Origin of the sequence: Streptomyces sp. VRA16 Mangrove soil, from assembly GCF_017377775.1 — a bacterium.
In the GTDB taxonomy this organism is placed as follows: domain Bacteria; phylum Actinomycetota; class Actinomycetes; order Streptomycetales; family Streptomycetaceae; genus Streptomyces.
The window spans coordinates 744,367-801,853 of record NZ_JAFVLN010000002.1 but is presented as its reverse complement, the minus strand read 5'-3'; the positions used below and the strand labels follow the sequence as shown (position 1 = coordinate 801,853).

49 protein-coding genes (2 of these 49 running past the window's edge) are annotated in these 57,487 nt (G+C 72.4%); 26 read left to right on the top strand and 23 right to left on the bottom strand.

What is annotated here, in order from left to right:
• On the bottom strand, positions 1-1,185 hold the 5' portion of the coding sequence (locus J3486_RS09330; RefSeq protein WP_207819678.1) for a PucR family transcriptional regulator ligand-binding domain-containing protein. 495 nt of this gene lie to the left of the window's left edge; only the first 1,185 of its 1,680 coding nucleotides appear in the window; it begins with the start codon at positions 1,183-1,185; its stop codon lies beyond the left edge, outside the window.
• A 313-nt stretch (positions 1,186-1,498) separates the two neighbouring features.
• On the opposite strand from J3486_RS09330, the gene J3486_RS09325 reads away from it, so the two are divergent.
• The 7 genes from J3486_RS09325 to J3486_RS09295 all read left to right on the top strand — a co-directional run bounded on the left by J3486_RS09325 (position 1,499) and on the right by J3486_RS09295 (position 9,780).
• Positions 1,499-2,395, top strand: a complete 897-nt coding sequence (locus J3486_RS09325; RefSeq protein WP_207819677.1) for a xanthine dehydrogenase family protein subunit M — start codon at positions 1,499-1,501, stop codon at positions 2,393-2,395.
• Positions 2,395-2,985 carry a (2Fe-2S)-binding protein gene (locus tag J3486_RS09320; protein WP_207819676.1) on the top strand — a complete coding sequence of 197 codons (591 nt, stop codon included), beginning with the start codon at positions 2,395-2,397 and terminating at the stop codon, positions 2,983-2,985. Before J3486_RS09325 ends, J3486_RS09320 begins: the two co-directional genes overlap by 1 nt.
• A gap of 4 nt (positions 2,986-2,989) precedes the next feature.
• Positions 2,990-5,380, top strand: a complete 2,391-nt coding sequence (locus J3486_RS09315; protein ID WP_207819675.1) for a xanthine dehydrogenase family protein molybdopterin-binding subunit — start codon at positions 2,990-2,992, stop codon at positions 5,378-5,380.
• A gap of 151 nt (positions 5,381-5,531) precedes the next feature.
• The gene (locus tag J3486_RS09310) at positions 5,532-6,983 is read left to right on the top strand and encodes an NCS2 family permease (protein WP_207819674.1); all 1,452 of its coding nucleotides are present in this window, start codon (positions 5,532-5,534) and stop codon (positions 6,981-6,983) included.
• 42 nt (positions 6,984-7,025) lie between these two features.
• Positions 7,026-8,174, top strand: coding sequence for an XdhC/CoxI family protein (locus J3486_RS09305; RefSeq protein WP_207819673.1), 1,149 nt, complete (start codon positions 7,026-7,028; stop codon positions 8,172-8,174).
• An 82-nt stretch (positions 8,175-8,256) separates the two neighbouring features.
• Entirely contained in the window at positions 8,257-8,496 is a 240-nt protein-coding gene (locus J3486_RS09300; RefSeq protein WP_207819672.1) for a hypothetical protein, read from the top strand.
• 114 nt (positions 8,497-8,610) lie between these two features.
• Positions 8,611-9,780: a glycoside hydrolase family 6 protein gene (locus J3486_RS09295; protein ID WP_307804746.1), complete on the top strand. Its 1,170-nt coding sequence runs from the start codon at positions 8,611-8,613 to the stop codon at positions 9,778-9,780.
• Positions 9,781-9,820: 40 nt separating this feature from the next.
• Here J3486_RS09295 and J3486_RS09290 read toward each other — a convergent pair whose 3' ends face one another.
• Positions 9,821-10,255: an SRPBCC family protein gene (locus J3486_RS09290; protein WP_207819670.1), complete on the bottom strand. Its 435-nt coding sequence runs from the start codon at positions 10,253-10,255 to the stop codon at positions 9,821-9,823.
• 182 nt (positions 10,256-10,437) lie between these two features.
• On the opposite strand from J3486_RS09290, the gene J3486_RS09285 reads away from it, so the two are divergent.
• A complete protein-coding gene (locus tag J3486_RS09285) occupies positions 10,438-11,661 on the top strand; it encodes a cytochrome P450 (protein WP_207819669.1) in 1,224 nt (407 codons plus the stop codon).
• A 349-nt stretch (positions 11,662-12,010) separates the two neighbouring features.
• On the opposite strand, the gene J3486_RS09280 is transcribed toward J3486_RS09285, so the two are convergent.
• Both J3486_RS09280 and J3486_RS09275 read right to left on the bottom strand, forming a co-directional pair.
• On the bottom strand, positions 12,011-12,784 hold the full coding sequence (locus J3486_RS09280) for a polysaccharide deacetylase family protein (RefSeq protein ID WP_207819738.1): 774 nt from the start codon (positions 12,782-12,784) through the stop codon (positions 12,011-12,013).
• Between the two features lie 98 nt (positions 12,785-12,882).
• Complete coding sequence (locus J3486_RS09275; RefSeq protein WP_207819668.1) at positions 12,883-15,942, bottom strand: CIA30 family protein; 3,060 nt, start codon at positions 15,940-15,942, stop codon at positions 12,883-12,885.
• 223 nt (positions 15,943-16,165) lie between these two features.
• Here J3486_RS09275 and J3486_RS09270 point away from each other — a divergent pair, with 223 nt between their 5' ends.
• The 5 genes from J3486_RS09270 (at position 16,166) to crcB (J3486_RS09250) (ending at position 20,400) form a co-directional block, all read left to right on the top strand.
• Entirely contained in the window at positions 16,166-17,896 is a 1,731-nt protein-coding gene (locus tag J3486_RS09270) for a hypothetical protein (RefSeq protein ID WP_229377689.1), read from the top strand.
• Between the two features lie 183 nt (positions 17,897-18,079).
• Positions 18,080-18,772 carry a TetR/AcrR family transcriptional regulator gene (locus tag J3486_RS09265; protein ID WP_207819667.1) on the top strand — a complete coding sequence of 231 codons (693 nt, stop codon included), beginning with the start codon at positions 18,080-18,082 and terminating at the stop codon, positions 18,770-18,772.
• A gap of 376 nt (positions 18,773-19,148) precedes the next feature.
• Entirely contained in the window at positions 19,149-19,634 is a 486-nt protein-coding gene (crcB, locus tag J3486_RS09260) for a fluoride efflux transporter CrcB (RefSeq protein ID WP_207819666.1), read from the top strand.
• A complete protein-coding gene (locus J3486_RS09255; RefSeq protein WP_207819665.1) occupies positions 19,631-20,029 on the top strand; it encodes a DUF190 domain-containing protein in 399 nt (132 codons plus the stop codon). The genes crcB (J3486_RS09260) and J3486_RS09255 overlap by 4 nt, the downstream gene beginning before the upstream one ends.
• Positions 20,026-20,400, top strand: coding sequence for a fluoride efflux transporter CrcB (gene crcB / locus J3486_RS09250; protein WP_207819664.1), 375 nt, complete (start codon positions 20,026-20,028; stop codon positions 20,398-20,400). Before J3486_RS09255 ends, crcB (J3486_RS09250) begins: the two co-directional genes overlap by 4 nt.
• 12 nt (positions 20,401-20,412) lie before the next feature.
• Here crcB (J3486_RS09250) and J3486_RS09245 read toward each other — a convergent pair whose 3' ends face one another.
• On the bottom strand, positions 20,413-21,153 hold the full coding sequence (locus tag J3486_RS09245) for a DUF4239 domain-containing protein (RefSeq protein ID WP_207819663.1): 741 nt from the start codon (positions 21,151-21,153) through the stop codon (positions 20,413-20,415).
• 30 nt (positions 21,154-21,183) lie between these two features.
• Positions 21,184-22,470, bottom strand: a complete 1,287-nt coding sequence (locus J3486_RS09240) for a hypothetical protein (RefSeq protein WP_207819662.1) — start codon at positions 22,468-22,470, stop codon at positions 21,184-21,186.
• Between the two features lie 343 nt (positions 22,471-22,813).
• Between J3486_RS09240 and J3486_RS09235 the strand changes: the two genes are divergently transcribed.
• Positions 22,814-24,217, top strand: a complete 1,404-nt coding sequence (locus tag J3486_RS09235; protein ID WP_207819661.1) for a hypothetical protein — start codon at positions 22,814-22,816, stop codon at positions 24,215-24,217.
• A gap of 34 nt (positions 24,218-24,251) precedes the next feature.
• Positions 24,252-25,718 (top strand): hypothetical protein, encoded by a 1,467-nt coding sequence (locus tag J3486_RS09230; RefSeq protein ID WP_207819660.1) that lies wholly within the window; start codon positions 24,252-24,254, stop codon positions 25,716-25,718.
• Between the two features lie 34 nt (positions 25,719-25,752).
• On the opposite strand, the gene J3486_RS09225 is transcribed toward J3486_RS09230, so the two are convergent.
• Complete coding sequence (locus J3486_RS09225) at positions 25,753-26,472, bottom strand: lysophospholipid acyltransferase family protein (protein WP_207819659.1); 720 nt, start codon at positions 26,470-26,472, stop codon at positions 25,753-25,755.
• Positions 26,473-26,542: 70 nt separating this feature from the next.
• On the opposite strand from J3486_RS09225, the gene J3486_RS09220 reads away from it, so the two are divergent.
• Together J3486_RS09220 and J3486_RS09215 are read left to right on the top strand one after the other, a co-directional pair.
• Positions 26,543-26,791, top strand: a complete 249-nt coding sequence (locus J3486_RS09220) for an acyl carrier protein (RefSeq protein ID WP_207819658.1) — start codon at positions 26,543-26,545, stop codon at positions 26,789-26,791.
• Complete coding sequence (locus tag J3486_RS09215) at positions 26,788-27,996, top strand: beta-ketoacyl synthase (protein WP_207819657.1); 1,209 nt, start codon at positions 26,788-26,790, stop codon at positions 27,994-27,996. Before J3486_RS09220 ends, J3486_RS09215 begins: the two co-directional genes overlap by 4 nt.
• Before the next feature lie 6 nt (positions 27,997-28,002).
• Here the strand turns inward: J3486_RS09215 and J3486_RS09210 are convergent, their stop codons facing one another.
• Complete coding sequence (locus J3486_RS09210; RefSeq protein ID WP_307804745.1) at positions 28,003-28,854, bottom strand: hypothetical protein; 852 nt, start codon at positions 28,852-28,854, stop codon at positions 28,003-28,005.
• A gap of 278 nt (positions 28,855-29,132) precedes the next feature.
• Positions 29,133-29,843, bottom strand: a complete 711-nt coding sequence (locus J3486_RS09205) for a DUF4097 family beta strand repeat-containing protein (protein WP_207819655.1) — start codon at positions 29,841-29,843, stop codon at positions 29,133-29,135.
• Positions 29,844-29,929: 86 nt separating this feature from the next.
• Here J3486_RS09205 and J3486_RS09200 point away from each other — a divergent pair, with 86 nt between their 5' ends.
• Positions 29,930-30,490 carry a DoxX family protein gene (locus tag J3486_RS09200; protein WP_207819654.1) on the top strand — a complete coding sequence of 187 codons (561 nt, stop codon included), beginning with the start codon at positions 29,930-29,932 and terminating at the stop codon, positions 30,488-30,490.
• Here the strand turns inward: J3486_RS09200 and J3486_RS09195 are convergent.
• On the bottom strand, positions 30,480-31,415 hold the full coding sequence (locus J3486_RS09195) for an aldo/keto reductase (protein ID WP_207819653.1): 936 nt from the start codon (positions 31,413-31,415) through the stop codon (positions 30,480-30,482). The two genes, J3486_RS09200 and J3486_RS09195, sit on opposite strands and share 11 nt — an antisense overlap.
• Entirely contained in the window at positions 31,412-33,301 is a 1,890-nt protein-coding gene (locus J3486_RS09190) for a hypothetical protein (RefSeq protein ID WP_307804744.1), read from the bottom strand. The genes J3486_RS09195 and J3486_RS09190 overlap by 4 nt, the downstream gene beginning before the upstream one ends.
• Positions 33,302-33,466: 165 nt before the next feature.
• Between J3486_RS09190 and J3486_RS09185 the strand changes: the two genes are divergently transcribed.
• The 3 genes from J3486_RS09185 to J3486_RS09175 all read left to right on the top strand — a co-directional run bounded on the left by J3486_RS09185 (position 33,467) and on the right by J3486_RS09175 (position 36,210).
• Positions 33,467-34,306: an amidohydrolase gene (locus J3486_RS09185; protein WP_207819652.1), complete on the top strand. Its 840-nt coding sequence runs from the start codon at positions 33,467-33,469 to the stop codon at positions 34,304-34,306.
• Positions 34,307-34,342: 36 nt separating this feature from the next.
• Complete coding sequence (locus J3486_RS09180) at positions 34,343-35,329, top strand: acetylxylan esterase (protein WP_207819651.1); 987 nt, start codon at positions 34,343-34,345, stop codon at positions 35,327-35,329.
• Positions 35,330-35,415: 86 nt separating this feature from the next.
• Positions 35,416-36,210, top strand: a complete 795-nt coding sequence (locus tag J3486_RS09175) for a GntR family transcriptional regulator (protein WP_207819650.1) — start codon at positions 35,416-35,418, stop codon at positions 36,208-36,210.
• An 87-nt stretch (positions 36,211-36,297) separates the two neighbouring features.
• Here J3486_RS09175 and J3486_RS09170 read toward each other — a convergent pair whose 3' ends face one another.
• The 6 genes from J3486_RS09170 to J3486_RS09145 form a co-directional block, all read right to left on the bottom strand.
• Positions 36,298-38,271 carry a right-handed parallel beta-helix repeat-containing protein gene (locus J3486_RS09170; protein ID WP_307804743.1) on the bottom strand — a complete coding sequence of 658 codons (1,974 nt, stop codon included), beginning with the start codon at positions 38,269-38,271 and terminating at the stop codon, positions 36,298-36,300.
• Between the two features lie 30 nt (positions 38,272-38,301).
• Complete coding sequence (locus J3486_RS09165) at positions 38,302-39,222, bottom strand: carbohydrate ABC transporter permease (RefSeq protein ID WP_307804742.1); 921 nt, start codon at positions 39,220-39,222, stop codon at positions 38,302-38,304.
• Between the two features lie 6 nt (positions 39,223-39,228).
• The gene (locus J3486_RS09160) at positions 39,229-40,140 is read right to left on the bottom strand and encodes a sugar ABC transporter permease (protein ID WP_307804741.1); all 912 of its coding nucleotides are present in this window, start codon (positions 40,138-40,140) and stop codon (positions 39,229-39,231) included.
• Positions 40,122-41,366, bottom strand: a complete 1,245-nt coding sequence (locus J3486_RS09155; RefSeq protein ID WP_207819649.1) for an ABC transporter substrate-binding protein — start codon at positions 41,364-41,366, stop codon at positions 40,122-40,124. Before J3486_RS09155 ends, J3486_RS09160 begins: the two co-directional genes overlap by 19 nt.
• A gap of 142 nt (positions 41,367-41,508) precedes the next feature.
• A complete protein-coding gene (locus tag J3486_RS09150; RefSeq protein WP_207819648.1) occupies positions 41,509-43,467 on the bottom strand; it encodes a heparinase II/III family protein in 1,959 nt (652 codons plus the stop codon).
• 4 nt (positions 43,468-43,471) lie between these two features.
• Complete coding sequence (locus tag J3486_RS09145) at positions 43,472-44,815, bottom strand: alpha-L-fucosidase (RefSeq protein ID WP_374194703.1); 1,344 nt, start codon at positions 44,813-44,815, stop codon at positions 43,472-43,474.
• Between the two features lie 58 nt (positions 44,816-44,873).
• Here J3486_RS09145 and J3486_RS09140 point away from each other — a divergent pair, with 58 nt between their 5' ends.
• On the top strand, positions 44,874-45,737 hold the full coding sequence (locus J3486_RS09140) for a ribonuclease activity regulator RraA (RefSeq protein ID WP_229377687.1): 864 nt from the start codon (positions 44,874-44,876) through the stop codon (positions 45,735-45,737).
• Between the two features lie 52 nt (positions 45,738-45,789).
• Here the strand turns inward: J3486_RS09140 and J3486_RS09135 are convergent, their stop codons facing one another.
• The 4 genes from J3486_RS09135 to J3486_RS09120 form a co-directional block, all read right to left on the bottom strand.
• Positions 45,790-46,545 (bottom strand): DUF1275 family protein, encoded by a 756-nt coding sequence (locus J3486_RS09135; protein WP_207819646.1) that lies wholly within the window; start codon positions 46,543-46,545, stop codon positions 45,790-45,792.
• Positions 46,526-47,050: a DoxX family protein gene (locus J3486_RS09130; RefSeq protein ID WP_207819645.1), complete on the bottom strand. Its 525-nt coding sequence runs from the start codon at positions 47,048-47,050 to the stop codon at positions 46,526-46,528. Before J3486_RS09130 ends, J3486_RS09135 begins: the two co-directional genes overlap by 20 nt.
• Positions 47,050-47,712 (bottom strand): hydrolase, encoded by a 663-nt coding sequence (locus J3486_RS09125; protein ID WP_207819644.1) that lies wholly within the window; start codon positions 47,710-47,712, stop codon positions 47,050-47,052. Before J3486_RS09125 ends, J3486_RS09130 begins: the two co-directional genes overlap by 1 nt.
• A gap of 97 nt (positions 47,713-47,809) precedes the next feature.
• Positions 47,810-49,765: an amidohydrolase gene (locus tag J3486_RS09120; protein ID WP_207819643.1), complete on the bottom strand. Its 1,956-nt coding sequence runs from the start codon at positions 49,763-49,765 to the stop codon at positions 47,810-47,812.
• A 298-nt stretch (positions 49,766-50,063) separates the two neighbouring features.
• Here J3486_RS09120 and J3486_RS09115 point away from each other — a divergent pair, with 298 nt between their 5' ends.
• From J3486_RS09115 to J3486_RS09100, 4 genes are all read left to right on the top strand, one after another.
• Entirely contained in the window at positions 50,064-51,035 is a 972-nt protein-coding gene (locus J3486_RS09115; RefSeq protein WP_207819642.1) for an alpha/beta hydrolase, read from the top strand.
• Between the two features lie 944 nt (positions 51,036-51,979).
• On the top strand, positions 51,980-52,705 hold the full coding sequence (locus J3486_RS09110; RefSeq protein ID WP_207819641.1) for an alpha/beta fold hydrolase: 726 nt from the start codon (positions 51,980-51,982) through the stop codon (positions 52,703-52,705).
• A gap of 104 nt (positions 52,706-52,809) precedes the next feature.
• Entirely contained in the window at positions 52,810-53,385 is a 576-nt protein-coding gene (locus J3486_RS09105; protein ID WP_207819640.1) for a Dps family protein, read from the top strand.
• A gap of 219 nt (positions 53,386-53,604) precedes the next feature.
• Positions 53,605-54,594: a helix-turn-helix domain-containing protein gene (locus J3486_RS09100; RefSeq protein WP_229377686.1), complete on the top strand. Its 990-nt coding sequence runs from the start codon at positions 53,605-53,607 to the stop codon at positions 54,592-54,594.
• A gap of 16 nt (positions 54,595-54,610) precedes the next feature.
• Here the strand turns inward: J3486_RS09100 and J3486_RS09095 are convergent, their stop codons facing one another.
• The gene (locus tag J3486_RS09095; RefSeq protein WP_207819638.1) at positions 54,611-56,944 is read right to left on the bottom strand and encodes a helix-turn-helix domain-containing protein; all 2,334 of its coding nucleotides are present in this window, start codon (positions 56,942-56,944) and stop codon (positions 54,611-54,613) included.
• A gap of 105 nt (positions 56,945-57,049) precedes the next feature.
• Positions 57,050-57,487: the final stretch of an endo-1,4-beta-xylanase gene (locus tag J3486_RS09090; RefSeq protein ID WP_207819637.1), read on the bottom strand. Its footprint extends 1,014 nt past the window's final position; 438 of the gene's 1,452 nt are visible here — the last part of the coding sequence; its start codon lies off the right edge, out of view; the stop codon is at positions 57,050-57,052.

The window sequence follows — 57,487 nt, the reverse complement described above, 5'->3', positions numbered from 1 at the left end:
CTGCTCCGCGCCGTTCTCGTCCGTCGGCACCGCGGGCAGCGGCACCAGCGCGATCGCCTCGTCGCCGGTGTGCGCGACGGCGATCCGGTCGGACGGCTCCGGGCCCGAGGCCAGCGGGTCGACGAGGATCTCCTCCAGGAGCGACTGGGCGACCGGGCCGCCCTCGATGTCCCCGCCCTCCCACTCGACCTTCGCCACGACGACCTGCCAGTGCGGGGCCGCGCCCAGGCCCGGCAGCAGCACCGGGGCCGCCACCCGCAGCCGGGCCGCGATCTCGGCCGGGGCCGCGCCCGACTGGACCAGTTCGAGGACTTCCTGGGCGAGCCTGCGGCGTACCGTACGGGCCGCGTCGCGCCGGTCGCGCTCCACCGAGATCAGCTGGGTGACGCCCTGGAGCAGGTCGAGCCGCTCCTCGGGCCAGTCGCCCGCGTCCGCCTCGACGGCCAGCAGCCAGTCCGACAGGACCGTCTCACGGACGTCGCGGGAGGCCGCGGGGGCCACGCCACGGGCGCCGGAGCGGATCGGGAAGAGCGAGTACGTGGTGCCCTCGATCGCGACGCGGTGCGGCGCCCTGCGGCCGGAACGGGTCGCCGACAGGTGCTCGGCGGCCAGCCGGGCGCAGACCTCCACGGGCAGCTCGGGCCCGGCGGAGCTGGAACCGGCTATCGCGCGGCCCGCGGGCGAGAGCACCCAGGCGCGCAGGTCCAGGTCGCTGCCGAGCAGGTCCAGGACCACGTCGGGGCCGCCGCCGGCCGGGCCCGACGTCATCAGGCGCCGGTGCCGGTCCACGACCGCCGCCAGGTCGCCCGCGCGCTCGCCGGAGACCTGCCGCACCACGTGCTCGGTGATCGTCGCGAACGCCACCCGCTCGTTCACCGCGAACAGCGGCAGCCGGTGCCGGGCACAGGCCTGGACGAGGTCCTCCGGGACGGCGCCGAGCTCCGCCTCGCCGGCCGCGAGGGCCGTCACCCCGGCCGCGTTCAGAATCCGTACGAAGGGCTCCGAGTCGGACGCGTCGTGGCGCCAGGCCAGGCCCGTGAGGACCAGCTCGCCCCCCGACAGATAGCGGCTGGGGTCCCGCAGGTCCGTGGTCATCACGCCGCGGACGGTACGGTCCAGTTCTTCCTCGCCGCCGAGGAGCCTGAGGCCCAGCGCGTCCGTGTCCAGCAATGCGCGCAGCCGCATGTCTTCGTCGCCGCCGATCTGTCTCGAAGTGGTGCTTGGGGGAGTGCGTCGTACGTTTCCCGAAGGAAACCGAGAGGTTTCTGATGCCCTCCGTTCATACGAATCTACAAGACACCCCTCGTGGTCAGCCAACTCCTTCATGGTTTCCGTGACTGACCCCGGTGGAGTACCGCGCTGTGTACTTGCCCCACTCCACGTGAACAGCACATGAACGAGCCTCTGAGATCCGCACATCCGTGGCTCGATCGCATCGCAAGACGATCAACGAACGATCCACGATCCACGATCCACGATGACAAGAAGAGAGCCGCTCATGGACTTCCTTCGCCCCGCCAGCTGGGAGGAGGCGCTCGCCGCCAAGGCCGAGCACCCCACAGCCGTGCCGATCGCGGGCGGCACCGATGTGATGGTCGAGATCAACTTCGACCACCGGCGGCCCGAGTACCTCCTCGACCTCAACCGCATCGGAGAGCTGAGCGAGTGGGAGACGGGCGAGGGACCCGAGGGTTCGGTCCGGCTCGGCGCCTCCGTCCCGTACACCAAGATCATGGAAGAGCTGCGTACGGAGCTTCCCGGTCTCGCGCTCGCCTCGCACACCGTCGCCTCGCCGCAGATCCGCAACCGCGGCGGCGTCGGCGGCAACCTCGGCACCGCATCCCCGGCCGGTGACGCGCACCCCGCGCTGCTCGCGAACGGCTGCGAGGTCGAGGTCGAGTCGGTGCGCGGCACCCGCATGATCCCGATCGACGCGTTCTACACCGGTGTGAAGCGCAACGCCCTCGCGCCCGACGAGCTGATCCGCGCCGTGCACCTGCCCAAGGCGCAGGGTCCGCAGCAGTACTCCAAGGTCGGCACCCGCAACGCCATGGTCATCGCCGTGTGTGCCTTCGGCCTCGCCGTGCATCCGCAGACCCGGACCGTGCGCACCGGCATCGGCTCCGCCGCCCCGACCCCGGTCCGCGCCAAGGAGGCCGAGCAGTTCCTCAACTCGGCGCTCGAAGAAGGCGGGTTCTGGGACAACGGCAAGATCATCACCCCGTCGGTCGCCAAGCAGTTCGCGGATCTGTGCTCCGGCGCCTGCAACCCGATCGACGACGTACGCGGCACCGCCTCGTACCGCCGGCATGCCGTCGGCATCATGGCCCGGCGCACGCTGACCTGGGCCTGGGAGTCCTACCGCAGCAGCAACACGATGGGGGGCGTCGCGTAATGCGCGTCAATTTCACGGTCAACGGCCGCAAGCAGGAAGCCGACGACGTGTGGGAGGGCGAGTCCCTGCTGTACGTGCTGCGTGAGCGCCTCGGGCTGCCCGGTTCGAAGAACGCCTGCGAGCAGGGCGAGTGCGGTTCCTGCACCGTCCGCCTCGACGGCGTACCGGTGTGTTCGTGTCTGGTCGCCGCCGGACAGGTCGAGGGCCGCGAGGTCGTCACCGTCGAGGGGCTCGCCGACTTCGCCGCCCACCGCGGCTGCGGGTCCCACGAGGGCGGCGCGTGCGGTACGTCGTTGCAGGAGGCCCAGGGCTGGTCGGCCGAGAAGGGCACCGACTCGCAGACCGGCGAGGGCACGCAACTCGCCCCGATCCAGCAGGCGTTCATCGACGCCGGCGCCGTCCAGTGCGGCTTCTGCACCCCCGGTCTGCTCGTCGCCGCCGACGAGATGCTGGAGCGCAACCCGAACCCGTCGGACGCGGACATCCGCGAGGCGCTCTCCGGCAATCTGTGCCGCTGCACCGGCTACGAGAAGATCATGGACGCCGTGCGGCTCGCCGCGGCCCGGCAGTCCGCCACCGAGGAGGTCTGAGTCCATGGCGACCACCGGTATCCCGTTCAACGTCACACAGGGCGCCAGGACCAAGGGCGGCATCGGCGAGTCCACGCTCCGCCCGGACGGCACCCTCAAGGTCACCGGCGAGTTCGCGTACTCGTCCGACATGTGGCACGAGGACATGCTCTGGGGCCAGATCCTGCGCTCCACCGTCGCGCACGCCGAGATCGTCTCCATCGACACCAGCGAGGCCCTCGCGACCTCCGGTGTCTACGCGGTCCTCACCTACGACGACCTGCCCACCGACGTGAAGAACTACGGCCTGGAGATCCAGGACACCCCGGTTCTCGCGCACGGCAAGGTCCGCCACCACGGTGAGCCGGTGGCCCTCGTCGCCGCCGACCACCCGGAGACCGCGCGCCGCGCCGCCGCCAAGATCAAGGTCGAGTACCGCGAGCTGCCCGTCATCACCGACGAGGCCAGCGCCACCGCGCCGGACGCGATCCTCGTCCACGAGAACCGCGACGACCACCACATCGGCCACGTCCCGCACCCCAACATCGTGCACCGCCAGCCGATCGTGCGCGGCGACGCCGACGCGGCGGCCGCGCGCGCCGACGTCATCGTCAAGGGCGAGTACACCTTCGGCATGCAGGACCAGGCCTTCCTCGGCCCCGAGTCCGGCCTGGCCGTGCCCAGCGAGGACGGCGGCGTCGACCTGTACGTCGCCACCCAGTGGCTGCACAGCGACCTCAAGCAGATCGCGCCCGTCCTCGGCCTGCCCGAGGACAAGGTCCGCATGACGCTCGCCGGCGTCGGCGGTGCCTTCGGCGGCCGCGAGGACCTCTCGATGCAGATCCACGCGTGCCTGCTCGCCCTGCGCACCGGCAAGCCCGTCAAGATCGTCTACAACCGCTTCGAATCGTTCTTCGGGCACGTCCACCGCCACCCCGCGAAGCTCTACTACGAGCACGGGGCGACCAAGGACGGCAAGCTCACGCACATGAAGTGCAAGATCGTCCTCGACGGCGGCGCCTACGCCTCGGCGTCCCCGGCCGTCGTCGGCAACGCGTCGTCGCTCAGCGTCGGCCCGTACGTCGTCGACGACGTCGACATCGAGGCCATCGCGCTCTACAGCAACAACCCGCCCTGTGGCGCCATGCGCGGCTTCGGTGCGGTCCAGGCGTGCTTCGCGTACGAGGCACAGATGGACAAGCTGGCCGACAGGCTGGGCATGGACCGGGTGGAGTTCCGGCAGCTCAACGCCATGGAGCAGGGCACCATCATGCCGACCGGGCAGCCGGTCGACTCCCCGGCGCCGGTCGCCGAACTGCTGCGCCGCGTCAAGGCGATGCCGCTGCCGATGGAGCGCCAGTGGGAGTCCAGTGAGGGCTCCGACGTGCGCCAGCTGCCGGGCGGTCTGTCCAACACCACGCACGGCGAGGGCGTCGTGCGCGGCGTCGGCTACGCGGTCGGCATCAAGAACGTCGGCTTCTCCGAAGGCTTCGACGACTACTCGACCGCCCGCGTCCGTATGGAGGTGGTCGGCGGCGAGGCCGTCGCGACCGTGCACACCGCCATGGCGGAGGTCGGCCAGGGCGGTATCACCGTCCACGCGCAGATCGCCCGCACCGAGCTGGGCGTCGCGCAGGTGACCATCCACCCCGCCGACACCCAGGTCGGCTCGGCCGGTTCGACGTCCGCCTCCCGCCAGACGTACGTCACCGGCGGCGCCGTCAAGAACGCCTGTGAGCTGGTGCGCGAGCAGGTCCTGGAGATCGGGCGCCGCAAGCTCGGCACCTACCACCCGGCGTGGGCCACGGCCGAACTCCTCCTGGAGGGCGGCAAGGTCGTCACCGACGGCGGCGAGGTCCTGGCCGACCTGGTCGACGTACTGGAGGGCGAGGTCGTCGAGATCGAGGAGGAGTGGCGCCACCGGCCCACCGAGGCCTTCGATCTGCGCACCGGTCAGGGCAACGGGCACGTGCAGTACTCGTTCGCCGCGCACCGCGCCGTCGTCGAGGTCGACACCGAGCTCGGCCTGGTCAAGGTCATCGAGCTGGCCTGCGCCCAGGACGTCGGCAAGGCCCTCAACCCGCTGTCCGTGATCGGACAGATCCAGGGCGGCACCATCCAGGGCCTGGGCATCGCCGTCATGGAGGAGATCGTCGTCGACCCGAAGACGGCGAAGGTCAGGAACCCCTCCTTCACCGACTACCTGCTCCCCACGATCCTCGACACGCCGACCATCCCGGTCGACGTGCTCGAACTCGCCGACGAGCACGCCCCGTACGGGCTGCGCGGCATCGGCGAGGCACCGACCCTGTCGTCCACCCCGGCCGTCCTCGCGGCGATCCGGAACGCGACGGGGCTTGAGCTCAACCGGACTCCGGTCCGGCCCGAGCACCTGACGGGCACGGCATCCGCCTGATCCGTCCCGCGGGGGTGCCGGCCTGCCGTGCCGGCGCCCCCGCCGCACCACTGCGTCTCGGGCCGTCCCCCGGGTTGTGCAGCCATCCCAAACCCCGTGTGCCGTGCGGCACTTCACGGGCGCCCCTTTGAACCTTGGGAAACGAGGCACCATGACCCAGCAGTCCGTGGAGCCGAGGACCACCGCGCAGGACGCGGGCGCGGGAACGCGCCAGCCCGCCGGACGGTCCTGGCTCGACCGGTATTTCCACATATCCGAACGAGGATCGACCGTCGCCCGTGAGGTGCGCGGTGGCATCACCACCTTCATGGCGATGTGTTACATCCTCCTGCTCAACCCGCTGCTGCTCGGCGGCCCCGACGCCGCCGGACACAAGCTCAGCCACGCCGGGCTGATCACGGCCACCGCGCTCGCCGCCGCCGTGTGCACCCTGCTGATGGGCTTCGTCGGCAAGGTGCCGCTCGCCCTCGCCGCGGGCCTGTCCGTCTCCGGCGTGCTCGCCACCCAGGTGGCGCCCAACATGACGTGGCCGCAGGCCATGGGCATGTGCGTGCTCTACGGCGTCGTGATCGTGCTGCTCGTCGTCACCGGTCTGCGCGAGATCATCATGAACGCGATCCCGCTGGCCCTGAAGCACGGCATCACCATCGGCATCGGCATGTTCATCGCCCTGATCGGCCTGGTCAACGCCGGCTTCGTCGGCAAGGGCAACCCGGTCACCCTGGGTACCGGCGGTCAGCTCTCCGGCTGGCCCGTGCTCCTCTTCAGCGTCACGCTCCTCCTGATCTTCATGCTCCAGGCGCGCAACATCCCGGGCGCGATCCTGATCGGCATCGTCGTGGGCACCATCCTCGCCGTCGTCGTCAACGCGGTCTTCGACCTCAGCCCCAAGGTCTGGGGCGGCAGCCCGCCCGAGCTGTCCGGCAGCGCCGTCTCCATGCCCGACTTCGGGCTCTTCGGACACGTCGAGTTCGGCGGCTGGGGCTCCATCGGCGGCATGACCGTCGGCATGATCGTCTTCACCCTCGTGCTCGCCGGGTTCTTCGACGCGATGGCCACCATCATCGGCGTCGGCACCGAGGCGAAGCTCGCCGACGACAAGGGCCGGATGCCGGGCCTGTCCAAGGCGCTGTTCATCGACGGCGCGGGCGGTGCGATCGGCGGTGTCGCCGGTGCCTCCGGCCAGACCGTCTTCATCGAGTCGGCCACGGGGGTCGGAGAGGGCGCCCGCACCGGCCTCTCGTCGGTCGTCACCGGTCTGTTCTTCGCGCTCGGTCTGTTCTTCACGCCGCTCGCGCAGATCGTGCCGGGACAGGTCGCCGCCGCCGCGCTCGTCGTCATCGGCGCGATGATGATGCAGAACGCCCGGCACGTGGACTGGTCCGACCGGTCCGTCGCGGTGCCGGTGTTCCTCACCGTCGCCCTGATGCCGTTCACGTACTCGATCACCGCAGGCGTCGGCGCCGGCGTCATCGCCTACACGGCGATCAAGGCCGCGCAGGGGAAGTTCCGCGAGATCGGCGCCTTCATGTGGGTGCTGACCTTCGTCTTCCTCGTCTACTTCGGCCTGCACCCGATCGAGAGCTGGCTCGGCGTCAAGTAACACTCGATTCCATCGCCCCTGCATCCGTGAGGAGACCGAGACATGCTGGACATCGCCGAAGAGCTCGACCGGTGGGTCGAGCAGGGACGCGACTTCGCCGTGGCCACCGTGGTGGCCGTCGGCGGCAGCGCGCCCCGGCAGCCGGGCGCGGCGCTCGCCGTCGACAGCGACGGCACCGCGATCGGCTCGGTCTCCGGCGGCTGCGTCGAGGGCGCCGTCTACGACCTGTGCCAACAGGCCCTGGAGGACGGCGAGTGCGTCCTGGAGCGGTTCGGGTACAGCGACGACGACGCGTTCGCCGTAGGGCTCACCTGCGGCGGCATCATCGACATCCTCGTCACCCCGGTACGCGCCTCGGACGAGGCCGCGCGCCGGGTGCTCGGGTCCGCGCTCGCCGCCGCCGCACGGGGGGAGGCGGCGGCGCTCGCGCGGATCGTGTCCGGGCCCGCCGAGCTGCGGGGCCGGGCGCTGCTCGTGCGGTCCGACGGCTCGTACGAGGGCGGGTTCGGCGCCCACCCCGAGCTGGATCGGACCGTCCGGGAGGAGGCGGCCGCGTATCTCGACGCGGGCCGCACCGCCACCCTGGAGATCGGTGAGCAGGGCTCCCGGTGCGGAGCGCCGCTCACGCTGCTCGTGGAGTCGTCCGTGCCCGCGCCCCGCATGATCGTGTTCGGCGCGATCGACTTCGCGTTGGCGCTGGTGCGGATGGGCCGGTTCCTCGGGTACCGGGTCACGGTGTGCGACGCGCGCCCCGTCTTCGCGACGGCCGCCCGCTTCCCCGACGCCGACGAGATCGTCGTCGAGTGGCCGCACAGGTACCTGGAGCGCACCGAGGTCGACGCCCGCACCGTGCTCTGCGTCCTCACGCACGACGCCAAGTTCGACGTGCCGCTGCTCCAGCTGGCACTGCGGCTCCCCGTCGCGTACGTGGGGGCGATGGGCTCGCGCCGCACCCACCTCGACCGCAACGACCGACTCCGCGAAGTCGGCGTCGGTGAACTGGAGTTGGCGCGGCTGCGCTCGCCCATCGGCCTCGACCTCGGTGCCCGTACCCCGGAGGAGGTGGCGGTCTCCATCGCCTCCGAGATCGTCGCCGCCCGGCGCGGCGGCAGCGGGGTCTCGCTCACCGGGGCGCACACGCCGATCCACCACGAGGTGGGGGCGGCGCGGCGGATCGGGTCGGTGGCCTGAGCCACGGCCTCCTGTCGGCGGGGCCCCGGGGACGGCCCCCGGGGCCCCACCGCTGCGCGTGCCGCCCGCGGTGCCGGAGGGCGTGGAGCTGCCTGCGGTGCCGGACGGCGTGGTGCTGCCTGCGGTGCTGGACGGCGTGGTGCTGCCTGCGGTGCCGGGCGGCGTGGTGCCGTCCGCGGTGCCGGGCGGCGTGGAGCTGCCCACGGTGCCGGACGGCGCGGGACTGTCCGTGACGGTGCCCGTTCGTCGTTCCGGAGTCCCGACCGTCACCGCCGCGCTCGCCCCGGCACCCGCCAACAGCAACTTCCCGCACGCCACTTGACGCCCTCCCCTCCTGTCGCGACCCTGTTTTGGGAGCGCTCCCACCTGTCCCGTGCAAGTCCCCCGTGACCGTTCCGGACCCAGGAGTCGACCCGTGCGAGGCCCTCTCAGGCATGTGAGACGTGCGTCAACCGCCATAGCCGCCCTGTCCGTCGCGCTGGCGACGCTCTTCGCCGCGGGGACCCCGGCCGGGGCCGCCGAACCCGAAGCGCAGCGCGGCCCCCGCCTCTACGTACCCGCCCCCGACCCCGACGCCCTGCGGCAGGCCGCCGACCTCGTCAGGGCCGGGCAACTGCGGGACGCCGCCGGTATCGCGGCCATGGTCGCCACCCCGCAGGCCGTCTGGTTCGGCGACCAGAGCCCGGTCGAGGTGGAGCGGCTCGTCCGCGACATCGTGCGGGACGCCGCCCGCGACGACGCCGTTCCCGCGCTCGTGCTCTACGACGTCCCCGGGCGCGACTGCGCCAACTACTCGGCGGGCGGGGCCGCGAACACCGCCGAGTACCAGGCGTGGATCGACGCCGTCGGCCGCGGGATCGGAGCCCGTGACGCCCTGGTGATCCTCGAACCCGACTCGCTCGCCCTGCTCCCCGCGGACTGCGGGCAGGACGACGCGCAGGGCACGAAGACCGCCGCCCGGTACGCCGAAGTGAACTACGCCGTCGACCGGTTGGAGCCGCTGCCCGGCACCCGCGTCTACCTCGACACCGGGCACGCGGGCTGGCACACCGTCGACTCCATCGTGCCGCGCCTGATCAAGGGCGGTGTCGGCCGCGCCTCCGGCTTCTTCACCAACGTCTCCAACTACCAGAGCGACGACGCCAACTCCTGGTACGGGAAGCTGATCTCGTCGTGCATCGCGTACGTCCGAGGGGGCGGCGACGTCGCAGAGTGCCCGCACCAGTGGTGGCCGCGGGACGAGGCGCAGGCGTGGATCGACGCACACGTCTATGTGCCCGCCGCCCGGATGACGCACTTCGTCACCGACTCCAGCCGCAACGGCCAGGGCCCGTGGATCCCGCCCGCGGGCAAGTACACCGACGCCCAGGACTGGTGCAACCCGCCGGACCGCGGCCTCGGCGCCCGCCCGACCCTGCGCACCGGCGACCCGCTCCAGGACGCCCGTCTGTGGATCAAGACACCGGGCCAGTCGGACGGCCTGTGCCTGCGCGGCACGGCGGGCCCGGAGGATCCCGAGCGCGGCACCGTCGACCCGGACGCGGGGGACTGGTTCCCGCAACAGGCCCTGGAGCTGGTGCGGTACGCCAATCCGCCGCTGCTGTAGCGGTACGCGGACCCGCCGCTGCTGCAGGTGACGCGGGCGGTCACTCGGCGCGCAGCAGACCGTCCACCGCCCGCCCGAACATCCACCGGCCCGCGGCGGCGAGCACCGGATCCGCCGCCGCGGGCACCCCGCGCACCCGCACCTCCTCCCGCCACTCCACCTGGGCGCCGCCTCGGCAGCCGAGCGCCCGCACCTCGAACTCCGCCCAGCCGGTGACCAGTCGGCCCCGCTTCTCCAGGCGGCAGCGGCGCGGCGGCTGCCACGCCACGACCTCCATCGGGTCGTCGAAACCGAGCCGCCGCCCCACGCCCGTCCGGGCCACGAACACCGTGCCCGCGGCCGTCGGCGGCGGCGTGGTCACCGTGACGCGGGTCAGCGGCACGACGTCCCCGTGCCGCTCCCACGTGGTCAGCCGGCGCCATGCCTCGGCGGGGCTCAGTGCCGTGTCGCGAAGAATCCTGATCCGGGCTGCCATGGCGTGATGCTAGGCGGCCAGCCCCGTGACGGGGCGAGGTGCGCCGTGTTCGGGCCGGCGTGTCGCGGGGGTTGGACATCAACTGGCGCGTGCCTACGATCAGTTGCGCAAGGATGATCTTGCTCTGGATCCGCCCGCAGCTGCCCGCCCCCGTCCCCCCACCGTCAGGAGCAGACACACCCATGACCAGTCCGCTGAACGGTCCCCACACCCCCACCGTCCTCGACCCCGCCGGCCGCGACCTGCACGCCGAGAACGACCGGCTGCGCACCCAGGGCGCCGCCGCGCTCATAGAACTGCCGGGCGGCATCCGCGCCTGGGCGCCCACCCGCCACGACGTGCTCAAGCGACTGCTCGCCGACGACCGGGTCTCCAAGGACCCCGGCCGGCACTGGCCCGCCTGGGCGAAGGGCGAGGTCAAGGAGAGCTGGCTGATGAGCTGGGTCGGCGTGACCAACATGTTCACCGCCTACGGCGCCGACCACCGCCGGCTGCGCAAGCTCGTCTCGCCCGCGTTCACCAAGCGCCGCACCGACGCCCTGGAACCCCGCATCCGCGAGATCACCGGCGCGCTCCTCGACGCGATGGCCGCCGCCCCCGACGGCCGCGTCGACCTGCGCGCCGCCTTCGCGCATCCGCTGCCGATGCAGGTCATCTGCGAACTCTTCGGCCTGCCCGAGGAACAGCGGGCCGACGCCGCACGCCTGGTCGCCGGGATCATCGACACCACGATCACGCCCGACGAGGCCATGGCGATCTGGGCGGAGGTCCACGAGCTCCTCGGCAGCCTCGTCGCGGCGAAGCGGGCCCGGCCCGGCGACGACCTCACCAGCGTCCTGATCGCCACCCGTGACGACGAGGGCTCGGGCCTCACCGAGCAGGAACTCCTCGACACCCTGCTGCTCGTCATCGGCGCCGGCCACGAGACCACCGTCAACCTCATCGGCAACGCCGCCCACGCCCTGCTCACCCACCCCGAGGAGCTGGCCCGCGTCCGCTCCGGCGAGGCCGCCTGGAGCGACGTCATCGAGGAGACGCTGCGCTGGGCCCCGTCCATCGCCAACCTGCCGCTGCGCTACGCCGTCGAGGACATCGTCCTGCCCGACGGCACCGTGATCCCGCAGGGCGACCCGATCCTCGCCTCCTACGCCTCGGCGGGCCGCGACCCGCAGCGCCACGGCCCCGGCGCGGCCGCCTTCGACGTCACCCGCGCCGACAAGGAACACCTCGCCTTCGGCCACGGTGTGCACTACTGCATCGGGGCCCCGCTGGCCCGCCTGGAGGCCGCTGTCGCCCTGCCCGCGCTCTTCGACCGGTTCCCGGAGCTGACCCTGGAGGACGGCGCCGAGCACGTCGAGTCGTTCATCGCGTTCGGGTACGGGCGGCTGCCGGTGCGGCTGGGCTGAGCCCCCCCGCGCCACCCTGGTGCCCGCCGCACCCGTGCGGCGGGATCGGCCCGGACATGGGTGGATCACACAGGTCGAACGGTCACTGCGGCTGGATGCGGTTCCTCACGCCGGACGCCGCCGTGCACCAGGACCTCGGCCCGCTCTGCCTGGGCACCGGGGTGCGGCGCGGCGCCCCGTGGAGCACATGTGACCCGGCGACGGCCGACGACCCGGGCGTGGACGCCGGGTTCACTTACGCGCACCGGTGCACGCAGCGCGCGGGGGCGCGCAGGCGACGTCGATCAGCCCACCGCCGCTCACCATGGACAGAGCGAGGCGCCGAGTGGACATTCCCCGCGGCTCCGGGTCAGGGCTTGTAGATCTTGCCCGGCTCGGCCTTCCCGGGTGCGAGCAGCTGGGGGACCGTCACGAAGACGTAGCCCTTCGCCTTGAGCCGGTCGATGATGCCGGGCACCGCGGGCACGGTGTTCTTGTAGATGTCGTGCAGCAGGATGATCGAGTCCCGGTGCGTCTGCGAGACGGCCCGCTCGGTGATCGTCTTCGAGGGCGGCAGCGTGTAGTCCTTCGTCGTCACGTCCCACAGGACCTGCGCGAGCCCCTCCTCCTTGGCGAGCTTGCTGACGTGGTCGTTCGTGCGGCCCTGCGGCGGGCGCATCAGCGTGGGGCGCTTGCCGGTGAGCTTCTCCACCGCGTCGTCCACGCTGCGGAACTCCCGGCGGATCTCGGCGTCGTCGATGTCGGTGAGGATCTTGTGGTCCCAGGTGTGGCTGGCGAGTTCGTGGCCCTCGCGCGCCATGCGCTTGACCAGGTCCGGGTGGCTGGCGATGTGGTTCTTGCCGAGCAGGAAGAACGTCGCGGGGACCTTCTTCTCCTTGAGGATGTCGAGCAGCCGGGGGCTGTTCCGGCTCGGGCCCGCGTCGAAGGTGAGGGCGACGCACTTGGCCTTGCGGCAGTCGACCGTGCCGAACGCGGCGGCGGGCTTCGCGTCGTCGGCCGTCGCGGTACGGGCGCCGCTCGGCTTGGTCGTGTCGTACTTCGTACAGCCACTGAGACCGAGCAGCAGGGTTCCGGCGGCCGCGGCCACGGCGGCCGTCCGGAACCCCGCGTGCATTTTCATCATCTTCTTACGCGCAGCAGGCATGCCGCGCACTATACACATGGACTGTACACCGAGTGTATAGTCTTTTGACCTGCGGTTTTTATGTCGAGCGGCCTGATTTACAGGGCGCGGTAGGCGGTGATCAGCTGCGCGATCGCCCCCGCGTGGTCACCGCTGAGCGAGAGGTGATCGGCGTTCGCGAACGGTTTCGCCCACGCGGCGGAGACCTTCCCCGCCGCCTTCTCCTGGACGATCAGACGCGCCTTGTCGACGAGCGCGCGCCCGGCCTTCGCGTCGTGCACGTGCCGCGCCGCGAGCTCCAGCGCCCTGAGGGTGTGTTCGCCGCCGCCCGGCACCTTCGTCAGCGTCGTCAGCCCGTACCCGTACGGGAACTGCGGATCGTACGAGGCATCGCCCACGTTGATCGGCAGCTGGGACTCCGACTTCGGCCAGGTGACCGGGAGCTGACCCGTGAAGGGCTTCCTGCCGTAGAGCACGTCGGCGACTCCGTCGCCCTCGGTGCCCGGCAGCCAGGACGCCACCAGGGCGTCGATGTCGCCCAGTTGGCCGCCGATGAGCTGCGGCCGGCCCGAGACCACGAGCACCACGCACTTCATCGCGCCGCACACCTTGTCCACGGCGGCCCGGTCGGCGGCGGTCAGCGACAGGTCGTTGCCGTTGCCGACGTCACCGATGCCCTCGGCGTACGGGGTCTCGCCGACGACGACCACGCCCACGTCGTACCCGTCGGTCGACGCCGAGGCGTCCTTCGAGTACGCGATCGTGGTGTCCGGGGCCGCCTTCTTCATGGCCTGGAGGATCGTCGTGCCGTCCGTGATGTTCCCGGACGAGCCCTGCCAGGTGACGGTCCAGCCGCCGCTCTGGTTGCCGATGTCGTCGGCGTCGGACCCGGCCACGTACACCTTCTGCGACTTCTTCAGCGGCAGCACGTTCCCGTCGTTCTTCAGCAGCACCTGCGACTCGGCCGCGGCCTGCCGGGCGACCGAGCGGTGCGCGGAGCCGCCGATCTCGCCGGCGTTCGAGGTGTCCGCATACGGCTTCTCGAAGAGACCGAGCTTGAACTTCTCGGTGAGGATGCGGGAGACGGCGTCGTCGATCCGCTGCTCGCTCACCCGCCCGGCCTTCGCCTCCGTGACGAGGCCGTCGCGGAAGTCCTTGTACGCGTACGGGGCCATGACCATGTCGATGCCCGCGTTCACCGACGTGCGGATGTCGCTCGCGTAGTCGCCCGGGATCTGGTCGATGCCGTTGTAGTCACTGATGACGAACCCGTCGAAGCCGAGCCCGTCCTTCAACTCTCCATTGATCATCGGCCCGTTGGCGTGCATCTTCACCGGGCCCTCGCCGTCGCCGACGATGTCGAGCGAGGAGTACGACGGCATGACCGAGCCGATCCCGCGCTCGACCGCCTCCTTGAAGGGGGCCATGTGCACCGACTCCAGCTCCTGCTTCGTCACCGTCGTGACGCCCTGGTCGATGGTGTACGTGCCGGTGGTCGACGAGCCGTACGCCGTGCCGCCGTCGCCCACGAAGTGCTTGGCGGTGGCGAGCACCTTGTCGTCGCGGTCCAGGTCGCTGCCGTCGGCGCGGCCCTGGAAGCCCTGGATCATCGTCTCCATCGACTTCACGAGCGCCGGGTCCTCGCCGAACGACTCGTAGGAGCGGCCCCAGCGCTCGTCGCGCGAGACGCACAGACACGGGGCGAAGTCCCACGGGACACCGGTCGCGCGCACCTCGGACGCGGTCACCGCCCCCGCCTTCTCGGCGAGCCCGGGATCGCGGGTCGCGCCCATGCCGATGTTGTGCGGCAGGATGGTCGCGCCGACGAGGTTGTTGTGGCCGTGCACCGCGTCCACGCCGTAGATCAGCGGGATCTGGAAGCGGGTGGCCCGCGTGCGCAGCTGGAAGCCGTCGATCATCTTCGCCCAGGCCGCCGCGGTGTTCGGCGTCGGCGTCGAACCGCCGCCGGAGAGCAGCGACCCCAGGTCGTACGAGGTCACGTCCGCGCCCGCACCCACACCGCCGCGCTCGGCCTGCGTCATCTGACCGGCCTTCTCCGCGAGCGACATCCGGGAGACGAGGTCGGCGACCCGCTTCTTCACCGGCAGCTTCGCGTCGAGGTAGGGGAGGCCGTGCGCGTCGACGACGACCTGCGGGGTCTCCGCGGGCGCCTTCGCGCCGGTCACCGTCAGCTTCAGCGGGATCGTCTCGGCGGTCTCCGCCTTCTCGCCGTCCCTGGCGGTCGCGACGGTGACGGTCTTCGAGGCGCCCGACGCGGTGCCGGCCGGGAAGGTGACCGTGCCGCTGACCGGGGTGTAGTCCGTGCCGGCCGTCGCCGTGCCGCCCTCGGTGGCGTACGTGACGGTGACGTCGTCGGAGACCGGGACGTTGCCGGTGGTCGTCACCGACAGCTTCACCTTCGCCGAGCCGCCCTCCTTCACCGGGTACACGGCGGCGTCCGTCGTCACCTGCGCCCGCAGCGCCGGATCGGCCTTGCCGTACAACTCGACGTCGTCCATGGCGAACCCGGACTTCGAGCCGACGGGGAGCGTGACGGCGTAGCCCCACATCTTGTCGAGCCCCAGGACGTGGTCGATGCCGCCGACGGGCTGGTAGTCGGTGCGGTACGCGAACTGCGTGAACGGCAGCTCGACCTGCTTCCACCCCGAGAAGTCGTCAGTGAACGAGGTGTTCCACAGCTCGGACGCCTCGCCGTGCGCGCCGCCGTCCTTGATCTCGAACGTCAGCTTGCGGCCGGAGCCGTCCCCGTACCACCAGAACCGGATGCCCTTGTGCGCCGACCAGTCGTGGGCCGGCTGATCGGCCGCGTAGTCATGGCTGAAGCCGCCGTAGCCGCTGATGTCGTACGAGCCTTCGAGGACCTTGGCGCCCTCGGGCGCGTCCGCGCGTTCCTTCAGCTCCAGCTTCGGGTTGTCGTCCGCGTCGCCGCCCCAGGTGAAGAGGCCCTCGGCAGGCTGCGAGGCGAACGGCACCTCGCCCTCGAAGCGGTCGACCGGCACGGGCGCCGGGTCGTCGGCGGACGCGGCCGGTCCCGCGGTGGTCAGGGGCAGCAGTCCGGCGGCGAGCGCGGAGACGGCCAGTAAGGCGGCGCGCCTTCTCCGTCCGGTGCCCCCGCTGGTGTGTCTGTGGTGACGCAACGTTCCCTCCCGATGGTCCCGTGACCGGTGATGGTGGAGCGGTGCTTCGTGCCCGAGCGTCTTAATTCAAGGGTTGAGTTAAAGGGGGTCGAGTGAGGCCGTCAAGAGTTCGGGACGTAAAGGCAGTTGGGGGCGGTCGGCGGGGCATGACCGATTGACAGGTCCGCCGTTCCGCCCGGATCGTGGCAAAGGGACTGTGACACCTGACGGTTGGGGGACCGCGATGAGGTGGCCGGGGGACGCGTCCGACGGCACGGGGCCGGGAAGCGGCGGCGACGGGGGAGGCGGTGAGAGCGGCGGGTTCGGGCCGCCCCCGCAGATGCCGCCCGAGGGCGGGCGGCACGAGCTGCCGCCGATGCCGCCCGGACCGCCGCCGGGCTACGGATATCCGCCCCAACAACCCTCCAACACACCGGAGTTGGGACCGCCGTACGCACCGCCACCTCCGCCAAAGGCGCCCCCGGGACCGGCCGACCCGGCCCGCGCGGCCGCCACCGGACTCCTCAACCTCTCGGGCCTCGGCCTCGGTTACGCCTTCCTGCGCCGCCGGCTGCTCACCGTGCTCTGCCTCGGCGCGAGCGCCGGGCTGCTGATCGTCGCCCTGCCCGCCGACGCCGACGGAGTGCCGCGCTGGGCGGTCGTCGGCTACCTCGCCGTGCTGCTGATCGCGGCCGCGGACGGCGCCCGCCGGGGCCTGCGCGCACCCGCGACCGCCGCACGGATCAGGCCCGCCCTTGCCGTCGTCCTCGGCGTGGTGCTGCTCGCCGTGCCCGCCGGGGGCGTGCTCGTCTACGACAGCCTGCGCGACGACGCCGTGGAGAAGATGCTCCTCGACCGCCTCGACCGCACCGACGCCCTCGTCAAGAAGGCGTCGGCCCAGGACTTCGCGCAGTCCCGGGGCGACTACCGCACCGCCCTCGACGGCTACCACGACCTCACCGAGAACCACCCCGGCTCCCGGGCCGCCCACCGCGTGCACGACAGCCTCGACGCCTACTACAAGGCCGTCGCCGCGCCGTACGCCGAGCACGACGACTGTGCGGCGGTCGCGCCCCTCGCATACCTGCGGGACGTCCCCAAGACCATCGACCGCGAGGTCCTCGGCTCGCTCGCCACCTGGCCCGACGACCGGCTCGCCACCTCCCTCCTGGGGTGCGGCACCGGCAAACTCGGCTCCGGCGAGGGCGACGGCCAGGGCGGCGAACTCGGCCAACTCCTGCGCACGTTCCCGAAGTCGGACCAGGCCGCGAAGGTCGAACCCGCCGTGCGCGACGCCGTCGACCGGCGCGCCGGTGAGCTGGGCGGCGCCGAACCCTGCCGCGCCACCGACGAACTGCGGCGCATCGGCGACACCGCGAAGGAGCTGCCCGCCCCCGCCCCCGAGCATCTGCGCGGCGACGTCGACACGGCCGTCGAGGACGGCGTGTACGCCTGCGGCATCGACCAGTTCAGGGACAAGAAGTTCGCCGAGTCACGCAAGACGCTGGCCGGCTTCGCGGGCACGTACAAGAGCGACGAACGGCGCGCCCGCGCCCGGCAGGTCGCCATCGCCGCCGAGATCGCGGAGCAACGCCCGTCCGCAGGCGCCCACTTGCCGCCCGCGCACGCCCCCGGAGGCACCCGGATGGAGCTGGTGATCAGCAACGACGGGCCCGACCCGGTCGAGGTCCTCTACACCGGTCCCGTCACCGGGCGCGTCACCATCGCCGCCTGCGGCTCCTGCAAGGCGTATCCGAGCGAGGCGGCCGGAGCCGGCCAGGCCTGCAAGGCGAGCGGCAAGAAGTACCCGAAGAAGACGCTCCGGCTGCCCGCGGGCACCTACCACTTCCTGCACAAGCCGGGCGGCGACAACGCGACGGCGACCAGCCGCGCCGCGGGCGGCACCGTCCAGCCCGGATACAGCTACACCCAGTGCAGTTACGTGGTGAGCAGTGGGGGAGGCGAGAACCTGTGACGGCGGTCCGCGCGGCAGAACGACCGGAATCGGCCGTGGGCGCGGCACGTCTGTGCCGGACGTCGCCCCGTGCGCGCCACGCCGCACGGGCGGCTCGCGAGGGCGGCCCGGACGCGCGTCTTTCGGCCGGTCGACTCATGACAGCGGACCGGACTTTGACCACACGTCAGACGGTGTGATGCCATGCGGACCGCACAGCGCAAGGCCTTCGAGGTGGCGGAGCGTGAGCGGCTGCTGCTGCGCACCGCCCTCGACGTGATCGCCCGGGACGGACTGCACCAGCTCACCCTCGGACGGCTCGCCCAGGAGGCCGGCTACTCCAAAGGCACCGTCTACAACCACTTCACGTGTCGCGAGGACCTCCTCGTGGAACTGGCGACGGAGAGCACCCGCCGCCAGTCCCGCACCTTCCAGGCCGTCGCCGACCTGCCCTGGAGCGGGGTGCGGGCACTGTACGGGCTCGCGTTCGCGGCGATGCGGCACGCCGAGACCCAGCCCGCGCTCTTCGAGTCCAGCGTCACCGCGCTGACCGACGCCGTCGCCGCGGCCGCCAGCGGGGAGCGCCTGGAGCGGCGCTTCCTGGTCGACGGGCAGATCGCGCAGATCGTCGCCTCCGTCGCCCGGCGCACCCTGCGCGAGGGCGACTTCAGCCATCCGACCCTGCCCGCCGAGGTGGCCGCCGACGCCCTGCGCTCGGCCGTCCTCGGGTACGCGGTCACCCATCTGCTGTCCCGCCGCTTCCAGTGGGGCGACGCCCGGGCCCGCGACAGCCGTCCGGCCGTCACGTCCGCACTCGTGCACGGGCTCGGGTGGCCGCGCCTGGGCGCCGCGGAACTGGCCGAGGTGCAGCGGGCCGTCGAGGAACTGATCCCCTGAAACCGGCTACGCACAGTGACGCGGGCGACGGCCCGTGCAGCCCGCATCTTCCGTGCTTCATCCATGATCGCCCCCGACTGTGAACCCGCTGTCGGTTTTTGACGAACGGTCATAGAGTCACAGCTTTCCGGCACGGGGGACGGGGCGTGATCGACCATGGGCCGTTGGGGCGGGGGAAGCGTGGGGCGCGGGGTACCGGGCGCGGCGGGGCCCGGCGCACGGGACATCGGACAGGGCTGGCGGCGCCCCGACCGGCGCCCGCGCCCGCCCCGCCGCGGTGGGACGACGCCCCGGCCGGCGCCCCCGCGCAAGGACACGGGCGAGGGGGCGGGATAGGCTCGTCCGGCCCCCGCTCGTGAAGAAGGCCCGCACGTACATGCTCGACGAACCCGTAGAGACGGCCCCGGCCGCGGCGGCCCGCCCCGCCGCGCGCCGTCGTGAGCAGTGGCGGGGCCAGGCACCGGTGATCGCGGCCGTCTCGGTGGGCGGCGCGGCCGGCGCGTCGGCGCGCTACGGCGCCGCGCTCCTGTGGCCCACCGCACCCGGCGCCTTCCCGTGGACGACCCTGTGCGTCAACGCGGTGGGCTGCGCCGTCATAGGCGTCTTCATGGTCGTCATCACGGAGGTGTGGGCGGCCCACCATCTGGTCCGCCCGTTCTTCGGCACCGGCGTCCTCGGCGGCTTCACCACCTTCTCGACGTACGCCGTGGACATCAGGACACTGACCGACGGCGGGCACGCCCGCACCGCGCTCGGCTATCTCGCGCTGACCGTGTGCGTGGCCCTCGCGGCCGTCTGGACGGCGGCGCGCCTGACCCGCCGTGTCATCGAACGCCGCAGCAGCCGAGGGAGGCAGCGATGAGCACACGAGAGAGCCGCCGGCTCACCGGATCGGCCCTGCGCGTCACCGTCTTCATCGGCGAGAACGACACCTGGCAGCACAAACCGCTGTACGCGGAGATCGTGCGCCGCGCCCACCGCGCGGGCCTTGCCGGCGCCTCCGTCTTCCGCGGCATCGAGGGCTTCGGCGCGACCTCGCTGATCCACACCCACCGGCTCCTGTCGCTCAGCGAGGATCTGCCGGTGGCGATCGTGATCGTCGACGAGGAGGAGCGCGTACGGGCGTTCCTGCCGCAGCTCGACGAACTGGTCACCGAGGGCCTGGTGATCCTCGACGACTGCGAGGTCATCCGGTACGTGGGACGGGACAAGGCAGACCGGGCCGACCGGGCGGACCAGGGGGACGCCGAGGCGTGAACTGGCTTCTTGTGATCGCGGGCGCCATGGTCGGCGCCCCGCTGCGCTATCTCACCGACCGCACGGTGCAGGCGCGCCACGACTCGGTCTTCCCCTGGGGCACGTTCGCGGTGAACGTCGTCGGCTCCCTGATCCTCGGCCTGGTCACCGGTGCGGTCGCGGCGGGCGCGGCCTCCTCGCAGGTCCAGCTGCTGCTCGGCACCGGTCTGTGCGGCGCGCTGACGACGTACTCGACGTTCTCGTACGAGACCCTGCGGCTCGCGGAGACGGGCGCCCGCTTCTACGCGGCGGTCAACGTGCTCGGCACGGTGGCGGCGGGCCTGGGATCCGCGTTCGTCGGCGCGGCCCTCGCGCAGGCGCTGTGGGGCTGACGGGCCCGCCGGTCAGAAGTACCGCGTGAACGCGTCGGGTCCGACGGCGAACATGCCGCTGAACGGCGTGTTCAGCTGGTAGATCAGCAGCACCGTGAACGTGATCAGCGCGGACAGGCCCATCACCATCACCACGTGCGTGAAGCTCCGCGTCACGCCGAACATGAACATGAAGGCCACCGTGAGGAACCCGCCCACGATCAGGCCGAACCAGATCACCGGCGAGAGCCGCTCCCCGGCGTCCGTCTCCCGCCCGCGCCGCGCCTCGTCGAGCGTGCTCAGCTGCGCCAGCGTCTCCTGCACGGTGGCCTGCTGGGCGGGCGTCGCGTCGTCGGGCACCTGGGCCGTCGACCGCACCCGGTCCAGCAGCTGCCAGCCCGCCTGGTCGGGCCCGGACCCGGCGGACAGCGCGGGCCATTCGGTGTCGACGACATGGCGTACGTACGTCTCGACGCCCGCGCGCATCCGCTCGGCCTGCACGGCGGGCAGGCCCGCCGCGAGCAGATGGATCTGGTGCGCGGCGCCGGCCTCGGACGCCACGTGGTCGTCGGCGCTGGAGTGGGTGTCCCACACCGAGACGAGGGCGAGGCCGAGCACGAGCGCGTAGAGCACGCCGACCATCATCGAGATGTACTCGGCGACGTCCTCCCGCGGTTCGTCGTCCGGGCCCAGTGGCCAGTAGCGGTGCTTGAGCAGGACGATCGCGGCGGCGAGCAGCGCGACGCCCAGGACGATGGCGAGGCTTTCGATCATCGGGGGTCCCGGTCCGGTGTGGTGGGGCGGTCAGTTTCTGCGGGAGCCGAGCAGGACCGCCGCGAGGGCGGCCGGCAGCAGTACGAGGAACAGCGCGGTCAGCAGCCCCAGGCCGGTCGGCGTGTGGTCCTGCCGGACGAAGCGGCGGAGCAAGGAGCCCTGGGGGCGGGCCTGTTGCCGGCGGGCGGCGGGCGGCCGGGGCACGGCCGGGGCCCGCGGCCGCTGAACGGCGTCCGGCGGCGCGACACCCGGCGGCGCGATGCCCGGTGCCGCGATGCCCGGCGGCGGCGGGACGGCGGCCAGTAGCGCGGCGGCGGGCGGGACGGGGCCCGGGGGCACCGGCGGCACGTCCGCCGGCACGTCCGCCGGTTCGTCCAGCGCCTCGGGCGGCACGTCGAACGCGCCGGGCGGCACCGGCGCCACCACCGCGGGCGACGGCCGGGACGGCTGGGGCGGCCGGGGCGAGGGGGGAGTGGTGTGGTGCGTCGGCCCGGGCAGGGTGAAGCGCGCCGAGGCGTCGGCCGTCAGCCGCGGCGGCGCGAGCCGACCGCCCCGGGGACCGAGCGTGCGCAGCCCGTCGGTGCCCTCGGCGCGGCCCCGGCCGGTGTAGGTGCCGGGCGCGCGCCGCACCTCGGCGGCGCACACGGCCGTCGCCCCCGGCGCGATCCGGGCCACGACCGGCGACCCGCCCGCACAGGCGATCCGGGCCGGGGTGAGCGCCGCGTCACCGACCCGGACCCGCAGGACGTCCCGGTTGCCGGTGTTGGTGACGGCGTACCGGACCACGGCGCGGCCGGGCCCCGTCACCCGCGCGGTCTGGACGAGGGCCAGCGCGGCGCCCACCCCCGCGTACCCGGAGCGCGCGCTCGCCCGCACGGTGGCCCGCAGATACGGCTGCCGTCCGGCGGCCGTCGCCTCGCCGACCCACGTGCCGGGGCGGGCCCGGCCGGTCGCCGTGCAGCGCGCCGAACGCAGCCCCGTCAGGCGCGGCACCCGGTCGCCCCCGCCGGCGCAGCGGATCCGGGCGCCCGGCAGCGCGGGGTCCCGGACGCGGATCGCGTAGAGGTCGGCGCCGCTCCGGTTGGTCAGCCGGTACGTCTTCACGACGACGCCGCCGGTGCGGATCCCGGGGCGCAGCGCGCCGAGCCCCGGGCGGGTGTTGACCGTGACATCGAGGGCGAGCCCGCGCGTCCCCGAGCCGTCGGCGGACGTCGGGGCCACCGAGGACCAGCAGACGGCGCAGAGCAGCAGGCCCAGCAGGATGCCGCGGGCCGGTGCGCGGCCCGTACGGATACGGCCAGGTCGTCCGATGATCACTCCGGAGATGCTGGTCGCGGGCCGCGGCACCCGGCGGCCTGGCACGCGTACACGCTGCGTGATTCACCCGACCGGCCGCCATGATCCTGCCGCACGGCGCCGGCCCGGTTGTACTGCTGGGGGTGGCGGGGTGCGCGGCACGGACCGTGTCGACACGTACCGGCACGTACCGGCACGTACCGGCACGTAACGGGACGTGCCTGGGTGCCCCGGAACCGCTCCGGAACCGCTCCGGCATCGCTTCGGAACCGCTCCGGCATCGTTCCGGAACCGCTCCGGCATCGCTCCGGACCTTCCGCGGTGGACAGCTCCACGCACTACGCACAGGGACGAGGTGGCCGTCATGGCAGCCCCGACAACCGACGTCGCCGTCGAGCCGACGGCGCCCGCGCGACCGGCCGAAGGGACCGACCCCGCGCTGCTGATCGAGGCCTCCGTGCTGCTCGCCGACGCGGCGCTCGCGGCCCGCAGGACCGGCGCCGAACTGACCGCGGCCTGGGCCAGCTGGCGGGTCGGGCTGCAGGCGGTGCGCCGGCCCGGCTGGGCGTTCGGCACCGCCGTGTCGGCGGCCCGCGCGCTGACCGACCCGGCGGGCCTGGGCCTCGCCGTCAACGGCGGCCTCGTCGGCGAGACCGTCCGCTCCGTGGGCGCCATGGCGCGGCGCAGGCCGGCCGCCGTGGCGATGGCGGTCGACGCGTTCGCGCTGCGCATCGAGGCCGCGGCCCGCGCCCACCCCAATCTGGCCGCGCCGCTCGCCAAGCGGTTCACCGACGCCGTCGTCGCGGGCCGCAGGGTCGAAGCGCTGCGCGCCGTGCGGGAGCTGACCGATCTGCTCGGCGTCACCCGCACCCTCACCACCGTCAGCCCCGTACTCATGGAACTGCTCGCGCTGAACGGGCTGCTCGACGAGAACCCCACCAACGACGGCTTCGCCTGGGTCACGCTGGCCGGCGGCGTGCCCACCACCGATCCCTTCGTCGGCCTGCCCGCCGGGTTCATCCGGCACCTCAACCCGGGCCGCGGCAGCGCCGAGCGCGCCGAGCCCGACCCGCTCCTGGAGCGGGTGCTCACCCGCTCCGGCAACGACATCGTGCGCTACATCGACGACATCTCCGCCCTCGGCAACCACGGCCTCGCCCTGCTGCGCCGCATCGCCTGCGCCGACGGCACCGAGCGGTACGCCGTGCTGCTGCCGGGCACCAGCTTCGGCCGGCTCAGCAACAGCACACCGCAGGACGTCGTCGGCGCGTTCGACGGGTGCCTGCGCACCGACACCACCTACACCCGGTCCGTGCGGCAGATGCTGCTGCGCGCGGGCGTGCCCGAGGGCGCCGAGGTGATGATCGTCGGACACAGTCTCGGCGGCATCACCGCCATCAACCTCGCCTGCGACCTGGACTTCGTGTCGACGTACCGGCTCACCCACGTGATCACCGTCGGCTCGCCCATCGACAACAAACGCCCCGCCGACCCCACGACCCAGGTCGTCAGCCTCGTCAACGAGCACGACGTCATCCCGGGCCTCGACGGACGCGGGCCCGCATCGGCCAACGACATTCCCGAGAGCTGGATCGAGCTGGCCTGGACCGACGAGACGTACGACTACCCGCTCTCGCACGCCCCGCAGGCCTACGCCGACAGCCTGAGCGACAGCCAGAGCGCGTACCGCGACCGCGTCAACGCGCTCATCACGGCCTACGAGGGCGAGATCGTCGCCAACCAGCCCTACCAGCTGCGCGACAAGTGACCATTCCCCCGAGCGAGTTGTACGGAGTACGGCCATGAATGCCAGCGACACCACGACGACCGCGACCGCGGTCACCGACGCCCGGCCCGCGACCGCGTGGCCGCTGGAGAGCGTCCTCGTCAGCGCCGCCCTCGCCGCCCGGCGCACGCCCTGGATCGACGCTCCGGCGCGCGCCCTGGGGCTCAGGCCCTTCACGCGGCAGGAGCTCACCCGGCAGATCCTCGCGCAGGTGCGGCGCACCGCCTCCGGGCGGCCGACCCGGCTGCGCACCGCGTTCGGCACCTTCCTGATGCCGCTGGACCACGACGACGCGACCGCCCTGATCGCCGCCGCCGACGAGGCCGGCGCCCTGGGCGAGGTCACCGCGCTGACCGATCAGGGCGGCCGGCTGCGGCTGGCGCCGCACGCCCGACTCCCGGTGTCCGTCGAGTCGTTGGACGGCCGCGTGCGCCACGCCGCCGACGCGGAGGCGGCCGGGCTGCTCGCGGCCCGGCGGGGCGACGCCACCCTCGACCGGGCCGACTGGTGCGCCGCCGCCCGCCGGCTCGCCCGGCGCGTGGTGCTCGGCGACGCGGCCGCCGCCGACACCCTCGTCAGCGACATCCTCGACGCCACCGCCCGCGCCGCCGACGACGCCGAACTCGCCGCGCGCCAGGCCGCGTTGAGCCGCCGGATCGCCCCGTACATCGCGTCCCTCCCGGTCACGGAGACGGTCGTCGTGCACGCTCTGGAGACCGTCACCCGCGCCCTCACCGACACGGCGGCGCAGGCCCTGGCCCTGCTGGCCTGCGGACCCGGCACCGAGAGCACCGAGAGCCCCGAGAGCACGGACAGTACCGGGAGCACGGACAGTACCGGGAGCGCCGAGAGCTGTGTGGCCACGGCGCTGCGCCGCTATCCGCCGCTGCCCGCCACCGTCCACCGGGTGCGGGCCCCCTTCGTCCTGGACGGCATGACCGTCGAGGCCGGGACCGAGATCCTGTGCGCCACCGCCTGGTTGCGCGACCTCGACGGCGGGGACGTGTTCGGCGACGCGGGCGAAGACCCGGCGGCGTCGCTGTGCGCCGCGCCGCAGACCTGCGCCGTGGCCCGGCTCGCCGCCCGCGCCGCGACCGAGTTCGTCCGCGCCCTGACCCGGGACACCACGCCGCTGCTGCTCGAACCGCGCCTCGACCCCGACGCGCCGCCCGCCGAACTGCCCCCGGGATCCCTGCGCCTCGCGCTCGCCAACACCGGCGCCGACACGCACGTACCGGACGACTCGAACGTGCAGCAGGCACCCCCGGCCGGGCGGAGCGCCGCCCACTACGCCGGGCTCGCCGCCGCCTCCGCGCGGCGCCTGGAGGAGCACGGGCGCAGGCTCGCCGAGTTCGCCCGGCAGCCCGGCTTCAACCACGACGCCTTCGGCGAGCGGTGCCGGATGACCCTGCTCGCCCATGCGGAGCGGTGCGCGCGGGCCGCCGCCGACGCGCGCCGGGCGGCGGACTGGCTCGCCGGCTGACGTGTCGGCTGCCCCGTCGGCCGCCTCGTCGGCGTCACCAGAACGGCGTCGTACGGCGCTCCCGGTCCCGGTCGACCATGCCCTGCACCGTGAACCAGACCTCGTCGCACAGCCGTCGCGTCGCCGCCGACCGCTCGGCGAACGAGGCGGTGCGGGCCGCGGCCGGGGCGTGGATCGGCTCGCCGACGCTGATGTACCACTTGGCGGGCAGCGGCACCGGAGTGGTCACGGGGAAGTACGGCAGCCCGAACCGGCGGGCGAGCGCCCCGATCTCACCGAGCTTCGGATACGTCTCCTCGGCCCCCACGATCGACACCGGCACCACCGGCGCCCCCGTGAGCACCGCCGTTGTCGCGAACCCGGGGCCGAAGGGCCGCAGCCGGTACCGCTGCGAGAAGTCCTTGCCGACCCCGGCGAACCCCTCGGGGAACAGGGCGACGAGCTCGCCCGCGGCAAGCAGGTCGCGGCCCAGCGTCGGATCGTCGGTGACGACGCCGTGGTCCCGGGCGTACGCGGCGAGCACCGGCGTCCGCAGCACGAGTTCGGACGCGTAGACCCGCACCGGGCGACCCAGCTGTCGCAGCAGCACCTTGTGCAGCACGAACCCGTCCAGGCCCCAGGCGCCGGAGTGATTGGCCGCGAGGAGCGCGGGGCCGGTCCGCGGGATGTGCTCGGTTCCGGACACCTCCACACGGAAGTAGTCGTCGGCCAGCAGCCCGAGCAGTGTGTCGGCCAGGTCGGATTCCCATGTCACGGAATCCCACTTTCTGCTGAAAATGACGTACCGCAAGGCTAAAGATGCTGTTGGGGTGGTTTCTTCCAGTATGACCACATCATCCCTGCGCCCCACCGCGGAACTGATCACCGGCCTGCTGATCGACAAGTTCGAGGTCGATCCGGCCGGCCTGAGCGACGACGCCCTGATGACGGACCTGCTCGTCGACTCGCTGATGGTCGTCGAGATGGCCATCTCCCTCAAGGACGACCTCGGCGTCACCGTCACCGAGGCGGAGCTGCGGGAGCTGGGCCTCGCCGAGTTCACGGCCCGCGTCGACGCCCGGCGGACCCGGTGAGCCGCCGGGACACCTCCGTCACCGTCACCGGACTCGGCCTCGTCACCCCGGCGGGCCGCGACGCGGACACCACCTGGGCCGCCGTCCGCGCGGGCCGCGCCTGCGCCGCCCGCGACGCGCAGCTGTCCGGCCTGCCCGTCACCCTGAGCTGCCGCGTCGAGGGAGCGGCCGAACTCCCGCTGCGCCAGCGCGGGGTCGCGCACCTCGACCCGAGCGTGCGGATGGGGCTCGCCGCCGTCACCGAGGCGCTCGACCGGGCCAAGCTCGACCCGGCCGAGTGGGACGGCACCCGCGTCGCCGTCGTCGCCGGGGTCGGCGCCGGCGGCACGCAGGCCCAGCAGACGGCCGCCCGGCGGCTGGCCGAGGACGGGCCCGGGTCCGTCTCCCCGTACTTCCTCACCGGCTATCTGCCCAACATGGTGTGCGCCACCGTCGCCCTGCACCTCAACGCCACCGGGCCCACCTTCGCCGTCTCCACCGCCTGCGCGTCGGGCGCCACCGCCATCGGCGCCGCCCGCGACCTGCTCGCCTCCGGGCAGTGCGACATCGCCGTGGTCTGCGCCGCCGAGACCTCCGTGACGCCGCTCATCGTCACCGGCTTCGCCCAGCTGGGCGCCCTGTCCGACACCGCGTCACGCCCCTTCGACCGGGCCCGCGACGGCTTCGTCATCGCCGAAGGAGCGGGCGCGCTCGTACTGGAGCGGGCCGAGCACGCGGCCGCCCGCCGGGCGCCCCGCCTGGCCCACCTCGCCGGCTACGGCGCGAGCAGCGACGCCCACCACCTCGTCGCCCCGCACCCCGAGGCACGCCAGGCCGAGCGGGCGCTGCGCGCCGCGCTCGCCGACGCGGATCTGACCGTGTACGACGTCGACCACGTCAACGCGCACGGCACCTCGACCCCGCGCGGCGACGCGATGGAGGCCGGACTGCTCGCCCGCGTCCTTCCGCACCGCCCGCCCATCACCTCCGCCAAGGGCACCCTCGGCCACACCCTCGGCGCGGCCGGCGTCATCGAGGCGGCCCTGACGGTGCTGGCCCTGCGTGACGACGTCGTGCCACCGGTCGCGGGCCTCACCGACCCCGACCCGGCCCTCGACATCGACGCGGTCACGACCACGGCCCGCACCCTCACCTCGTCCGTCGCGGTCAGTACGTCGTTCGGGTTCGGCGGGCACAACGCGGCGGTGGTGCTGGCGCGGGCGTGAGCGGGTTCAGGACCGGACCGCCGTGCCGCACTTTCCGTTCCCGGCCCCGCTGATCGGCTCGTCGCGGTCGTACGGGTCGACGGCGGGGCCGTCCGGGTCCTCCGTGTTCTCGAAGTCCGGGGTGAGGTAGCCGTTGTGGACGTCGCAGCCCGCGTTGGTCGAGTCCACGTAGTACTTGCGCACCGAGAACGTGGTCGGGTCCCTGCCCACCCATGCCGCGTCGTCCCAGCTGATGTCGAGCTCGCGGCGCACGATGGTGCGCGTCACCTCGTCGCTGCCCTCCTCGGCCGATGCGACCGGGTACACGAACGTCACATCGATGCTCACGTCGACGGCGCGACGCTCGCCCTCCTTGTACGTCATGGTGCAGCGGGTCTTGACCACGTCGCCGACGAGCCGCGTCCTGGCGGGGTCGAACCGGCTGAACAGGAGCGTCGCGTCGTACCTCTTGCCGGGCTCCGTGAACGCCTTCTTCACGAAGGTCTGCATGTCGTCCTGGTCCGGGTCGAGGTACGCGATCGCGTCGTCGGGCCGTTGACCACGCAGCACACCGGGGTCGAGGTTCGACGAGACGAGGAAATCCCGCGTCTTCTCCAGCGCCAGTGCCACCTGCGCCTTCGTCATCCAGCCGGACGCCGCCGCAGGCGGGATGTCGATACCGGACGCGCCGTTCTCCCAGGACGCTGCGGGTGAGCCCCTGAACGGCTCGTCGAGCGTGGCCCGGCCGGCGTTCGCCGCGTCGTCGTCGCCGAACCAGCCGGGCACGAGCCCCGGCTGCAGTGCCAGGACCAGGACCACGACGGCGGCCAGCAGCCCGACCACGTACCAGTGCTTCTTCCTGCGCGGCAGCCTGTGCACCCGCCAACCCTCTGGTGGCTCCGACTGCTCCCTGAGCCGTCGGGTCACCATGCGTGCCCGCGCCGAGGGCTCCTTGGGGGCGTCCCGCACCCCCTCCTCCGATTCTCTGAGAAACCGCTCCCAGTCCTCGTCCGATATGGACGAACCGCCTTGATCCCCACCCGGGTTCACGCTCTGCGCTCCTGGCCGTTTCGACTGGGGCCGGCCTCTCCCCAGGCCCGGCCCCGCTTCTTGTCGGCGCATGATTGCACAGGCCACCGACAATGCGGGGGGCTGCGTCAGTTCCGGCGGGCCCGTACATCTCCGTTGACCGTGGTGAGGTGCAGGGCGCGATCGGCCGGGGCGCCGGTCGTGGGCACCATGACGTACGGCCGGCCGTTGTCCGTCGTCGCGGTGACCCGGTAGGGCGCGGCCCCGTGCGGCACCACCGTGGACACCGAGCCGTTGACCGTCCGCGCGGTGACGCGGCGGGGCGCCGTCGCGCAGTCCAGGGTGAGGTCACCGTTGACCGTCCCGGCGGAGACCGAGCGGGCCCGCAGCTGTGTCGCGCGCACGGAGCTGTTGCGGGTGACGAGCCGCGCGGGCGCGTCCGCGGCGCCCGAATCCGCCACCGTCACATCGCCGTTGACGGTCGTCAGGTCCAGGGCGCCGGGGACGCCCGCCGCGTCGATGCCGGCGTTGCGGGCGACGACGGTGACCGCCGTGTCGTGCGGTACGCCGATCCGCGGCATCCGGGGACAGTCCGATCCGCAGCTCAGGTCGAGGACCCACGTGCCGTCGCGGTGCGACCAGTGATGGCCGACCCGGCGGTCGACGGAGACGTCGTCGCCGCCGGCAGGGCGCAGCCGCAGGCCGTTGTCCGTCGTCACCACGAGCCGGGTGACGGCCGACGCGGGCCCGTCGGCCCTGGCGGCGGAGCCGGAGTGGTCGCCGCAGGCCGCGAGGGACACGGCGAGCGCGAGGACCACGGCGCAGGTCGCTGCTCTCATGGGGGCCGGTTGCCCCGCACCGTGACGTCCATGCGTGCCCGGATCCGCCCCTGCATGACAGGACGCGGTCCGGGAACGCGGACGCCATGGCCGTACTGAGGAAATACGCACGCCCGATGCTCGCCTCCGTCTTCGTCGCCGGAGGGCTCAAGACCGTCCGCGCGCCCGAGCGCGTCGCCCCGGCCGCCGAACCCGTGGCCGGGCCCGTCGCCTCCCGGGTGCCGAAACTGCCCGACGACCCGGAGCAGCTGGTCCGGTTGAACGGCGCCGTGCACATCGGCGCCGGACTGCTGCTCGCCACCGGTGTCGCGCCGCGCTTCGCCGCGCTCGCGCTCGCCGGCACGCTCGTGCCCACCACCCTGGCCGGGCACGCCTGGTGGAAGGAGAAGGACCCGGAGCGGCGGGCCGAGCAGCGCACCCACTTCCTGAAGAACGCGTCCCTGTTCGGCGGGCTGCTCATCGCGGCCGCCGACACCCACGGCAAGCCGTCCGTGGCCTACCGGGCGCGCGGCGCCGCGGCGAAGGGCCGCACGTCCGCGTCCCGGATGCGCCGCGACACCACGGGCGCCGTGCGCGGTCTGCGCGACCGCACCACCGGCGCCGTCCACGAGCTGCAGGACCGCGCCCAGCAGGCCGTCACCCGGTGAGCAGCTCCCGCGGCACGAACCCGGCCCCGGCGAGCCGCTGCCACAGCGCGTCCGGGACCGGGTGCCGGGCCGCCGCCGCGTTCGCCGTCACCTCGGCCGCCGAACGGCAGCCCAGGACGACGGAGTCGACGGCCGGATGCAGGAACGGGAACTGGATCGCCGCCGCGGGCAGCGGCACGTCGTACTCCGCGCACAGCTCCCGGCACCGGCGTGCCCGTTCCAGCGCCTCGGCGGGCACCGGGCGGTAGTGGAACATCGCGTCCGGCGACGGGTCGGCGAGCAGTCCCGTGTTGAAGACCCCGCCGACGACCACCGCCGTGCCCTTCTTCGCGCACAGCGGCAGCAGGCTGCCCAGCGCCTCGTGGTCGAGCAGTGAGAAGCGGCCCGCTATCAGCACCACATCGACCTCGAACTCGTCGACGTACGCGGCGAGTTGCGTGCTGTGGTTCATGCCGAAGCCGATCGCCCGGATCAGGCCCTCGTCCCGCAGTCGCCGCACGGCCGGGTAGGCGGTGCGGCGGATCTCGTCCGGGTAGTCGTCGGGGTCGTGGAGATAGAGGATGTCGACGCTGTCGCGCCCCAGGCGGGTCAGGCTCGACTCCAGGGACGCGCGGATGCCGCGCTCCGTCCAGTCGGTGACCACCTCGCCGGGCGAGCCGTCCGGGCGGGGCCGCAGCAGCCAGCCGGCCTTCGTGGAGAGGACCGGATCCGTGATCCCGGCGGGGGCGAGCAGCCGGCCCAGGCGACTCTCGGCCTGGCCGTGGCCGTAGCGGGGCGCGGTGTCGAAGTACGTGATGCCCTCGTCGGCCGCGGCCTTGAGGGTCGCCGCCGCGGCCTCCTCGGTGACCTCCTCGAAGAGGCCGCCGAGCGGTGCGGTGCCGATACCGAGCCGGGGGAGGGAGAAGGGCAGCCGGTGGGTCGTCATACCGTGGTCCAGGGGGAGGCGCAGGCCGCGCGGCCCGCGCGCAGCGTCATGGTCAGGGTCAGCCGCAGCTCGCTGCGGGCGGGCAGTTCGACGCGCACGTACGCGCCCTCGACCGGCCGCTCGGGCCCGTCGTCCGTGCGTACCGCGGTGATCCGGTGCTCCGCGAACGAGCCCGCCTGCACCAGCAGGGAGCGGGCCGTGCCGCCGAGGTTCACCAGCTCCACCACCGTGTGCTCCGGGCGGATGTCGCGCACGAGCGCCGCCACGTCCTGGGGCAGGCCGGGGCGCCGCGCCTCGAAGTCGTGGTAGCGGACGTGGAGTTGGGCCAGGCCACCGTTGTAGAGGACCTGCGGCGAGCCGGTCGTCAGCTGCAGCAGGGCCTCCGTCACCACGGGGTTGAGGTGCTGCCAGTGGTGGATGTCCAGGGCGTCCGGGCCGACCGCCGGATCGACGGTGTCGCCCTCGATCGCGGCGACCCGCTCCGCGCAGCTGTCGAGCGCGCTGCGCAGCATCCGCTCGGGGAATCCGGCGTTGCGGCCCTGGAGGAACTCGTACCAGGGCTCCTCGTGTCCGGCCTCGTCCTTGATGCGCTGGGTGTGGACGGCCGTCCAGTCCCAGGCGGCCCCGGCGCGCAGCTCCTCGATCCGGTCCCGGTCCTGCCGATCCCGGCTGAAGTGCCAGAGCGTGAGCGGGAGTTGGCCCGGCATCACGGTGAAGTCGAACCAGCCGGAGTCGTTGTGCCGCTGCGGCACCATCAGGGTGCGCCCGGCGTCCATCGCCCGCAGGTGCGGCTCCCAGCGCTCGCCCAGCGTGCCCATCTCGTGCATCCCGCGCTGCTCGGCGTGGCGCAGGACGACGTCCAGCGGGTTGCGGGCCAGGTCGAGATAGCCGCGGTCGCCGGTCAGCAGGGTGGCGTTGGTGGCGCCGATGATCGCCGAACTGCCCACGGGGGACAGGCCGTGCGGCCACGACCAGCCGTAGTGGCCGCCGTACCAGCGGCCGTCGAGGTACTCGCCCACCTCACCGCTCAGCCCCACGTTGTCGGGCACGACGTCGCGGCCCGCGAGCCGCTCCTGCCACACCCCGACGTACTCGGCGACCCAGTCCGCGTACCGCTGTTCACCGCTGAGCAGGTACGCGTTCGTGGCGAGGCCGGTCGCGCCCAGGTTCACCAGGGTGTCGCCGCGGCCCATCCGGTCCCACATCGCCCGGCCGTACGCGCGGGCGAGCTCCGGTGACGCGGCCAGCTGGTCGAAGGACGTGACGCCGGGGAAGCCGTCGAGCGGCAGCCCGTACGGGTGCAGGGCCAGGCTCCACGGGAAGTACGCCTCCTCGTCGCTGAATCCGAACCGCGGGCCCGCCGCGCCGTTGTGCGGCGCGCGCAGCAGACGGCGCTCCGCGTCGTAGTTCGGCCCGCCCGGAAGGTAGAAGTCGGCGAACCGGCACGCCAGTTCGCGCAGCTCGGGGTCGTCCGGGTCGGCCAGGCACAGGCCGTAGAAGAGCAGCAGGCCCTCGCCCTGGTGGAACCAGTCGTAGCCGCGCTCCAGTCCGTCCACGAGCATGCCCATCTCGGTGAGCTGCGCGCTCACGCCCCGCCAGTGCCGGCGCGCGGCCGTCAGCAACTCGGCGCTGCCGCCGAGCAGATACAGCGTCGGCCAGTTGAAGAACGGCTCGTAGAAGTCGTCCACGCCGTCCCGGCCGTCCATGCCCTCGCCGAGCCGCTCCCGGAAGACGAGCCGCCCGTCGCCCTCGGTGTAGCGGTCCGCGAACAGCCGCCACGCCTTCTCCTGCGCCGCGAACAACTCCCGCTCCAGGAGCGCCCATCGGGGTGCGTCGCCGAGGGCGCGGCGGGCGGTCAGCAGCGGTCCGTGCGCCCCGCTTCCCACGGGCCCGTCCGCGGGCCCCGCTCCCGGTCCATCGTCGGTCCGCTCAGGCCTGAGCATCGAGAACACCCGTCCCCTCGTCGCCAAAGTATTGAACAATCGCCCATCGATAGCCGATGGTTAGACTCACCGGCGGGGAGTCGGCGTGTCAAGAGAGCGGGAGCGGCCGTGATCGACTGCCATGTCCATCTGTGGGACCCGGCGCACGGGTTCGGATGGATCAGGCCGGACAGTCCGCACCACCGCCCCTTCACCGCGTCCGACCTGGAGCAATCGGGCCGGGACAGCGGCGAGTTGGCGGGACGGGCCGTGCTGGTCGAGGCGTCCCGTGGGGACGACGGCGAGACCGCGGCGCTGCGCGCGCTGCGGCTGCGCCGCCCCGACCTGGTCGCGGGCTACGTCGCGAATCTGCACGTCCACGGCGAGCAGGGCCCCGACCGGTTCCGCACCCTGCTCGACGCCTGGGGCGACTCACGGCCCAACGGCATGCGCCTCGGCGGTGCCACCTGGGCGCGCACCCCCGGCCCCGCCCGCACCCTGGTCCCGGTCCTCGCCGAGACCGGCCTGGCTCTCGAACTCAACCTGTACCGGGGCGCGTTCACCGCCGCCGCCGAGGCCGCCGAGCGGCACCCCGGACTCACCGTCGTCGTCGACCACCTCGGCAACGCGCCCCACCTGGACGCCGACGCCACCGACGACGCCACCGACTGGCGGCGCGACCTGGAGCGGGCCGCCGCCTGCCCGAACGTGCTGGTGAAGATCTCCGGACTCCTCACCCAGCAGCACGGCGTCGCACCGCACCGGGTCGCCGGCCTGGTGCGTGACGTCGTCGACACGCTCGGGGCCGACCGCTGTCTGGTCGGCTCCGACTGGCCGATCTGCCTGCCGCGCGGCAGCCGCGCCGACTCGCTGAACCTGTCCCTGGCGGGCCTCGACCGGCTCACCGCGGACGAGCGCGCACGCGCCCTGCACACGAACGCCGTCCGGGCGTACGGCCTGAACCGCTGACGCCCCCGGCCCCGGAAGCCTTCAAGGAGACGCCCCGTGCCCCAGTTCGACCTGCCCCTCGAAGAGCTGGAGAGATACCGCCCCGCACTGCCCGAGCCCGATGACCTCGACGCGTTCTGGCGGCGGACCCTCGACGCGCAGCAACAGCACCCCGTGGCACCGCGGTTCACGCCCGTGCACAACGGGCTCGCCACGATCGACACCTTCGACGTGACGTTCGCCGGCTACGGCGGCCACCCGGTCCGCGGCTGGCTCCAGCTGCCCGTCACCCGCACCGGACCGCTCCCCGTCGTCGTCGAGTACCTGGGCTACGGCAGCGGGCGCGGCGCCCCGCACGAGAAGCACCTGTGGGCCGACGCCGGGTACGCGCACTTCGTCATGGACACCCGCGGCCAGGGCGCCGAGACCCCCGACCCCGATCCCGCCTCCGGCGACATCGCCGCGGCCGGCTTCCTCACCCGGGGCGTCCTCGACCCCGAGCGCTACTTCTACCGGCGCCTGTACACCGACGCCGTACGCGCCGTCGCCGCCGCCCGCGCGCACCCCGCCGTCGACCCGTCCCGCACCGTCGTCACCGGCACCAGCCAGGGCGGCGGCATCGCGCTCGCCACCGCGGGGCTCGTCCCCGACCTCGTCGCCTGCCTGCCCGACGTGCCGTTCCTGTGCCACTTCCCGCGCGCCACCACCATCACCGACGCCGTGCCCTACGTCGAGGTCACCAAGTTCGTGAAGCTGCACCGCGAGCACGCCGCCACCGTCGCCCGGACGATGTCCTACTTCGACGCCGCCACGCTCGCCCGCCGGGCGAGCGCCCCGACGCTCTTCTCCGTCGGCCTCATGGACCACATCTGCCCGCCCTCCACCGTGTACGCCGCCTTCAACCATTACGGGGCGCTGCGCGAGGTGGATCCGGGCGACAAGGAGATACGCGCCTATCCCTTCAACGATCACGAGGGCGGCGGGCCCACCCACGAGGCCGTCAAATTGGAATGGCTGGCCGGGCAGCTGAAATTCGCCCCGTGATTCCATCGATAGGCGATGGATGCGTATCATGGCCGGACTCCGGACAATGGAGCAACTGACGTGCCCCTGCGCAGGATTGGGAATTCATGGCATCTAATGCGTCGGGTGGATTCGTCTCCACGCTGGCCACCAACAAGGACCGGTTCCGCAAGACCCTGATCTCGGACCAGGTGTACGAGCTGCTGCGCCAGGCCGTCGTCGACGGCGATCTCGCGCCGAACGACCGGGTGGTCGAGTCGGAGATCGCCCGGCGGCTCGGTGTCAGCCAGGCCCCGGTGCGCGAGGCGGTCAAGCGGCTCGCCCGTGAGGGCCTGCTGATGCACGTGCCGCGCCGCGGCCACTTCGTCGTCGAGATCTCCTCCGAGGACGCCGAGTACGCCCGCCAGGTGCGCGAGCCGCTGGAGCGGCTCGCCGCGCGGCTCGCCACCGAGCACATCACCGACGACCAGCTCGCCGAGCTCGACGCGCTGGTGGAGCGGATGCACGAGGCGGTCGCCGCGCACGACGTGAGCGGCTTCCGGGACGCCGACATCGAGTTCCACACGCTGGTCAGCCAGTACGCGGGCAATCCGTTCCTGGCCCGGATGTGGGAGGTCATCGAGCCGAGCCTGCGCACCCTGCGGGCGATCTCGGACCCGCTCTTCGACGGCGACTGGTGCGCGATGGCCGACGAGCACGGCCGTCTGGTGGGCCTGCTGCGGTCCGGCGAGCCCGACAAGGCGGCCGCGGCGTTCGCCGACCACGCCGCCGGGCGCGGACCCGTACCGGACGCACGCGCGGTCCCCGGCCCGCGACGGCGCACGGCCGCGAAGAAGACGACGGCGAAGAAGACGACGGCGAGGACGGCGGCGAAGAAGGCCCCCGCCACCGCCAAGGAATGACCGAACAGTGGGGCCCGGATGCGGAATTCCGCATCCGGGCCCCACTTTTTTGCATGCGAGTTGCAGAACCGGAGAATTCCCGGGGAATTAGCGACGGGCGCCTGCGGTCCACAGCGGCGCGCCGTACTGGAACGCACCCAGACTCGGTGTCGCGTCGGTGGAACCGTCATTGATCCCCGGCAGCGCGAGCGCCGCATTACGGGCCGGCGAATCGGCCGTCAGCCGGTAGTCGTGGTTCGCCGCGTCGACGAAGAGCGGATCGGTCGTCGAGGGCAGATTGTTGGAGAGCACCAGCCCGCCGTCCGTCGCCCCGGTCAGACCGCGGATCTCCCCGATGTTGTTGTAGATCCGCGTGCCGGTCGACTGCCCCGCCTCCTTGACGTAGAAGAGCGTCATCCCGCCGGTGTTGTTCGCCACGAGGTTGTCGTGCGAACCGGTGCCGAGCCCGTTGAGCATCACCGTGCCCTCGCGGTTGCCCCAGCCCACGTTGTTCGCGATGACGAGGTCGCTCTGCCCGTTGTCGGCGTAGATCCCGGAGATGCCGAACGTCGACGACTTCGTGCTCGGGTCGGGGTCGTGCAGCACGTTGTGGTCGAGCGACGAGCCCATCATGTACGCGCTGCAGCAGGTGTAGATCGCGGCGACGTCCAGGCTGAGCCGCGCGTACCCCGAGATGTCGTTGTACGCGATCACGTCCTTGCCGGGGTCGAGCCCGTCCACGGTGTTCCACTGCAGGTTGATGCCGCTGCGGCCGACCCGCGAGATCGTGTTGTGGGTGACCGTCTGGCTGTTGCCCTGCACGGCGATGCCGGCCGCGTACGTGCCCATGTAGTCGACGTCGTGGATCACGTTGTCGGTGGCCGTGTTGTTCTGGCCGCGCAGCGCGATCCCGTTGCCCGCGCTCAGCGACAGATCACTGTTGGTCACCTTGTTGTGGGTGCCGTTGATGACGAGCCCGGTGTCCGCGACGCCGCGCGTCACCGTCGAGCCGCAGTCCGTCGCGCCGCGCGTGATGTCCGTGTAGTGCGACAGGTACTGGCCCTTGATGCCGTCCAGTGTCACGCCCGTGCTCGTGTCGCCCGTCTGCACGGTCGTCGCGAACAGCTTGACGCCCGCCACCGTGACGTGGCTGGTGTTCGTCAGGTCGAAGCCCAGGGCGCGCCGCTTGACCTCCACCCGGTGGTTGTCCGGGTCGTCGTCCCCGTACACGTACAGCTTCTTGGCCGTCGGGTCGTAGAACCACTCGCCGGGGTGCGCCAGTTCACCGATCTTCCCCGACAGCGCGTACCGCGTCTCGTTCGGTACGACCTTGTGGACGCACGGCGGCGCCACGTCGAGGGTGACCGAGCCGACCGCCGAGCTCTTCACGGTGCCGGTGGCCGAGATGTACCAGTAGCCGGTGAGGGCACGCGCGCCGTCCCAGTACCCCGCCGGGCGGGTCAGGGCCGCATCGGAGATCGTGGCGTCCGCACTGCCCGCACCGGCGTACTGGAGCGTGGGTCCCAGCAGGTCGAGGCCGGGATAGGGCCACTGGGCCTCGATGTCCATCTTCTTGTCGGTGAACACCTGCACCGTGGAGACGTCCGTACCGAGGTCGACGTCGGTGCTGTAGACGTGCCCGGCCGCCACCGCGTCGCTGAACTGCGAACCGGCCGCGTACGGATCCTTCTTCGCGATCTCGGTGACGTCGGCGGCGGTGACCGGGTCGAAGCCGGTCAGCCGCGAGGCACCGTTCACCGTGACGTCCGCGCCCACCGCGGCCTTGTACGTGATCGGCAGCTCGGCCGTGCCGGACCGGGCCGGGACCACCGTCTCCTCGTACGAGCCCGAGACGATCTCGCAGGTGTCGCCGGGCACCATGACGTCCGCGCACTTCTGGATGTGCCGGAACGGGTAGGTGGCGTTGGTGCCGGCGTCGGCGTCGTCGCCGTACGGGCCGACGTAGTAGGTCGTTCCCGCCCGGGACTGCTCCGGATGGGCCGCGGCCGGATGACCGGCCACGAGCACCGCCAGGGAGGCGAGCAGGGCGGCCGCGGAACGATGTCTCCATCTCCTGGGCACTGCGTGATCCTTTCTGTCCCCGGCCACCGGTCAGCCCTTCACGGCGCCGACGGTGAGACCGCTGATGATGTGGCGCTGCATGTAGATGAAGAAGATGACGACGGGCGCGACGGCCAGCAGCAGGTTCGGGAACACCTTCGTGAGGTCCGTCGAGTACTGGCTGATGCCCGCGTAGATCGCCGTCGTCACCGTGTAGTGCCCGGACGACGGGCTGAGCAGGATCTGCGGCGAGACGAAGTCGTTCCAGATCCCGATGGAGTTGAGGATCAGGACCGTCACCACCGCCGGGCGCATCAGCGGGAAGATGATGGTCCAGAAGGTGCGGTAGCGGCCCGCCCCGTCGATCGTCGCCGCGTGGTCGATGTCCACCGGGATCGTGCGGATGAACCCGACGAACAGGAAGATGCTCACCGGCAGCGTCGACGCCACGTCGTGCGCGACCAGACCCGTCACCGTGTTCGCGAGCCCGATCTCCCGCAGCACGTAGATCACCGGAATGATCACGGCCGCGCCCGGGATGAACGTGCCCGCGAGGAAGTACAGCAGCACCAGCTGCGTACGCCGCTTGAGGCTGCGCGCGATCGCGTACGCGGCCGGTCCGGCCAGCAGGATGCACAGCACGTCCACCATGACGACGAGGAACAGCGTGAAGCCGTATCCCCCGATCACGTTGAACTGCGGGCTGCTGATCGCCGCCGACATGTGCGCGAAGGTCAGCCCGGACACCGGGATCGAGAACGGGTTGTCGAGGATGTCCTGCTGCGACTTGAACGCGTTGACGACCAGCAGGTAGATCGGCACGACCATCACGACGAACAGGACGCCGAGCAGGGCCCAGCGCAGCGGGGAGCGCGCCCCCTCGCGCTCCGCCGGTCCTGCGTCGTTCTCGGGCGGCCGGACCTTCGGCCTCCCGCCCTTCCGCGTCTCCCGCGCCTCCAGTACGACCACCACGGCTCCTTACCGACCTGTCGCTGCCTGGTCCTGCCGATTGCGCAGCGCCGTCACGAGGAGGGCGAGCACGGCGGACACCACCATCAGGAACACCGCCTGAGCGGTCGCGTAACCGACCTTGGTGCCCTCGAAGGACCGGGCGAGAATGAGATACGTGAACGTCTGCGTGGACCCGGCGGGACCGCCGCCGGTGAGGCTCACCACGATGTCGTAGGCCCGGATCAGTCCCACGAGGTTGAGCACCGTCGCCACGGTCACCACCGGCGCGATCATCGGGATCACGACCCGCAGATTGATCTGCCGCTTGTTCGCGCCGTCGATCGCGGCGGCTTCGAGCAGCTCGGCCGGCACGGTCTGCAGCGCGGCCACGAACAGCACCACGTTGAAGCCGAAGCCCGCCCACACGATGACCGCGATCAGCGTGATCACCGCGAACCGCTCGTCGAAGAGGAAGCCGACCGGCTCGATGCCGAACTTGGCGAGGGTGTTGTTGACGGCGCCGTTCGTGCCGAGGATCGCCGCCCACAGATAGCCGAGGATCAGCGCGCTGATCACGTGCGGGAAGTAGGCGACGGCCCGGAAGAACGAGTTCGTGCGCGACTTCGCCTTCAGGGCGAGGGCGTACACGAGACCCAGGCCCACCATGAGGACCGTGCCCGCCACGGAGATCAGGCCGGTCACGTACCAGGCGTCGCTCGAACTCGGGTCGTCGAACAGGTGCTTGTAGTTGTCGAGCCCGATGAACGCGGCGGTCGAGAAGCCGTCCCAGTCGGTGAGGCTGAGGTACACGGCGACGCCGACCGGCACGACCGTCATCACCGTGTAGAGCAGGACCGCCGGGCCCATCATGCCGAGCGAGACGGCGGACTCGCGCAGCCGGGCCCGCCGCTGCCCCCGCGTCACTGCTGCGAGTTCCACCACTTGTCCAATCCGTCGGCGACGGCCTTCGGGGACGCGCCCGTGTACAGCGACTGGACCTGCTTGTTGAGCTCGTCGCTGAACCCGGCGATCGGCTGGTTCTCACCGGACTTCACGATCACCGAGGGCGCCTTGTCGAGGATCTTCTGCACCGACGTGCCCAGGCTCGACATCGGGTACGAGAAGCCCTGACGCAGGTTCCCGTCGGAGGCGAGCTGGCTCTTGATGGCCTTGGGGTCGGTGGTCGCCCACTTCACGAACTTGATCGCCTCGGCCTTGTGCGGCGACTTGTTCACCACGACGTACGGGTTCGAGACGTTGCCGAACTGGCCGGACGGGTACGCCCCGTCGGTCGGCATCGTGAAGACCCCGATGCCGTCGCTCTTCTTCGCGGCGTCGGCCGCCGGCACGAAGAACGAACCCATGACGTACATCGCGGACTTGCCGTTCAGGAACGCCGTCTGGCCGTCCGCGTAGGTGACACCGAGCGCGCTCTTCTGCAGGTAGCCCTTGTCGATCCAGCCCTTGTAGTCCTTGAGGTACGGGACGTAGCCGCTGTCGGCGAAGGACGTCTTCTTCGCGTTGCGCTTCGCCATCCACTTCGGGTCGGCGGTGAGCACGCCCGCGTCCGCCATCATCGAGAACTGGCCGCCGGTCACCCACTGGCCCGCGGTCTGCAGCGGCTGGTAGCCGGCGCCCTTCAGCTTGCCCATGGCGGCGGTGAAGTCGTCCATCGTCCTGATGGCCGAGGCGTCCAGGCCGGCCTTCTCGAAGGCGGCCTTGTTGTAGAAGACGAGCGACTGAATCTGCTCGCCCACGCCGACCATGTAGTGCTTGCCGTCGACCGCGTACTGGTCGGCGAGCGGTGTCTTGGTGGCCCACGCCTGGTCGGAGAGGTCGGCGAAGAGCGAGGCGGTGTCGGCGGTCGGCGTGATCTGCTGCACGACGTCCGGCGGGTCGCCCGCGGCCAGGTCCTGGCGCAGCTTCGCGTCGGCCGCGATGGTGCCGGTCAGTTCGAGCTTGACCGTGACACCCGGGTGGGCCTTCTCGTACGAGTCGAAGAGGGTGTTCCAGTACTTCTCCGTCAGGTTCGGCGTGATGTTCACGATGACGCGGAGGGTCGTGCCCCCCGCGGCCTGGTCGGAGTCGCCGCCGCAGGCGACGGCGGAGGCCATCACCAGGGGAGCCACGGCGACTGCGCAGGCACGGCGCCACATTGTTCTCATCGGGACACGCTCCGTTGCGTAGTCGTGAATAATCGATAGGTGGTGCTCGGTCGCCGGGCTCCCGGGTGAGACGGGGGACCTGCGAGGAGGGGGTGGGGGAGAGGGAAAGCCGGACGGTAGGCCGCGATGCGGCGACTATCGTCTATCGATTGCCGATGCTATGGGCGGCACCCGGCTTGTTCAAGGGTGCTGCAGCAACCAACCACCGTATGCGGAGCCGACCTTGGGATCCGGGGTCGCGCACGGCAAGGGTGAGACGCGTCAGACGACCGCCCCAACTCCTGGTCAGCTGCGGGTCGTCGAGTTCGCGGCACACCACGCGGGCCTCGGCGACCCGGGCGTCCCAGCACAGGAGGGCGCCGGTCCCGTCCGGTGCGGTGACGGTGGCCCGGCCGTCGTCGAGCTCGACGTGCCCCGCCAGTACGTGGTGCAGGGCCACCTCTCCCGAGCACCCCTGCCAGGCGTCCTCGACCTCGACGTACGGGGTGGCGCCCCGCACCAGGAGCACGGTGCGGTCCCAGCGGGCGAGGGTGCCGGGCGGATAGGCGCCGCTCAGCTCCATCGACAACCGGCTGACGTCGGGGCCGAGTTCGGCCCGCACGCCGCGGGCCCCGTGGTCCGCGCCCGGCAGCTGCTCGGCGCCGGGGTCGGGCACGTTGTGCCAGCGGCTCCGGAACGGCCAGGCCGCGTACCGGTCCGGCCCGAAGGTCCGCGTCGTGTAGGTGGGTCTGCCGACGTCCACCAGCAGCGGCCGCCCGTGCACGGCGAGCCAGTACGAGCCGACGTCCAGATGGTTGTGGTGCTCGCCGTTGTGCCCGGCCTTCACGGCGACGGTCAGCCCGTCCGTGCTCCCGGCCGCCTCGCGGGCCACCAGGATCTGCAGCCGCGGCAGCCAGGTCTCCCGCTCCGGCCAGACCGGCTCCGGCGGGGGACCGGTCACGGCGCGGCACCAGACCGGGTCGGCCAGCGCGGTGAGCGCCCGCCCCAGGCCGGCCCGCGGGGGAGCGGCGCAGTCCTGCTGCAGCGCCCCGGCCAGCGCGTGCGCCACCGTGTCCCGCTGTCCGAGGCGCAGGCCCCAGCGGTGGGCGACCTGCCAGGGCTGCGGGGTGTCGAGCCGGGCGGGCGCGTCGCCCACGTTCACATACCGGTCGGCGCCCAGGTGCATACGCCGTGGGTACTTCAACAGTTCGGCCAGCAGGGGCAGTTCGCGGACGTCCAGGGCCGGTCCCGCGGCCTGCGCGAGCAGGTCGAGGATCTCCAGGAGACGGCAGGCGCCCGCCCACCAGTAGGAAATGCCCTCGTCGATCCCGCCGTCGTCGGGCAGGACACGGAGGTAGTGGTCGAGGCCGTCGGCGACACGGCGCACGAGACGGGCGCGGCGGGCCCGGTCCTCGCACAGCAGCAGCGCGGCGGCGAGCACGGCGCCGTGCACCCACGGGTTCCAGTTGTTGGCCCGCTTCTCCCTGCCGATCCAGGGCCAGTCGGCGCGCCGCTCGAACGGGCCGAGCGCGCGCCGCTCCACCTCCCGCCGCAGCCGTCGCCGCAGCCCCGGCGCCCGCCGGTCCAGATGCGGACCCAGGGCGTGGTCCGCCCAGGCGAACAGGGCGGTGACCTCGGCGGCGCCCAGGTCGAGGTACGGGTCGTCGGGGTCGGGCACGACCTCGCCGCGGCCCGCCGTGAACCGGTCGTGCGCCGCCCAGCACCAGGTGCTCGCCTCGGCGAACGCCATGAGCCCGTCGACGACGGCGTCCAGGTGCGGGCAGGCGCCGGGCGCCGGATCGGTGGCGTCGGCGCACTCGCCGGTCAGCACGGCGGCCAGGGTCAGCAGCGACACCCGCTCCTGCAGCCCCCAGGCAGCGTCCTCGTACGCGCCGCGGTTCCCGTCGCGGAACGCGCGGGCCCACGCGTGCGCGGACAGGAGGGGCGCCGGACGCTTCAACTCCCGTGCGGCGTCGGCGAGCACGCGTTCGCGCAGCGGCTCCGGTACGCCGTCCCACGCGTCGCGGTCGGTGACGTCCGGCACGCCGACGCGCCCGGAGAGCAGCCGCTCCAGGCCGGCGTCGGTCAGCGGCGCGAGACGTTCGCCCAGCGGGCCGGGCACGGGCTCACGCCTCCGTGCCGGGGCCGTCGAGCTCCAGCTCGATGACCGGCAGCAGCACGTCGGGGCGGGCGATCGGCAGGGTCAGCGTCAGGGTGCCGGACGGCTGGCTCTGCGGCGCCAGGTTGTTGTGCTCGGGCGGCGCCTGGTCCATCTCCTGGAAACGGATCTCCGAACCGTCGTGCAGGAACTGCGCGTAGCGCACCCGCCCGGCGAGCCCCGGCAGATGCAGGTGCTTGAGCGGCCAGGCCAGCAGGTGCAGATACAGATGGCGGCCGCGCCGCGTGTACAGGGCGTTCGGCGGCGGGGTGAAGGCGCTCGGCCCCGCGCCGTGCACGGAACGGGAGTGGAGCGCGCTCCAACCGGCGATGTCCCGCAGCGTGGCGCGGGCCCGCGGATCGAGGGCGCCGCGGCCCGTCGGCCCGACGTTCAGCAGCAGATTGCCGCCGCACGCCACGGACTCCACCAGCATCCGCACCAGCAGTGCGGGGTCCTTGTAGTCGTGGTTGTCGCGGTCGTACCCCCACGATCCGTTGAGCGTGTGGCAGGCCTCCCACAGCACCCGCTCGCCGTCCCGCTCCAGGGGGCGGTCGGGCTGGTACTGCTCGGGCGTCACATAGTCGCCGGGGATGCCGAGCCGGTCGTTGACGAGGATGCCCGGCCGCAACTCCCGCACGAGTGAGCGCAGTTGCTCGGCGCCCCACGCCTCGGGCCCCTTCTGCGGGTACGTGAAGTCGAAGAAGAGCAGGTCGATGTCGCCGTACCCGGTGAGCAGCTCCCGTATCTGCCCCTCCATGTACGCGCGATAGCGGGCCATGTCGCGCGGCTCCTTCTCGGCGTCCGTGCCGCGCAGAGGGTGGTGCTCGTCGACCGTGAAGTCCGGGTGGTGCCAGTCGAGCAGCGAATAGTAGAAGCCGACCCGCAGCCCCTCGGCGCGCATCGCGTCCACGAACTCGCGCACCAGGTCACGGCCGGTCGCCCGGACCGAGGTGTAGTCGGTGAGCGCCGAGTCGAAGAGACAGAACCCGTCGTGGTGCTTGGTGGTCAGCACGGCGTACCGCATGCCCGACTCCCGTGCTGTGCGCGCCAGTTGGCGGGCGTCGAAGAGATCCGGGTCGAAGCGGTGTAGATAACGGTCGTACGCCTCCTGCGACATGGTCTCCCGGCTGCGCACCCACTCGTGCCGCGCGGCCATGCTGTACAGCCCGAAGTGCACGAAGAGACCGAACCGAGCCTCCTCGAACCAGGCTGTGGAAGCGGGGGGTTGAGGCGCTGCGAGGTCCGGGGCGGGGTCGGGCACGGTGACTCCAGATGCATTGACAGCACTAATCGATTGGCTGTTATCTACCATCGATAGGCGATGATGTCACTGGCGTAGGCGTGCGACGAGCGCGCGGAGAGGCAAGTGCATGCACCCGACTGAGGATCGCAAGGCGCCGTCGACCGGAGGGGCAGGGACAGTGGCCCGGGTCAACGGCGGCGGCGGGACGGGGGAGCGCCGCGACTACGAGTCGATGCGCGCACCGGTCCACACCGCGGACTATGTGAGGCCCACCGCGGAGATGGTGGAGGCACTCAAGGGCGTCAGCGCGGCGACGGCCTGCGCGAAGCTGCACCAGATGGGCATCACCCGCACGTTCATCGACGGCCCGGTGCCGCTGCACCGCGAACCCGACGTCAAGATCACCGGCGGCGCGGTGACCCTCCAGTTCCTGCCGCAGCGCGAGGACGTGTTCAACGGCGCGGAGCAGGAGGACATCGAGCGCAAGACCCCGCTGTGGGGTGTCCTGGAGTCGGTGCGGCCCGGCGACGTGCTGGTGGTCTCCGCGCACGGCAGCCACTTCACCGGCTGCCTCGGCGACATGCTCGTGCGCTACTTCAAGCTCCGCGGCGGCGCCGGGATCGTGGTCGACGGCCGGGTGCGGGACGCCGCGCGGATCCGCGCGCTCGGCGTCCCCGTCTGGTGCACCGGCGTCACCCCGCACTACGCGTCGCAGACCGAACTGTTCCCCTCGGCGTTCAACGTACCGGTGGGCGTGGGCGGTTCACTGGTCACGCCCGGCGACCTGATCGTCGCCGACGAGGACGGCGCGGTCGTCGTCCCGCAGGACAAGGCGGTCCCGCTCGCCGAGGACTCCCTGCTCCACCAGGACCGGGAGGCGTTCGCCCGGCGCCGCCTCGACGAAGGCGCGCGCCTGTCGGACTACTACCCGCTGACCGGGGAGACCCTGACGGAGTACCAGGAGTACCTGGCGAGCCGCACCGCCAACTGACCACAGGTCATGGGGTGTTGGGCCCACGGCCGGGTCCGGCCGTGGGCCGGTGTCACCGCTGCGCCGGTGGCGCGGGCTGCGGCCGGAGCCAGCCGGCGCCGGAGGCCGACAGGCGGTGCGTGGCCACGGCGACGGCGGCGAGCAGCACCGCGGCCAGACCGAGCACGGGCACGAGACGGTCGTGCAGTACGAGCAGACCGCCGCCGAGCGCGCCGAGGAACATGGCGAGCACGGACAGGATCCGGCGGCCGGGGCGCGGCGCCGCACCGCCGGCCGCGCCGGAGTCCGCGGCGAGACCCGTCAGCGTCAGCGTCAGGACCGTCGTCGTCAGATCCGGGACACCCAGGCGCCGGGCGACCGCGTTCTGCAGACCCATGGCGAGCCCCAGGAACACGATCAGCGTGTACCGCACGCCGGAGGAGACCTGGCCGTCCGACACGGCGGCCGCGACCACCGTGACCGCGACCAGTACCGTCTGCACCGCCGTGGCCGAGGCCAGCAGGTGCCCCCGGTGCGCCGCGAACCGGGTGCCGAGCCGGCCCCCGGCCAGGGCGCCCGCGAGGAAGGACGCCATGGCGGCGAGGGACGCCACCGCGGACAGGCCCTCGGCACCGGCCAGGGCGAACCCGAGGAACACGACGTTGCCCGTCATGTTGGCCACGAAGACGTGCCCGAGCGCCAGATAGCTCACGGCGTCGACCAGACCGGTGACCACCGTCAGGACCAGCAGCAGCGGAGGCAGCGGGCCGTGCCGTTCCTCGCCGCCCGGCACCACGGTGCGGAACGCGTCATTCAGCAGTCTGTGCATACCCGGTCCCTTCCCCGGTGGCGGCGGGCCGGTGCAGCACCACACGGGTGAGCAGTGCGCTCGCCGGTCCGATCACGATGGCGGCGACGGCCACCCATGCCGGCCAGGGGGTGAGGTCCAGCGCATGGTCGGCCGACCACCGCCCCGGCCCGGTCAGGGCCAGCGCGGCGGAGACGACGACGAGGACGAGGGGGTATTCGTACCCGTCGTTCTGGACCCACAGCCCCTTGGGCCGCTTGACGGTGCCCGCGACGGTCATCACGCCCATGGCCGCCATCGCGGCCAGAGGGGTGAGCAGCCCGGCGGCCAGGAACAGTCCGGAACCGATCTGACTGGCTCCCGCGACGAGCGCGGTGAGCCGGCCGCCGCGGAATCCGTCACGGCGGAACTCCTCGGTTCCGCCCGCCCAGCCGTTGCCGCCGAGCCGGAAGCTGACTTTCTGCACCCCGTGTCCGGCGATGAGCAGCCCCACCGCCAGCCGGAGCACCAGCAGTCCGGTGTCCATCAGCCGGCCGCGTGCCCGCCGATGAGGGCCTGCGCGTAGACCAGGCCGAGCCCGTAGGTGCCGCCGTGCGCCTTGACCACGTCGCCCACGGCCGCGTACGTCTCCTGGCGGGCCCAGTCGCGCTGGAGCTCCAGGAGCACCTGCACCCAGGTGACCGGGACGACGCCGGCCTGGATCATGCGCTGGATCGCGTGCTCGTGGGCCTGCGGGCTGACACCGCCGGACGCGTCCGTGACGACGTACACCTCGTAGCCCTGGGCGAGGGCGGAGAGCGCGGGAAGCACGACGCAGACCTCGGTCCACAGGCCCGCGATGACGAGCTTCCTGCGGCCGGTGGCCTTGACGGCCTCGACGAACTCCACGTCCTCCCAGGCGTTCATCGTGGTGCGGTCGATGATCTTCTGCTCGGGGAAGACGTCGGCCAGCTGCGGCATCAGCGGGCCGGAGAAGGACTCGGCGGCCACGGTGCTCAGCACGACCGGCACGTCGAAGACCTTCGCCGCCTTCGCCAGACCCAGGGTGGAGTTGATGACGGCGGTGCGGTCGCCACTGCCGGTGCCGAAGAACATCTGCGGCTGGTGGTCGATGAACAGCACCGCGCAGTCGTCCGGGGTGAGCAGACCGGGGGCGGGAGCGGCGGTGACGTCGGAGAGGGTGACCATGAGGATGAACCTTTCTCGTTCTCGGTGGTTTCTCGATCGGGGTGGTGCGTGGGGGCCCGGAGGGGGACGGCGCAAAGGCCCATCCCCTTCCGGGAGTTCAGAGGTCGAAGCAGGGATCGAAGGGCGTGGCCGCGGTTTCGGGGAGCAGACCGCGCGCCTCGCGCCACCGGCGGTGCTGCTCCGACTCGGCGACGGCCTCGCCCAGCGACTCCGCCTGCCGGACGCCGGCCGGGGCCGACGGACGGGACGCCTGGTAGCCGCCGAAGTGCGCGACCGGGCTCCAGGCGGGGCTGACCGGCGGCAGCTCCTCGTCGAGGCCCGTGTACTCCCCGGCCGCGTAGACGATCCGGCCGCCCGTCACCGTCAGCAGCGACTCGATGTGGGCGATGTCCGGCTCGGGCACGGTGAAGTAGTCGTGGGACAGCACCGCGAGATCCGCGTAACAGCCCGGCCGCAGCACGCCCTTGACCTCGTCCTCGCCGGTCAGCGCGGCACCGGCGCGGGTGAACAGCGCCAGCGCCGTGGCCCGGTCCACCCGGTTCTCCGCGGAGCGCAGCGTCAGACCGCTCACCGAGCGGCCGCTGACCAGCCAGTGCAGGGCGACCCAGGGGTTGTAGGAGGAGACGCGCGTCGCGTCGGTGCCGGCGGCCACGGTCAGACCGCGCTCCAGCATGGCCCCGATCGGCGGGGCCTGCGCGGCCGCGTCCGGGCCGTACCGGCGGACGAACGCCTCGCCCTGGAAGGACAGCCGGTTCTGCACCGACATCGCGCCGCCGAGCGCGGCGACCCGGTCCAGGCTCTCCGTGGAGACCGTCTCGGCGTGGTCGAACAGCCACCGGTTGCCCGCCGGGAAGAGGCCGTCCGCCGCCACCTTCTCGAACACCGCGAGGTCACGGCGGATCGTCTCGTCGTACGTGGCGTGCAGCCGGAAACCCCAGCCGTGCTCCATGAGCAGACGTACCGCCGTCTCGAACTGCGTCTCGTAGGCCGGGTCGAGTTCCGGGCGGGGCTGCGCGAAGTTCTCGAAATCGGCCGCGGACCAGGTGAGGTTCTCACCCGCGCCGTTCAACCGCAGCCAGGCGTCACCGTCCGCCGGATCGGCCGTTTCGATCCAGCGCCGCAGATCGTCGATCTCCTGGCCCGCTGTCTGCGGAAAGAGGTGATAGGCGATACGTATCGACAACTGCCCGGACTTGGCCAGTTCGATGACGGTGGCGTAATTCTCGGGAAAGTTCTGGAAACCGCCGGCGGCGTCGATCGCCGACGTCAGTCCGAATCGGTTCAGCTCGCGCAGGAAATGCCGGGTGGAGGTCGCGCGGTCCGCCGCGCTCTCCAGAACCGGCGCCTTGGCCAGCGTCGAATAGAGAACGAGCGCGCTCGGCGCGGCCAGCAGCATGCCGGTCGGCTCACCGCCGCGGCCCCGGACGATCTGGCCGCCCCGCGGTTCGGGCGTGTCCCTGGTGATCCCGGCGGCCTTCAGCGCGGCCCGGTTCAGGATCGCCGACTGGTACAGGTGCAGGACGAAGACCGGGGTGTCGGGAGCGGCGGCGTTCAGCTCGGCGACGGTCGGCAGCCTGCGCTCGGCGAACTGCTCGGCCGACCAGCCCCCGACCACCCGCACCCACTGGCCCTTCGGTGTACGAGCGGCCTGCTCACGCAGCATCGCGAGCCCCTCACGCAGGCTGCGCACTCCGTCCCAGCGCAGCTCCAGCACGTAGTTGAGGCCGCCGCGGATCACATGCACATGGGCGTCGTTGAGGCCCGGGACGACACGGCGTCCGAGGGCGTCGACCACGCGCGTCGCCGGGCCGATGTGCCCGGCCACGTCCTTGTCGTCACCGACGACCGTGAGGACACCGTCGCGGACGGCGAGCGCCCGGGCCTGCGGGCGGGCCGGATCCCCGGTGTGGATCAGCGCGTTGCGGACGACGAGGTCCGCGCGGTTCTCGGCGATCGCTGCGGTATCCGCGTTCTCTGTGCTCTCTGCGTTCTCTGCGTTCCGGGCCTTGCCTGGGGCATGCGGAACCAGCCCGCCGACGGGCATTGCTGACATCTGAGGAAACTCCCTTGTGGGACGACGAGTTCGGCCTGCGGCAGCGGTACTCGTTCGAATTCGCCCTCACCATAAGCGCGGTGGGAACCCGCCCGCTGTTCCGTCGGAGCACCGGCTTTTGCCTCACCGTGCACGACACGGCTGTGCGCGGTGAGGACAGCAGTGGTGCACGCCGGAGCAATTCCCCCGCACACGGCCGAATTAGCGTTGCGGCGAATGGTTCGGGAACCGCCCGCAGCGGTGTCCGGGCCGGAACACCGGAACGGCCGGTGCTCCCCGTACATCACTGGAGTTGCACATGTCCGACGCTGTGGAACCGGTCCAGCCGGTTCTCGAAGCCGCCGCGGCCGCCTTCGCCGAGGCCACCGCCAACCCCCCGTACCTGTTCGAACTGCCCCCGGCCGAAGGGCGCAAGACCGTCGACGAGGTGCAGTCCGGCGAGATCGCCAAGCCCGCCGTCGACGAGGAGTGGATCACCGTCCCCGGCGGCCCGACCGGCAGCGTACGCACCCGGATCGTCAGGCCGGCCGGCGCCACGGGCCCCCTCCCGGTGATCATCTACATCCACGGCGCGGGCTGGGTGTTCGGCAACGCCCACACGCACGACCGGCTCGTGCGGGAACTCGCCGTCGGTGCCGGTGCCGCCGTCGTCTTCCCCGAGTACGACCTCTCGCCCGAGGCCCGCTACCCGGTCGCCATCGAGCAGAACTTCACCGTCGCCCGGTGGGTCGTCGAGCAGGGCGCGGGCAAGGGCCTGGACGCCACGCGCATCGCCGTCGCCGGTGACTCGGTCGGCGGCAACATGACCGCCGCGCTCACCCTCATGGCCAAGGAGCGCGGCGGCGTCCCGCTGCTCCAGCAGGTCCTGTTCTACCCGGTGACGGACGCGGCGTTCGACACAGGCTCCTACCAGCAGTTCGCCACCGGCTACTTCCTGCGCCGCGACGGGATGCAGTGGTTCTGGGACCAGTACACGACGGACGAGGCCGAGCGCGCGCAGATCACCGCGTCGCCGCTGCGCGCCACCGTCGAGCAACTCGCCGACCTGCCTCCGGCATTGGTGATCACCGGCGAGGCCGATGTGCTGCGCGACGAGGGCGAGGCGTACGCCAACAAGCTCCGCCAGGCCGGCGTCCCCGTCACCGCCGTCCGCTTCCAGGGTGTCATCCACGACTTCGTGATGCTCAACGCCCTGCGCGAGACGCACGCCGCCGAGGCCGCCATCACGCTCGCCACGAACACCCTGCGCACGGCGCTGCACCAGGCCTGACCGTGCTGCCCGGTGCGCGACCCCGCACCGGGCGGGCCGTCGGGCCTGCCGCTGCAGGCAGGGCCCCGTCGTGACGCCCGCGCGACGTCCGACCGGATCGCCGGGTCGTGACGCCCCCCCGCACGGCGTCCGACCACGCTGGCGGACCTCACGGCCCGCGCGACGTCCGACCGGATCGCCGGGTCGTGACGCCCCCACACGGCGTCCGACCACGCTGGCGGACCTCACGGCCCGGGCTCGCCGTACGGTCTCACCGTCCGGTCTCAGCGTCCGGTTTTGTTGTCCGGGGTCGCCGACCGGCCGCATCGGTCGGCCACATCGGCCGGGCACATGAACCGGGCGCGCTGTCCGGTCTTGTTGTCCGGGCGTGCTGGCGGACCTCACGGTCCGGGCTAGCCGTCCGGCCGAACCGTTCGGCCGAACGGACCGGCCACATCGGCCGGGCTCGCCATGCGGCCACATGGGCCGGCAACATCGGCCGGGCTCGCCGTCCGGTCTTGTTGTCCGGGCGTGCTGGCGGACCTCACGGTCCGGGCCAGTCGTCCGGCCGAAACGGACCGGCCACATCGGCCGGGCTCGCCGTCCGGTCTTGTTGTCCGGGCGTGCTGGCGGACCTCACGGTCCGGGCTAGCCGTCCCGCCGAACCGTTCGGCCGAACGGACCGGCCACATCGACCGGGCTCGCCGTCCGGTCTTGTTGTCCGGCCGTGCTGGCGGACCTCACCGCCCGGGCTAGCCGTCCGGCCGAACCGTCCGGCCAAAACCGACCGGCCACACCGTCCGATCAACACCGTCGGCCCACGTCGCCCGGCCGCCGTCGCCCGGGTGTGCCGGGCTGTCGGCTTCCGTCCTGTCCCACCACACCGCGGACCTTCCGGTGCCGCGGACCGCGTCGCCGGTCCGCTTGCTCCGAATGCGGTGCCCCCTATCAAGGAGTGATCCTCAATGTCCGGCTCCACAGCCACCCCCACCGTCGTCCTCGTCCACGGCGCCTTCGCCGACGCGACGAGCTGGTCCGGTGTCATCGCCGAGCTCCAGCGCCACGACATTCCCGTGATCGCCCCGCCCAACCCGCTGCGCGGACTCGCTTCCGATGCCGCCTACGTGGCGTCGGTCGCCGCACAGATCGACGGCCCCGTCGTCCTCGTCGGACACTCCTACGGCGGCGCGCTCATCACCGTGGCCGGCGCCACCGAGAACGTCGTCGGCCTCGTCTACGTGGCCGCGTACGTGCCCGACGAGGGCGAGAGCCTCGGTGAGCTCCAGGGCCGGTACCCGCTGTCCCCGCTGGTGAGCAACCTGAAGGAGTGGACCTACCCCGTCGAGGGCGGCGACCCCGCTGTCGAGGTCACGATCGCCGCCGACGCCTTCCCCGCGATCTTCGCCGCCGACGTGCCGGCCGAGGTCACCGAGGTCCTGGCCGTGGCCCAACGCCCGCTCGCCGCCTCCGTGTTCGAGGAGAAGGCCACCGCCGCCGCGTGGCGGACCAAGCCGTCCTGGGCCCTCGTGGCCGGCGCGGACGAGGCCATCAACCCCGAGGTCGAGCGGTTCGGCGCCGAGCGCGCCAAGGCGAACGTCGTCGAGCTCGACGGGGCCTCGCACGCCGTCGCCGTCTCCCGGCCCGCCGAGGTCGCCCACCTGATCCGCGAGGCTGTCCGCGCGACGGCCTGACCTCTCGGCCCCGGTCCCGGGCCGGGAGTGCGCCCCGCACCCCCGGCCCGGCCCGCTCGTACCCGTACCACCAGGCACACCCCAACGACCGCAGGAGGCGGACCATGACCAACGAAACGGCACGGCCGAGCAGCCAGCCCCGGCTGCACCAGAAGGGCGAGATCATCCAGGAGTTCGGGACCGTCAAGCAGTTCCCGCTCGGCCTCTCCTACGACGCCCGCATGTACTCCTGCCAGCGCCTCAACAAGGTTCTGGCCGACACACAGATCCTCTACGGCCTCTACAAGAAGCACCACTGGCTGATGCGCGGGGCGACCTTCTACCAGCTCCATCTCGTGCTGGACAAGCACGCGGGGGAACAGCTCGACCTCGTCGACACCCTCGCCGAGCGGGTCCAGACCCTGGGCGGCGTCGCGGTCGGTGACCCCCGGCACGTCGCAGAACTCACCTCGATCCCGCGGCCCCCGGACGGCGTGGAGGAGGTCCCGGCGATGCTCTCGCGCCTCCTGGAGGCCCATGAGTCCATCCTGGTCGACGCGCACGAGGCGGCGGCCCGCGCGGCCGACGCGGGGGACGACGGCACCAACGACCTGCTGGTCTCCCAGGTGATCAGGACCGGCGAGCTGCAGACCTGGTTCCTGGCCGAGCACCTCGTCGACACCCCTCTGGTACGCGCCTGACGGACCCACCGGCAAGGATCCGGCCAGAATCCGGCAAGGACCGGGGCGAGCCGGGACGAGCCGGGGAAGAGCCGGGAAAGAGGACGTAACGAATTCTTCCTCCGGTTCTGCCTGGTCCTTCCGCGGCCTGGGTGATGACATCGTTCTGTCGGCGACGGGATCGGGCCCGTGAGCCGGCCACGATGTACAGGGGGCCAGGTGTCGGACGTCCTTTCCACCATGTCACTGTCGGCTGCGGACCGGGCGGAGAGCTGGCGCGACGTGGTGTCGCGCGCGTTCGTCCCGCTCGATGTCGAACTGCTGGGGGAGGAAGCGCGGCCGGGCCGGATCACCGGCGAACGGCTCGGCGCGATGCGGGTGATCGACGTCCAGGGCGGTCCGCAGGTGGCACGGCGCAGCAAGCGCCTGATCGCGCGGGACGGTCTTGAGGTCGTCATCCTCTCCTTCCAGCACCGGGGCACCGCGGTCAAGGAGCAGAACGGGCGGGAGTCCGTGGTCGGACCGGGCGAGTTCTCCCTCTCCGACGCCTCCCGGTTGCTGCGCAAGCAGGTCCGGGAGGAGTTCCGGTTCACGTCCTTCCAGTTCCCCCGCGAGGAACTCCGGGTCAGGGACCAGGACCTGCAGGCGGTGACCGCGACCACGTTCTCCGGCCGCGAGGGCACCGCCGCCGTCGTGGCGAACCACTTCGCGGGCGTGGCACGCGAGGCCGCGCGCTTCGACGCCCCCATGGGCCGGCAGATCGCCGCGACGGCCGTCGACCTGCTGGCGCTGCTCATCGACGAGCGCTGCGGCCGTCTCACCCCGCAGGCTCCGGAGACCGCAGCGGCGCATCTGGTCCGGGTCAAGGACCACATCCTGCGCCATCTGCCGGACCCGGGTCTCTCCCCGTCCGGCATCGCCGCCGCTCACCACATGTCGGTCCGCTACCTCCACAAGCTGTTCCAGTCGGAGGGGACCACGGTCGGCGGCTGGATCCGCAGCCGCCGCCTGGAGCGGTGCCGCCGCGACCTGCTCCGTTCCCCGGCCCTCGGCCTGGGGGTGGCGGCCGTCGGCCGGCGCTGGGGGTTCGTCAGCGCGAGCCACTTCAGCCGCGCGTTCCGCGAGGCCTACGGAGTGACGCCCCGGGAATGGCAGGCGCTGGGGGACACCGGGGCCGAGGGAGCCGCGGGGGACGCCGGTGACTCGGGGCGGGCGGCGGCGGGGTTCTGACCCGCACGCCGGCGCGTCACCAGGTGATCCGGGCGTCCGGGACCGGCAGCCCCGCGGCCAGCGCGTCGAGGCCCGCGCGGGCGTCGGCGGGCAGGTCGGGCGGGAGGCGCTCCTCCGACGCGAGCACGGCGCGGTACTCGTCGGCGGCCTCGGACGTCCGGCCGAGATGCGCGAGGCAGCGGGCCAGATACAGATGGACCCTGCCCGCCTGTAGATACCAGCCGCGGGGCGCGAACTGCTCCCGCACCTCGAACAGCGCGTCCGCCGCGCGCTGCCAGTCCTCCTGGCGCAGATGCACGTACGACACCGCGTACACGGCCGCGAGGATGCTGAAGTCCCGTACGCTGGGCGGGATCCGGTCGCTGTTGCGCGGGTCGGTGATGACCGCCATGACCCGCTCGTGGTTCTCCAGGGCCTCCTTCGGCCGGCCGACCACGTTCAGCACCCGCGTCATCCCGCCGGACACCGCCAGATAGCCGGTGATGTCGTCCGCCGCGTCGAACAGCTCCATGGCCAGCCGGTAGGGCTCGACGGCGTCGCCGAAGTCGCCCCGCACCGTCTTCAGCCAGCCGAGATAGTTGTACGCCCAGGCCCGCTGGACGATGTCCCCGGCCTGCTCCGCACGGGCCAGCGCGGACGTGGCCGACGCGACGGCCTCGTCGTAGCGGCCCTCGCACGCCTGGTACGCCCAGGCGAGGTAGTTGCGGTGGGTGGCCTCCAGGGCGGCGTCGTCCAGCGCCGCGGCGGCCGCGGCGGCACGCTCGTAGACCTCGACCCAGACGCCGGAGGACACCCAGTGGTCCGAGAACCAGTGCATGGCCTCGGCGAGTTCGGCGACCCGGCGGTGCTCGCCCTGCTCCGCGGCGTCGCGGAACGCCGCGATCCAGTTGTCCCGCTCGGTCTTGATCCAGCGCATCGCCTGCTCGCTGTCGTCGAGCGGGACGAGACGTCCCGGGTCGGGCGGCGGCGCACCGTAGCCCGGCTCGTGCCAGCGGCCCGCGAGAACGGCCGTGTCGAGCAGCCAGTGCCGCAGCCGGGTCCGTGCGGCCGACGCGATCTGTGCCCCGTCCTCGGCGCGCAGCCGTGCACCGGCGTACAGCCGCAGCAGGTCGTGGAAGCGGTAGCGGTCCTCGCGCGAGGTCATCAGCAGCCCCGCTTCCAGGAGTTCCTCCAGGACGTCCTCGGCGTCGTGCGGGGCGGCGCCCGCGAGCACGGCGGCCGGGGCCAGCGAGAAGTCCTGCCCCGGTACGAGCGACAGGAGCCGGAACATCCGGGCGGCCTCGGGGGCGAGACGTGAGTACGAAAGCCCGAACGCGGCGCCGACCCGCAGGTCGCCCGCGCTCAGCGCGTCCAGCCTGCGCTCCTCGTCGGCGAGCCGGTCCGCGAGCCGCCGCAGGCTCCAATTGCTGCGGGTGGCCGCCCAGTTGGCCGCCACCCGCAGGGCCAGCGGGAGATGACCGCACAGCTCGGTCACGGTGTCCGCGGCCACCGGCTCGGCGTCCACCCGCCCGGCACCGAGCACGGCGCGCAGCAGGGCGGCGGACTCCGCGTCCGACAGCGCACCCAGCTCGACGCGCCGGACCCCTTCGAGGCCGGCGAGCGTGCGCCGGCTCGTCACCACCACGAGCAGCCGCCCCTCACGCGGCAGCAGCGGTCTGATCTGCGCCTCGTCGGCCGCGTTGTCCAGGACCAGCACCGCGCGCAGCCCGGCCGCGACCGCGTGGTAGCGGGCCAGGTGCTCCTCGGCGCCGTGCTGGCTCAGCTCGCCGTCGCCGACGCCCCACGCGGCGAGCAGCCGCAGCACGGTCTCCTCCGTCGTGAGCGGCTGTGCCTCCAGACCGCGCATGTCCACCAGGAACGTCCCGTCGGGGGAGACCGGCCCCAGCTCCTCGGCCAGCCGCACCGCCAGGGTCGTCTTGCCGCTGCCGGGCGGGCCGGACACCACGGCCACGGGCGGCGCCGAGGTACCTTCGCGCGGCTCCTGCGCGGCCTCCTGCGCGAGGGTGCGCAGGGTGGTCAGCTCGCGGCCCCGGCCGACGAAGTCGCGTACGCCGCGGGGCAGCGCGAACGGGACGGCCTTGACCGGCTGCGGGCTCTGCGCGCCGACGCGGGCGGCACGGGCCGCGTTCAGCAGCTCCGTGTGCGCCGCCTGGCCGAGGCGCAGCCCCTGCGCGAGCGCGGTGACGGTGCCGCGGTGCGGGCGTCGGCTCCGGCCGCGCTCCATGTCCCCGATGGCCCGCCCCGAGACGCCCGACGCCTCGGCCAGCTCCTCGATCGTCAGCCGCCGTTCCTGCCGCAACGCCCGCAGCATCCGCCCGAACGGCGCCGCGTCCCCATCCTCATGGCCCATCACGTGATGATACGAAAGGAAACGAGCCGGTTCATCACTACCTGGCCCCCGCGCGGAAACCACGCGGGGGACCGGCAGGGCGGAGCCGGAGCCTGCTCCAGGACTCTAGGACGAAGCGGCCGCGGTGGTGCCGCTGAACGTCCACTTCTGGTTGGCGGCGTTCGCGCAGGTGTACAGCTGGATCTTCGTGCCGTTGGCGGTGCCGGCGCCGACCGCGTCCAGGCACAGCCCGGACTGGACTCCGGTGATGGTGCCGTCGGCGTTGATCCGCCACTTCTGGTTGTCGCCGCCCCAGCACGTGTAGATCTGCGCCGTGGCCCCGTTGCCCGTGCCCGCCGCGTCCAGGCACTTGTCGCCCATGATCCGCAACTCGCCCGCGGAGGTGTAGGTCCACTGCTGGTTGGCCGCGCCGGAGCAGTCCCACAGCTGGAGCTGCGTGCCGTCGGTGACGGACGAGTTCGGGTCGTCCAGACACCGTCCGGAACCGGTCCCCTTGATCTGGCCGGCGCCCGTCGCGGGAGGCGTCGTGGAGGAGCCGTTCAA

Excerpts from the sequence above, each read along its gene's own strand:
- J3486_RS09125 (WP_207819644.1), bottom strand. The coding sequence starts at position 47,712 with ATGGTCACCCTCTCCGACGTCACCGCCGCTCCCGCCCCCGGTCTGCTC.
- J3486_RS09310 (WP_207819674.1), top strand. The coding sequence starts at position 5,532 with ATGACCCAGCAGTCCGTGGAGCCGAGGACCACCGCGCAGGACGCGGGC.
- J3486_RS09270 (WP_229377689.1), top strand. The coding sequence starts at position 16,166 with ATGAGGTGGCCGGGGGACGCGTCCGACGGCACGGGGCCGGGAAGCGGC.
- J3486_RS09235 (WP_207819661.1), top strand. The coding sequence starts at position 22,814 with ATGGCAGCCCCGACAACCGACGTCGCCGTCGAGCCGACGGCGCCCGCG.
- J3486_RS09305 (WP_207819673.1), top strand. The coding sequence starts at position 7,026 with ATGCTGGACATCGCCGAAGAGCTCGACCGGTGGGTCGAGCAGGGACGC.
- J3486_RS09320 (WP_207819676.1), top strand. The coding sequence starts at position 2,395 with ATGCGCGTCAATTTCACGGTCAACGGCCGCAAGCAGGAAGCCGACGAC.
- J3486_RS09245 (WP_207819663.1), bottom strand. The coding sequence starts at position 21,153 with ATGATCGAAAGCCTCGCCATCGTCCTGGGCGTCGCGCTGCTCGCCGCC.
- J3486_RS09095 (WP_207819638.1), bottom strand. The coding sequence starts at position 56,944 with ATGGGCCATGAGGATGGGGACGCGGCGCCGTTCGGGCGGATGCTGCGG.
- J3486_RS09155 (WP_207819649.1), bottom strand. The coding sequence starts at position 41,366 with ATGAGAACAATGTGGCGCCGTGCCTGCGCAGTCGCCGTGGCTCCCCTG.
- J3486_RS09175 (WP_207819650.1), top strand. The coding sequence starts at position 35,416 with ATGGCATCTAATGCGTCGGGTGGATTCGTCTCCACGCTGGCCACCAAC.
- J3486_RS09205 (WP_207819655.1), bottom strand. The coding sequence starts at position 29,843 with ATGAGAGCAGCGACCTGCGCCGTGGTCCTCGCGCTCGCCGTGTCCCTC.
- J3486_RS09115 (WP_207819642.1), top strand. The coding sequence starts at position 50,064 with ATGTCCGACGCTGTGGAACCGGTCCAGCCGGTTCTCGAAGCCGCCGCG.
- J3486_RS09315 (WP_207819675.1), top strand. The coding sequence starts at position 2,990 with ATGGCGACCACCGGTATCCCGTTCAACGTCACACAGGGCGCCAGGACC.
- J3486_RS09110 (WP_207819641.1), top strand. The coding sequence starts at position 51,980 with ATGTCCGGCTCCACAGCCACCCCCACCGTCGTCCTCGTCCACGGCGCC.
- J3486_RS09105 (WP_207819640.1), top strand. The coding sequence starts at position 52,810 with ATGACCAACGAAACGGCACGGCCGAGCAGCCAGCCCCGGCTGCACCAG.
- J3486_RS09280 (WP_207819738.1), bottom strand. The coding sequence starts at position 12,784 with ATGATGAAAATGCACGCGGGGTTCCGGACGGCCGCCGTGGCCGCGGCC.
- J3486_RS09220 (WP_207819658.1), top strand. The coding sequence starts at position 26,543 with ATGACCACATCATCCCTGCGCCCCACCGCGGAACTGATCACCGGCCTG.
- J3486_RS09230 (WP_207819660.1), top strand. The coding sequence starts at position 24,252 with ATGAATGCCAGCGACACCACGACGACCGCGACCGCGGTCACCGACGCC.
- J3486_RS09200 (WP_207819654.1), top strand. The coding sequence starts at position 29,930 with ATGGCCGTACTGAGGAAATACGCACGCCCGATGCTCGCCTCCGTCTTC.
- J3486_RS09120 (WP_207819643.1), bottom strand. The coding sequence starts at position 49,765 with ATGTCAGCAATGCCCGTCGGCGGGCTGGTTCCGCATGCCCCAGGCAAG.
- crcB (WP_207819666.1), top strand. The coding sequence starts at position 19,149 with ATGCTCGACGAACCCGTAGAGACGGCCCCGGCCGCGGCGGCCCGCCCC.
- J3486_RS09100 (WP_229377686.1), top strand. The coding sequence starts at position 53,605 with ATGTCACTGTCGGCTGCGGACCGGGCGGAGAGCTGGCGCGACGTGGTG.
- J3486_RS09145 (WP_374194703.1), bottom strand. The coding sequence starts at position 44,815 with ATGGTAGATAACAGCCAATCGATTAGTGCTGTCAATGCATCTGGAGTC.
- J3486_RS09255 (WP_207819665.1), top strand. The coding sequence starts at position 19,631 with ATGAGCACACGAGAGAGCCGCCGGCTCACCGGATCGGCCCTGCGCGTC.
- J3486_RS09290 (WP_207819670.1), bottom strand. The coding sequence starts at position 10,255 with ATGGCAGCCCGGATCAGGATTCTTCGCGACACGGCACTGAGCCCCGCC.
- J3486_RS09285 (WP_207819669.1), top strand. The coding sequence starts at position 10,438 with ATGACCAGTCCGCTGAACGGTCCCCACACCCCCACCGTCCTCGACCCC.
- J3486_RS09265 (WP_207819667.1), top strand. The coding sequence starts at position 18,080 with ATGCGGACCGCACAGCGCAAGGCCTTCGAGGTGGCGGAGCGTGAGCGG.
- J3486_RS09140 (WP_229377687.1), top strand. The coding sequence starts at position 44,874 with ATGCACCCGACTGAGGATCGCAAGGCGCCGTCGACCGGAGGGGCAGGG.
- J3486_RS09325 (WP_207819677.1), top strand. The coding sequence starts at position 1,499 with ATGGACTTCCTTCGCCCCGCCAGCTGGGAGGAGGCGCTCGCCGCCAAG.
- J3486_RS09135 (WP_207819646.1), bottom strand. The coding sequence starts at position 46,545 with ATGCACAGACTGCTGAATGACGCGTTCCGCACCGTGGTGCCGGGCGGC.
- J3486_RS09195 (WP_207819653.1), bottom strand. The coding sequence starts at position 31,415 with ATGACGACCCACCGGCTGCCCTTCTCCCTCCCCCGGCTCGGTATCGGC.
- J3486_RS09130 (WP_207819645.1), bottom strand. The coding sequence starts at position 47,050 with ATGGACACCGGACTGCTGGTGCTCCGGCTGGCGGTGGGGCTGCTCATC.